This window comes from Xanthomonas axonopodis pv. maculifoliigardeniae (genome assembly GCF_041519315.1).
In the GTDB taxonomy this organism is placed as follows: Bacteria; Pseudomonadota; Gammaproteobacteria; order Xanthomonadales; family Xanthomonadaceae; genus Xanthomonas; species Xanthomonas euvesicatoria.
Genome location: NZ_CP167999.1, coordinates 1 through 46,009, shown reverse-complemented (window position 1 = coordinate 46,009; position 46,009 = coordinate 1). Strand labels below are relative to the sequence as shown.

The window sequence follows — 46,009 nt, the reverse complement described above, 5'->3', positions numbered from 1 at the left end:
TGTTGGTGACACCGCGGCCGCCGGCGCCGGCGAGATCCGTCACCAATGCTTGGCGACAGCCGCGCGACCTGGCCAGCTGGTGTTTGTCACCAACGCCAGCCCATCCCCCGCTTGTCCACGGCCGGCGCGTCAGCGCCGCCCCGGTCCCGGAGACACCCATATCGGAGGGTCCGGGGGAAGCGGTGGGCAAGCGGGGGATGGGCGACCCACGCACGCAAACCCGCAAGACAGAATCAGCGCGATCGACAGCATGCCGCGCCCAGGCGCGCAAGACAGTTTCAGCGTGCCGAGGCACGCCAGCCAGCGCATGCCGCCCTGCCCTGCAGAACGGCAAACACAGCGGCGGCCACGGCCGCAAAACCGCCCTGCGGTGCGCCTGAAGGCGCTGACTGCACCGTCGCTATCGCAACGGTCAAAAGGTTCACGGGACCGCACGCGGCATCACTGGTGGCGCAATGCATCGCTGAGACCTTTCGCCTGCCCTGAACGGTAGACCAAGCCGCTTACCCATCCAGGGCACCGCTGACGCTGACACGCTCACCCGGTCCCTTCGGGCTGCGGCTTCCCGTGTCTCCCTGGACGGGCTGCGCGCCCCGGTCAACCTACGGGCATCACGGCGAAAGGCACTCAGCGAAGCAATGTTCAACACCACCAGCAACCACCAAAGGAGCGTCCCGATGAACCACAAACCGTCCGCGCTGACGCGCGATACAGCAAAGCAAGAGCCGGCTCCAGCATCTAGCAAAGCAATGTGGGTAGACGCGAAGAACCTCATGCCGGGTGACGTGCTGATTGGCATGTTCAACAGCGTGGTGGCGAAGCGCGACAACATTGATGAGGTGCGTTTCGGCTGGTGGCGTCGGGTGTATGTCTTGGCAAACGGTGGCCGTGATGTGCTGACCTACCACGAGGAAACACGGGTACACATCGAGCGCGGCCCCCTTTTCCACATCGAGGCAGTCAGCAAGCAAACGGGCGAGCGCGTGCGCATGACCCGCTACCCAATGACCCGCGAACAGTGCGAGACGGTCGTTTCCAAGATCACCCGTCACCCCTCCCGCCGCATCGAGCTGGTCGAGGTGAAGGCATGAGCACGAAACGCGAGCAGTTGGATAAGGCCGCCCAGCTCGGCGCGGCCGCTTTTGCCGCTGGCAAAATGTGCGTGCCTGCGCATGACCCGGCCGTGCTGCCGATGTTGAAGGGGCGGCGCGTGGGGGAGACGCCCGAAGGCGAAGCCGGCACGGTGGAAATTCTCAAGGCGTGGTCGGCCGCTTGGGTTGCCGCCAACCTGGCCGAGCCGGTGTTTGTCGCTGACGACCTGGTGCACAGCTATTCGCGTGCCCAGGCCATCGCAGATGGCGCGCTGGTCGATGTCACTGCGACTGCACGCGAAGCCGGGTTCCGCGTCCCCGTTGCTCTTACCGCTGCCGTCTGGGCCGATTGCGTGGCGTGGTCGGACGACGACGGCCGCCGCAAGCGTACCCACCAGGACGAATCCGGAAGACTGTGGGACGTCGTGTGGATGGCGTACCTCGCCACCCGTCGTGCCGGCGACGTCAATCGCCGCCCCTACGAAATCCTGCGGGTGCCGCGCGCCGGCCGGGGTGCCCGCCCTCGTCCCGTTCGCCTCGTGATGCGCATCGGCCCGGGCGACACCCTCGCGCCCGTCATCACGATCACCACTGAAAACGAAGATTGACCGGCCATTGCGCCCCTTTGCGGGGGCGCAGGCCTTCACGACAGGAGCCAGACCCATGCAAACCCGACAGATCCCCGAAGGTGCCGAAACCCGCGAGTTCGCCGACGCTGCCGTGGTCGCCTACTGCTTCGTGCAGGGCGACCGGCCGGCGCTGAAGGCTTACAAGGGCCGCCAGACGAAGCCAGCCATTTACTACACCTTCAAAACCGCCGAAGCACGCGACCGCTACCTCACCGAGTTCGTAGCGCGCGAGGCTGAAAAGCAGGCGTTCAAGCGCGAACGTCAGCAAGCACGCCATGGCCTGGTTGCCGGCGACATCCTGAGCGAAGTGTGGGGCTACGAACAGACCAACGTGACTTTTTACGAAGTGGTCCGCGTACCGTCCGAGCGCTCCGCAACGGTGCGTCAGATCCAGGCCCACAAGGTCGAGGGCGAGGGCATGATGTCCGGCTCAACCGCTCCACAGCCTGGCGTCTTCGCGGCCAATGCAGAGCCGGTTACGCGCCGCGCTACCGGCCTGCACATGCTGGGCGGCGGCCGAAACGGGGGCAGCTTGTCCAAGTGGGACGGCAAGCCCATGCGCTTCACGGCTTACCACTGATACCGCCGCCGGTCAGCCCGCGAATTTGCTGCGAAGCTGACCGGCCGCTGAATGCAACACCGTATATCGTCCGTTTCGCGCCGTGTTTCGGCCCATACACTTACCAAGATGGTATAATTTGGCCATCGAAAACACTCACCCAGGCAGGTTGATATGCGCACTTCGCAGTCGGCAAAACCAATGGCGATGGCCGACCTCATCGCACACGTTGGCAAGCTTGAGAAAGCCGCCCGCAACGCCTTGCAGGAGCTGCGGGCCATCCATCGGCTGCATTACCCGGCCTGCGAAAGTGGCTGTCCGACCGCCGAAGCGATCGCACGCCTAGCCGAAGCCCTGCTGCCTTTTTCCACCGACGACCAGGAGCCGTCCGCATGACCAATGATCTTCCCTTGTCTCATGAGCAGGTTGTCGCAACCGTACTTGTCGGGCTTCGACTGCTTCAGCGCCAAGACGTGTTGCCGCCTGAGATCAATGACATCCTGACCGATGGCGGCCGTCTGTTGCCTGTCGGCGAGGGCGACATCGAGACGCTCTGCGAGCGCATCAATTTGTCCGGCGCAGGAGATGCGCCGGAGCTGCCGGGACGCGAAGCGGTCGCGGAGCTGATCGCCGCGAACAGGCTCATTGCAGACCGCGCGCACAAGAAGGCTGGCGGCGGCTGGTGGCTGATTTCAAACGAGGACATGGCGACCATGCGCACCGCCCTTGCCCGTTGCAGCGATGGTGCCGCATGAACAACGCCCGCCGGAAATCCATTGCGCGCATCCAGGCCCGTATCGCCGAAATCAAGGCGCTGGCCGAAAGCGTTCGCGAAAACGTCGAGCAGATCCGCGACGAGGAACAGGAGTATTTCGACAACCTGCCCGAAGGGCTTGCCAACAGCGAACGCGCGGAGCGGTCGGAGACCGCGATCGAGCAGCTGGAACAGGTCATGCAGGATCTTGAATCCTTCCATGACAACGACTTCGACCAGTATCTGACCGAAGCCATGGCCTAAAATTGGAGCCAGACCGCCAGCCCATGCCCCTGCGATGCGGGGGCATGCACGGGCGATCCGACCCGAAACCGACCTGGTGTGCCGTGAATAATTTCGACTGGTCAAAATTCACCATCTTCGACCACTTGTTCGCTTTGCTGTTCCTGGTTGCTCTTGTGGTAGTGCCGGTACTGATATTGCATGCATTGACTTCCACCTTCGCAAGAGCTTTCAGGCTACGGTCTCAGCAGACTGACGAAAGGATCTACGCGGACGAACAAGAGTTGATTTCGCATTTAGACAGTCTGATGGACGACGATGGTCAGGGTTTCGAGAAATGGGCGCCAGCTCAGGCCGCAATACAAGGGATCATTGCCGCAAGCCGACCGGTGGAGCCTGCGTTTTACCTGGATAGAAGCACGTGGGCGCAATTGCGTGTTCCGACGACGAAACATCGCGACGTGCGTGCCCTGCGTCCAGGCTTCGATCACGGAAGCGCGGAGCTGGTGCCGTTCTACAGTGCCCCGCCACATGCCACCCGCGTAGGCGTTGCATCGTGAAAGCTGCATTCCGCGATGCGACGTTCTACGCGTGTCCGGCCGGCTATGGGAAGAATCCTCGCCCACCAAAATATCACGCCATCGTATCCAGGCCCGGCAACAAGTACGGCAACAAATACGGGCCGGCATGCGGCTACCCGTTCCACGAAGAGGGAACAGAAACTGAGGCCGCGAGCATACCGATGCACCAGCGGTGTAAGCGGCCTGGTTGCCGCAAAGCCTTCGCCAGCATTGACCAGAAAGGCAAGCCGTAGACCCTACTGCAACTTGTCAAATCTGCGCCGTAAATCACCCTATTTGCATACCAATATGGTATGCTTTGGTTTCGCCAGTCAGAGATTAATCCAGTGAGTACCCAGACCTATATCGTCCATCCCGATCAAGCCGGGCCAATCGATTGTTTCCTTGCAGCGCTCGACGCTCTCGATAGAGCGCAGCATAAAATCGGCTCGGAAGCAGAGACGGTTGAAGACCATGTGCTGTGCGACGAGGTATTGAGAGCGTGGACCTCTCTCCGCAGTTTTACTGCTAAGCACATCAAAAGCGCCAGCCAGCACGCGGCAATTGCACCCACGGGCTTTGCTCCACATTTCGCGGTTGTCCCCGCCGAGCTTGCGGAGCTGATCGATGCATTGCCTAACCTGGGCGAGGCCGGTCGTTGCTTCCGCATCCAGCAGCGGGATTTAGTGCCGCAAGATGTCACGGAAAGCCGCGACGAAATGCTAGAACGGTTGAACTCGTGGGTGGATGCCACAGGGGCTGAAGTCATCAATATCGAGACGATTTATTCGGCCGATGCAATGGGAAATGGCCCTTATCCGAAAGGATGGCGCGTGTGGTTTAACGCCCCTCGCCTAAGCGCCGAGGGCTGATCGATGACCCTGCATTCTTTTTACGTATTCAGCTATGCGGGTATGATTTTAGGCCTGGTTGCCATTGTGATCGGAGGAATAGCGCTCGGTCGTGGCAAGATTGACCCGAATGTTTACATGAAGAAGGTTGTCATGTTCGCAGTCTTATGTCTGCTTATGGCTGCCTTGATCTGGTCGGCTCGATCCCTTGGGATCGAGTTATGAGCTGGCGCGATGAACCAGGCCTTCCCCGTGACTTCTTCAACGCTTGCGTTGGCGGTGCAGTCATCTTCGGGGCGATAGCCGCGCTGGCAGCGACAGGATGGTTCGCCGTCTGGCTTCTCGGCCCAGGCTATTTCCGGTGGATCGGCATCACCAGTCGTGAACTCGCAGACGCCACAATCGCCGGCCTCGCAGTCGTAGGCCTGCTGTCGGTAGCCGCGCTGGTCGGCGTGTTTGCCGCACTCAGCTTCGCAGGGATGATGTTCCGTGAGTTCTGGACATGGATACGCAAGCCATAATCCGACACGAGATAAAGCCAATGCCTACGCAGCTCTACGCCAAAATTAAGAAAAGCAGCAAATACTACCACCAGAACCAACACGCGAAAGATACCGGGCAATTTCCTTTCCCCGTTGAAGTAAGGCCCGATTATCCGGGTGGAAAAGGCTACGTCATCAAAGGCGGGCCAGGCGGTCAGTACGAAACACGTGACGTGAACCTTTTTGCCGTCGTGAATGGTATGGAGATCAAGTTGTCATGAACAACTATCAACAGCACCACGACCGCGTTAGGCTTGATGCGCAGGACATCGTAGAACGTCGGCAATTGGCAATAAATCAATCCCGATGGCCCGCGCTTACAAAAGTAATTGTGCAATTGGTCGGCTTCTTAAGCGTCATCGCCGCAGCTTGGATCGCCAGTTTTGCAATGGGATACTACCTGTTCATAAAAACCGATTCAGTTACGAAGCTGGCCGTCTTCGTATTCAGTGGCTTTCACACGAAAAATATCGCGCCTGTCGATGTAATGTTCAGCGCAGGGAATATACTAATATGCTTATATTTGGCATTTTATTTCATATGCCTCGCTGACGACGCGTCTCAGTATATTTCTGACCGTTTTATTCTACGTATCAAGAGGCGGAGGTGTGCAGCATGAGTAGCTATCAGCAGATCCAAGGCCTTACCCAGCATGCAGAAACCAGATTGACCGAGTTCATGCAGAAGTTTGGCAATCGCAAAAGACTGAGCCGGAAAACAGCGTATATCGCGTGCCTACATGTGCTTGAGGACAATCTAAATTCCGCTTCCCAGCACTTGTCGTGGGAGCTGCCCGCCGCTGACAGCGCAGACGGCTGCGCCCACACGTTCACAGCCGAGCTGGATGACCTCATCATCGTCAGTACCGATGACGACGTATTTGCTGCACCGCTCATCCCCGACGAATGGTGGCTGATTGCCGATGCGCAAGAAGATTCCGAGGGCGCAGATCCTGCTTGCCCTGCAAGCCATCCTTGCGGAGTGCAGTGATGACGCAATTGACCTTGAACCAGTTCCGCGCGACGCATGCGGCTGGCGGCTTCACTGGCGCTCAGCTGATCGGCGTGGGATGCCGCTTTTACATCTCAGCAACTGCGATCACCGGCGATCCGGTGGTGTTGGCACTCGATGCCAATCGTAAGACCCGATTTTTCAGCACGGTAGAGACTGGCCTGAAGCTTCTTCGCGATGTTGGGTTTGCGTCTGTAACCGTGGAAATGAGCCAATGGGCACCGGAACAAGGTGCACTTAAATTGACCGAAAGCCGCCCAGCGCAAAGGAGGACCACAGCCACTCCGTAACACCTACATCCCACCTACAGAGAACCGATCATGAAGAAGGTACATAAGCAGTTTGCCAGCGCCGCCGGGATTTCCCTCGTGTTGCTCTCCCCGCTCCCGCAGGCCGTCTGTGCCGGCCAGGTCTCCACGGCTGCGATGTATGCAGCCACCATCGCGGTTTCCGCCCTGGTGACTGCTGCCATCCTCGCCAAGGGACACAAGAGCCAGGCCCTCACTCCCGCTGTCGCGTAAGGACGCCCTAGCGCCAAGGATGGCGCACCAACTCAAGCCCGCTACACCTCACCCGTTGTTGAACCAAATTTAAGGCGTCTCAACCCGTGGATAGAAAAACTAGCAACGCGTTTTTAGCTGTATTCGTCATCGGAGCAGTCTGCGGCGCGTCCCTTGTGCTGGCCGCTATTTATCTCATCCTCGGGGGCAAGCAGGCCGAACCGATGGTGCTTGCCCTGGGATTGGCAGCTGGCGCACTGGTACTGGCAGGCTTGGGCCGCGCTGCCTTCCGTGCTGGGTACGGCTTGATGGGCGACCCGACGGACCCGAAGCAAGACAACTCCCAGCAATGACGAGGGGCAACCCTAATGCCCGCTCGGCCAGCTTCACATTGTCACCACAGCCCGACCGATGCGTCGGGCTTTTTATTGGCGCTAATTGCCGGTCTTGTAGCGTGTGACAATTGCATTGGGCTTGCCGCCGCAACTCGTGCAGCGAAGACGCTCAATCAGCTGATGCAGCAGGGTGTCGGGCGATATGCCGCGCACCCGCGCAAACTGGCCCACCTGTTCAAGGTGATGCCGCCCGCACACGCAGTGGATGCGAATGAAGCAATCCTTGCGGTACCAGATCGGGTCTATCGGCTTGGGTCTATTGTAGTTTGCAGCGGCCACGAACCCGTATAGCGCTGCCAGAACAAAAAGGGAACAATTGCCGCGTGAAATCTAATCAAAAAACAGACGAGGCAGGCCGTGCGAAAGGATGAGCTGCAAGACAAAGATCACACGCTCTTGTTCGGTCCGTACACGCCACCTGTCTGCAAGCCGGGCGATGTCCTGGACGATGCACATTACGGTCGCGTCGTGGTTGCCGGCTTCACTGACGCACCTATGAGCTGGCCGAGGCCACGTCGTAAAGGTCCACCAGCGCCAGTCCTGACCGGCCAGCTTCTCGATGCGATCCGGCAGGAGAGCGCTTACGCGGTGGCCTACTGGTGGGGCGTGAGCATCACGCAGGTGCAAAACTGGCGGGGTTGGCTTGAGGTTGATCGCGTCACGCCTGGGACCTCGCGGCTGCTAGCAGCGAACGCGAAAAGCATGCCGGCAGAGGTTCGCGAGGCGGTCGCCTCGCGCCGCCGGGGCCAGCCACAGCCAACGCATGTGCGCGCCATGCTTTTGGACTACGCAAAGCAGCCAAAGTCGCCTGAGTGGATTGCCAGTGCGACGCAGTGGCTCGCCGATGCACGCGAACGCGCAAAGGGTAATTCATAGCTTGATGACAATTCGTCCGCCTGGCCACCGACCAACTGTCGCCAACCGCCCGACTACACGTCGGGCTTTGTGTTGGTGACAGATCCACGCGATCGAGCATGACCAGGTGTCGCCAACGATGGCGGCTCGCGATTAGGTGCGTACTTGTAGAACGTGCTGCGGCTGATTTTGAGCGCCTTGCAGATGTCTTCCGGCGTCCGATCCGTGAGTGCAAGAGTTGCTATGGCGCGGATCGTGTCGGCGCTGGCGCTGGGGCGGCCGCCTGTTCGCCCACGGCTACGGGCCGCATGCAGGCCTGCGCGAGTTCTCTCCACCATGAGCCGACGCTCGAACTGCGCGATCGCACCGAAGATGTGAAAAACCAGCTCGCCTGACGCGCTTGTTGTATCCAGGCGCTCGTTCAGGCTTTCAAAGCCGACGCCCGACGCGCTCAGTCGATCGACCAGGCCGACGAGTTCCTTCAATGAGCGACCCAGCCGGTCCAGCCGCCAAACAACCAGCACGTCCCCGTCCCTCGCGAAATCGAGCGCTTCTGACAGCCCAGGGCGATCCGCTTTCGCACCGCTAGCGGTGTCCACAAATATCCGGCCGCAGCCCGCAGCCGTCAGCGCGTCGCGCTGTAGGTCGAGGTTTTGATCATCCGTAGATACCCGCCCATATCCGATTTTCATATCCACCATCCGTAAACCCGCCAGGGATGAACATAAACGGACGTTGAATAAAAGACGAGAAAAAACACGGGTACCGCTTCGTTTTCGGACGGACCCCTGTGCCGCTTCCCCGAGTCCGCAAAACCTTCGTTTTACGGACTAATCCGCGTATTGTCATTGTATTGCCAATGGCAACACGTTAGAATGAATGCTGAAGAGCGACCTGATTCCCAGGTCGCCAAGTGCAGGGGAGCTGGGCATGTCTAAAGACACATCGATGACGATCCGTCTTGATACAGGTTTGCGCAACCGGTTCAACAAGGCCGCGCAAGTGATTGGCCGTCCTGGTGCGCTGATCCTTCGCGAGTACATGGAATACGTGGCAAATGCCGCCGAGGCAAACAAGCAAAAGCCTGCAATCACTGCTGACGAACTACGTCAGCGCGAAAAAGCAGTGAGCTATGCGACTGCTTCGGTCGGACTGGAAGGTTTCAGCCTGAGCGGTCCTGCGCAGGAACACGCGCAGCGCTTCATGGCAGGCGAAATCACCCGTGAAGAATTTCTAGCACCGTCGTTCGACACGATCCATGGCCGATAAGCTCGATCTTGAAACCAAGCGCGATGAGCTGGAAGGCTTCTACACCTTCCGACGGATTGTCGAGCTGCGCCTGGCCCCTGTGCAGGGCGCTTTCGATGCCGATCACCTAAAGGAGATCAATCGCCGGATCTTCCAAGATCTTCCTGCCATCGGCTTCGACGATGTAACGCCAGGCACCTATAGAGACCCCACGCCAGCCAACGTCGATTGGGTCAAGCATCGACGCTTGGAAACCGCTGATGTCACGTCCCACGTCTGCTACTCAGACATGGACGCTAAGGCCATCCAACGGCTAGACGGCGTTCTGGAGCGTGCAGAGCCTGATCGGCTCAGGAAGCTCAAAACCGGTGCTCTCGTTGACGAGCTGGCATCGATCTATACGGAGCTGGATTACATCCATCCGTTCAAAGACGGCAACAGCCGGACGCTGCGCGAGTTCACTCGCGAGCTTGCCGAGGCGTCCGGCTATCAGCTGGAATGGGAATATTTCGGTCAGAACAAAGGTGGTCGCGACGCGCTTTACGTCGCGCGCGATCGCAGCGTCAACGAACTTGCTCTACCCCACATCAAAGCTGACGTTACACGTCGCGATGTGGTCTTCAGCATGGACCAGTTGGAAGGGAATCGGGATCTTCCCGGCCTGTTTAAAGATGCCGGACCCGCACTTGTGCGGCCGGCAAGGGCTGCGGCCTTTCAACGGCTCCCCGAGGCCGAGGCGCTGTTAGCTTTTCCAGAGCTTAAAGAGGCGTACTCAACCTTACGGCGCGCCGATTTTTACGGCGTAAGCAAACTGCCCGAACACCCGCAGATGCGTGAAGAGTTTCAATCCAGCGTTCGCGCTGCGATCCAAGAAAAATTGAACGCCGGCGAGACCACCGGTCTTGCTCCTGGCAAGCCCACCACCAGGGCGAAAGATATCTCAATCGGAAAGCAACGGTCGCCGCCGACTCCCGAACGCGAGCGATAAAAAAGCCGACAGATCGGGCAATCTGCCGGCTTTGTCACCACCACCACTTTAAGGGACGGGCAATGATGAACAGCCGCAAGACTACCACGCGAGCCGGGGCACCGGCTACGGCAAAAGACCCTCACGCCGCACGACGCAGTGAGTATTTTCAGGAAATGGTGGACGATGGTTTTGACCCTGCTGACGCGCGACTGATTGCCGACAAAACGGTGTTCAAGACTGCGCCGCCGAAGCAGGACGCTAAGCCAATCGGCGATGTACTCAAGCGCGCCAACGTAGCTCCCGCTCGACAAGCCAGAGAACCCAAAGCGATTGCGGACCTCCTGCAGGAGCAGTCGGACAAGCAAGCCGTCGTCGTTCATCCAACGGCCAAACAGAGGCGTGAAACGCCTATAAAAGCGGTCTACGACTACCGCTATGACGAGCTTCCAAATCGCGTGCGCGATTTGATTGAAGCACACCTAGCGATCGACGCCGCCGACGCTAAGGCCGCCGGTTCGATTGGCTTCATGACCCGCGCGCTCGCAATTGCAACGCTTCCACATCGACGCGTTCCTGAAGATCGGTTTGTACGGAAAAACGGTGACTTCACATTGACGATGCTGACTGCGCATCCCGATGGTCTCCCTTACGGCACTCTGCCTCGCCTGCTGCTGACATGGGTATGTTCGGAGGCAGTCAGGACGAAGGAGCCGGTATTGTCACTAGGTACGACGCTGGCATCGTACCTACGCGAGCTGGGATTGAAAAATACCGGCGGCAAGCGCGGCGACATTACGCGCCTAAAGCACGCGATGACGACGATGTTTTCAGCAATCATTTCTTGCCGCTATGAAGGCCGGGAAAATTGGGCGCTGCAAAACGTTCTTCTCGCTGATCGCGTCGAGTGGTGGCAACCTCAAAATCCTGACGAAGCAGGCGAGTGGCAATCACGCCTAACGCTGTCTCGGCCGTTTTTCCAAGAATGCGTAGACCATCCCGTCCCGATCAACATGATTGCTATGAAAGCGCTGCGGCACTCGCCTCTAGCGTTGGATATCTACGTCTGGCTCACGCACCGTATGAGCTACCTGTCAAAGCGAACGACGATCCCGTGGATATCGCTGTCTGCGCAGTTCGGCGCGGACTACGCTCGCAACGACCAAGGCCTGCGCGACTTCCGTCGTGCCTTCCTGCGCGAGCTAAAGCACGTCCTTACCATCTACGACACCGCAAAGGTGTCGAATTCCGATAACGGTCTCGTGCTCTACCCGAGTCCGACCCACGTGCCGCCCAAAGCCACGTTCGATCGATCCCAGCAGGGGCTGTTGCAATTCTGATACCGCGCTGCAACTGTCTTGCAGAATTGAAAACGGCCGCATGTGCGGCCGTTTCTGTTAGTCACCCGCGTCAGCGACCCTGCCAGGTCGCCGCTTATACCCGACTGCCCACATATCCACCGCCCTGCTTCGGGTGCCATAGAAGGCCCCTACGCGAACCGTGGATATGTGGACAGCGCCGAAATGCCGTTGGTGACAGCCTGGCCGATGGCCAGGCCGAGATCCGTCACCAACGCTGAATCTGTCTTGGTGACAAACCAGCTCGCTCGATCGCGGGCTTTTGTCACCAAAACCTAGAGATCAACACCGAATCCAACGCCAGCCGTCGTCTGGTCGCCGCTCAGAGCGCCGCCAAAGCTCAACGACACGCGGCCAAAGCGCTTGGCATAGCCAACCGACAGAGCCTCTTCCCCCCCGGCCCAACCAACACCGCCGGAAAGCCGCCCTCGCGCACTGTCTCCACCCGCACCATTGAGCGCCATGCTCATCATGGCCGAGGTCATGGCGGAATGCCGGTTCATGCGATCGTTTAGAACTGACAGCTGGTAGTCAGTGCGACGGCTGTAGTCCGTGAAGGTGTCTGAAAGCTCCGAAATCCGGGTGTCGGTGTAGGCATTTGCGGCCCGCAGCGTCATCGTGTCGCCAGCTCGCATTTGACCAACGTTGGCTGCATCCATGCCGTCGGTGCCAGCCGCAACGTTACGGATCATGGTGCCGTTTGCCCCCAGCAACGTTGTTGAAGCCTTAGAGGCGTCGTCGTACTGCAATGCTGTCGCGTCTGTGTAGCTTTTCGCGCTTTTTAGCGTGGCAACATCGCCCGCTTCGCGCTCTGCTGCTTCCTTTCGCATCGATCCATCCGTGTACGTGTTGGCGCTAGAGAGCGTCGCAATGTCATCCGCCGCTCGCTTAGCCGACTCTTGCCGCATCGACCCATCGGTGTAGCTATTGGCGCTGTTTAGGGTGTCAGCGTCCCCCGCTGCGCGGTCGGCCGCCTCCTGACGCACCGAAGCATCGGTGTAGCCATTGGCGCTGTAGAGCGTGTCAGCGTCCCCCGCTGCGCGGTCGGCCGCCTCCTGGCGCACCGAGGCATCGGTGTAGCCGTTGGCGCTGTAGAGCGTGTCAGCGTCCCCCGCTGCGCGGTCGGCCGCCTCCTGACGCACCGAGGCATCGGTGTAGCCATTGGCGCTGTAGAGCGTGTCAGCGTCCCCCGCTGCGCGGTCGGCCGCCTCCTGACGCACCGAGGCATCGGTGTAGCCATTGGCGCTGTAGAGCGTGTCAGCGTCCCCCGCTGCGCGGTCGGCCGCCTCCTGCCGCACCGAGGCTGCGGTGAAGTTGTTGGCGCTATCGAGCGTGGCAGCGTCCCCCGCTGCGCGGTCGGCCGCCTCCTGCCGCACCGAGGCTGCGGTGAAGTTGTTGGCGCTATCGAGCGTGGCAGCGTCCCCCGCTGCGCGGTCGGCCGCCTCCTGCCGCACCGAGGCTGCGGTGTAGCTGTTGGCGCTATCGAGCGTGGCAGCGTCCCCCGCTGCGCGGTCGGTCGCCTCCTGCCGCACCGAGGCTGCGGTGTAGCTGTTGGCGCTGTTGAGCGTGGCGGTATCTCCTGCGGCGCGGTCGGCCGCCTCCTGGCGCACCGAGGCTGCGGTGAAGTTGTTGGCGCTGTTGAGAGTGGCGGTATCTCCTGCGGCACGATCGGCCGCCTCCTGGCGCACCGAGGCTGCGGTGAAGTTGTTGGCGCTGTTGAGCGTGGCGGTATCTCCTGCGGCACGATCGGCCGCCTCCTGGCGCACCGAGGCTGCGGTGAAGTTGTTAGCGCTGTTGAGCGTGGCAGCGTCGCCCGCCTCACGATTGGCAGCCTCACTTCTCGCTACCGTGTCGGTATACATCCGAGCACTCGACAACGTATTTGCGTCCCCCGCTGCGCGCTGGACCGATTCTGTGTAAACCGATTGATCCGTATGACTGTTTGCGCTTGCCAAGGTCGCGGCATCGCCAGCATTGACTTGCTGAACGTTCGTTGCATCCATTGCATTGCTGCCGTTCGCTACGTTAGTCAAAGTGCGCTCCGCGCCGGCAGAACCAAACGAGACTTGATTACTCGCGTTTGACACGGAGCCTTGACCAATCGCAATACCGCCGGCATTCGACGTTGCACCAGTACCGATAGCAATGCCGTCGTGGCCGCTGACAGACGATGACGTGCCGATTACCACACTATTCGTAGAGTTCGACGTTGTATTGCTGTTGCCGATCATGATGCCGCCGCTATTCGAGGAGTCACCAGTATTTCTGTTGTTGTTACCGACAGTGACCGTGTAAGGCCCGCTACTGATCACGTTCGAGTTGCCGCCAACAAACGCCTCGTCGCTGCTAGCCTGGTCGCGTCCAGGACTGTTATCAGTTACTGAATTGTTTGAGCCGTGTACGTTCGTACCCGGTGACGCCGTGACCGTGTTGCCCTGGCCCACTACTGTCACGGGTGTTGAAGACTGCGCTGCTGCCGGAAGCACCCAGCCCATTGCCAACGCAATAAGCCCCCCTGCCACGCTTTTCAGCATGTTCATATTGGTTTCCAAGAAAGGTAAGTAAGGTCGTCCAAGAGCGATCTATGGACGGCCCAAAATATACCACATTGGCTACCTTGCTGGATTGCATTGGTCTATTCAGCTTTCGCCCCTAGGGCGTCTCTCTTAACTCGACCGGGGCTGCGAGAAGGTCGGCAACCTGCTGCGTTCGACGGGCTGAATCGAAAGCGGTGAAATCCTGGCGTTGCACAAAAAGCACCTCGCCGCTTCCATCGACCTTACGGCCGCGCATCTTGGCGGTTGGAAATATGGCGAGAATCTGCCGCATGACAGGTGAGCGGGGCACGATCGAATAGTCAGCCGTGCTCAACACGAGTTGGATGCGCTTGCCGATCAGCGCTTCCGCCTTTGCTCGCCTCGCCTCCAGGTCCGCTGCTTCGCAGTCCTCCCGGCCAATGTCCAAGATTGCCCATCCGCCGTCAGGAATGCTGGCCTCACGCAGCGTCGGAAATATTTCGCGCAGCTTTGTCGGATCGCTCCAGATCGCAAGGCGTTCGACGTGTCCAGACGTGATACATCCGTCGGCATACGCGGCATTGGCGCTACCCAGGAGCGTGAGTGTCAGAAACAACCGGAAAGAAAACAAAGTCATGCCTCCAAATAGAAATGCCCCGCAGAGCAGGGCATTTCTATAAGCCGAAATTGTGAAATTCAGAACGGGATCATCACTGTAACATCGTTGTCGTAAAGCACATCGATGGCGGTATAGACCAGCCGTTCAGCGTTGATACTTGAAGTCGCGGTAACGCAACCCTTCACCAGGCCAACCGCGTTGCCGCCAACGAACACCGGACCGCCGCTATCACCTGGCGCGCATCCAAGCGAGGTAGCCGCGCCGATCGGCTTGACTCGGACATAGACAGCAGCACACGTCACGCCGTTGCAGAGGCTTGCCGACTGTGGCGCATAGTTCAAACTTTCGATCTCTCCGCAACTATCGCCAGATGTGTTGCCCCACTTGCAGACCACATCGCCAACCGTTGTTTGATCCTTGAATGTCACCCATTCCTGTGTCCGCTTCGTTGTACCGTCAGAAAAGAACGTGGCTTCCCACGGCGTCTCGTCAGGTGCGGTGTACCACTGAGCATCGCCGGAGGCATTGTATTGCTCCCCGGCGAAGGTGAGCGTCGTTCCTTCACCGTCGAGCGTTGTATAGATCCCTGCTCCATTGCCACAGTGACCCGCGCTCGACATGCCGGGAAAGCGGTTGTTGCCAGAAAAAATGTTGACGACGAAGCCGCCCGTGCATGTCCCACCGCCTGCAATGTCCAACGTCCCACTGCCGCTGATATCGGCGTTCTCAAACTTGCCGCTCAACTGCACGCGCACCGGAACTTTCGCAATCACTGTCGCAAGCGAAGTCGCCTGCTTCAGATTGGAAGCACCGGAAACATCTAGTACGAGTTCGCCCGCTTCTTCATCCACCCACGTGCCCTGCAACTGCGGGAAAGCTGCCCGCAATTCCGCATCATGGTCCTGACGGGCTTGCAACAGCTCATCGATGGTGTGTGATGCGCCCGAAACGAATGTCACCTGGAACTGCGCACCGTCGATCGGAAAGCTTCGAGCGCGCTCCACCCCAGCGCCCTTAAGGCGAACAACATAGCGCGGTGTCGAACCCCATTCGCGATAGATACCTGCGAGTCTGGTTTTGTATGTCTGACGCAGATCCTTCCCCAGCGATGCCGAGGCATTCTGAAGCTTTAGTCGCTTAGCTGCCTCAGTACGGCTTATGTGGCTGGAAGCCGCCACGTTTTTTGCATCGGTAACACGGGCCTGTTCACTCGTGAGAACGGTAATTGCTGTTGCAGCAAATGCCGGCGCGGCATGAAAAACAGATCCGACCAGCACCGTTGCAACAAGAACTTTCGTCAACATGGCTCATCTCCTGAAGTAGACGGACTCCTTTCCGGATGCGCGCCATTCCGTGGCCTGTTTAGGATCTGGTTAGGCAGGTGATGTTCATGTGAAGTGTGTTGGTGACACCGCGGCCGCCGGCGCCGGCGAGATCCGTCACCAATGCTTGGCGACAGCCGCGCGACCTGGCCAGCTGGTGTTTGTCACCAACGCCAGCCCATCCCCCGCTTGTCCACGGCCGGCGCGTCAGCGCCGCCCCGGTCCCGGAGACACCCATATCGGAGGGTCCGGGGGAAGCGGTGGGCAAGCGGGGGATGGGCGACCCACGCACGCAAACCCGCAAGACAGAATCAGCGCGATCGACAGCATGCCGCGCCCAGGCGCGCAAGACAGTTTCAGCGTGCCGAGGCACGCCAGCCAGCGCATGCCGCCCTGCCCTGCAGAACGGCAAACACAGCGGCGGCCACGGCCGCAAAACCGCCCTGCGGTGCGCCTGAAGGCGCTGACTGCACCGTCGCTATCGCAACGGTCAAAAGGTTCACGGGACCGCACGCGGCATCACTGGTGGCGCAATGCATCGCTGAGACCTTTCGCCTGCCCTGAACGGTAGACCAAGCCGCTTACCCATCCAGGGCACCGCTGACGCTGACACGCTCACCCGGTCCCTTCGGGCTGCGGCTTCCCGTGTCTCCCTGGACGGGCTGCGCGCCCCGGTCAACCTACGGGCATCACGGCGAAAGGCACTCAGCGAAGCAATGTTCAACACCACCAGCAACCACCAAAGGAGCGTCCCGATGAACCACAAACCGTCCGCGCTGACGCGCGATACAGCAAAGCAAGAGCCGGCTCCAGCATCTAGCAAAGCAATGGATGACAGCACTCAATCCCCCAACGCAGTCCAGTCCGGAGACACCGTGATGAACAGTTACGAAGCCAAGATTGCAGCCCGCCGTGATCGACTGGAAGCCCGAGCGGAGGCCGTGGGTAAGAGCGCCGAAATGACCTACCAGCGCGCTCGCTCCATGGCTGATGCAATTCCTTTCGGTCAACCGATCCTCGTCGGCCATCACAGCGAGACGAGGGACCGCAACTATCGAAACCGCATCCACAACACTTTTGGCCGTGCTTTCAACGAGATGGACAAGGCGAAGCATTACGCGGACAAGGCGGCCGCCGTGGGTACCGGTGGTATTTCCAGCGATGACCCGGATGCTATCGAAAAGCTGAAAGCGGAGCTGGCAGGCCTGGAAGCGTCACAGGAACGGATGAAGGCTGTCAACAAGGTGATCCGCACCAAGAAGACCAGCGATGCGCAGAAAGCGGCCCTCGCCGCTCAGGGTTTCAGCGCTGAAATAGTGGCGGAAATGCTAAAGCCAGACTTTGCAGGCCGGGTAGGTTTTCCGAGCTACGCGCTCAGCAACAACACAGCGAATATGCGGCGTATCCGACTGCGCATTCAGGATCTTGAGCAACGTAAGGCAAGGGCATGCGTTGAGCGGGAGGGCAATGGCTTCACCTACCGCGAGGACGTGGAAGAAAACCGAGTGATGTTCGTTTTCGAGGGCAAGCCCGACCAAGACACTCGCACGCTTTTGAAGCGTCATGGGTTCCGTTGGAGCCCAACCCGGACGGCGTGGGTCCGTCAGCTGAATAACGCCGGAATCTATGCAGGCCAGTGTGTTGTTCGGGCTCTTAATTCTGCCCAAATTGGCGACAACGAATAACCAATATGGTATATTTTGGACTAGGAGTTGCACCAAGAGGAAGCCCCGCCGGAGGGGCTTCCCTCACCCTCAGAGGGCTACATCATGAAGATTTTTCAGTTGTTGGACGATTTCATTGTTCTGACGGCTAAAGCCGTTATCCGTGTTGTGTTCGCGATCGGTACAAGTTTGGTTTACGTCCAGTTTTTGGGCGGCCTTCTACTCGCGGCGTCCTTCAGTTCGATCGTCGTATTCATGGTTTTCGCTGCCTTGCGTAGCGCCTTCCACGGAGCCTAATGCATGCAGAAGACATCTACCAAACGAGTCACCGCCAACCTGGTGACGCTTGCAAACGAACTGCCGCAACTGATCAAAGGCCTTGACGAGCAGATCCAGTCAATCGCGGAAACGATGGCAAAGCTGAAACGAAATGGACTTGTCTACGCATCGCCTCATTGGAAGCGCGATAAATCCGGCACGCCGAAATATTTCTATCTGCTTCATACCCAGCGGAAAGGCGAGCCGCGAAACCGCGAGTATGTTGGTTGTGACGAAGCTCGGATTGCTGCGGCCCAGGCTGCGATTGAGCGCGCTAAAAAGTACGACGATCTGAGCCAACAGCTCGCAAGGCTTCAGATGCGTGCGGAACAGGGTGCGCAAGTTCTGGCAAATGCCAAAGGCGTCCTGAGTGGTCGCGGCTGGTAATTGGTGTTTCCACACAGGGACGAGGTGACTACGTGAATGACAACGCCCGCTTCACCGTCTGCGCGCTCGATGCGGCATTAGTAGCGCTGGACGATCTTTGCGACGGTCAGCGATATTGTAAAGAAGACCTCATCGCAGCAGCCTACGCCCTCGATTTTTTGGCGCTCCAAGGGCATTCCCTGCGTCGTATCGCTTGCGACTCGACCTTTGCAGGATCTGCGCAAGGCGCACAGATCGCCGCTGAATTGTCGCAGCTGCTACACGAAATTCGTGAGCGTGGCGGCGCGCGGATCGCACATGTGCTGCACTGATGGTCAGCCTGTACGAGTACGCCAACCGCATCGAGAAGGCAGCAGCAAAGCTGGACGCGGCTAAAGATCCAAACGCCGCGTTGGACGCACTAAGTGCGCTACGGGCGTTGACTGATGACACTGAAATGATGCTTCTCCTAGCGGAGAGCTTTCGCCTGCTCGTTGATCTACTGCCGACCAAACCAGTCGGCGAACATGAGCAATGAGAGCTGTGGATAAGCCTGTGTTTTGCCAGCGTTATCCACGCTGAATCTGTCTTGCCGCTAAGTCATTGATATATAACCTTTAAACAGGGTTCTCCACAGAAAGCAGCGCTGAAACTATCTTGCGATGTCACGCTGAAATTGTCTTGAGAATAGCGCGATGAATAGGCTGTAAGTCATTGATGCGAATATCATTATTCCGACCTTTCAGCATGTCCCCCTATAGCTCTTAAATAGATATACCTATAAATCTTCCTGTAGTCGGTGGCGGATCGATGTGGATAACGCGCCACGAACGATGAATCGTCGCAATTGCTGAACCGCCTACAGTCGCGGGGCGTTGCACGCCCCCTGTCCTCCCTCCGCTTCGCTCCGGTCGCGACTTCGACCCCCCAGGGGCGGGGCTATGCCCCTCCCCCACTGGCTGCGCCAGCGGCTCCCCCTCCCCAAAGGGTCAGCGAAGGGAAAGGGTAACGAGGGTGGGCGTTCAACATGCTCAGGAAGGCCTCTAGGAGGCTCATGGAGGCGCGAAAGGCGGGTCAGCTAGGAGCGGGTCAACCTACGGCGTATCTGCTGCGTGGAGAGCTACGTGAGCGGCGCAGCTGCCCGGTTTGTTTTCATTGGTCTTATCAATCGGTTTAACGTACCGACGCGACAGAATTGAAATCACGGTGCGGCAGGCAATTCTACCTATCCTTTTTGTTTTCCATTTGTTGTCTTTCCTGTTCCTATGATGTTATACTAGCCGGGCGGTCACTTCTGGCCGCATTCCGAGGCTGGCTTTATGCAAAACAACCTGTTCGTCGGCAACTTGGCTAAAACCCCCACGCTCTCCGGAAACGGAGACAAGGCGGTCTGCCGTATTGTGCTGATCTCCAACGAGTACGCCGGTAGGGATGGTGACGGCGCTGCGCGCGAACGAACGGTAACACTGTCGATTACCGCATTCCGAAGCATGGCTGAAAGGATCGCCAAGCACTGTATGAAAGGCGATCAGCTCATCGTTGAGCATCGAATTGCAAACAACAACCGCGAGATCAATGGAGAGATGGTCTACGGTTTTGACTTCATTTGTGAGCGCGTGACTTTTGGCGCTCCCGGCAAAGAAAAGCGGGAATATCTTGCGGAAACCGATGAGGGTAATGGCTGACTCATGACCGCACCAAACCCAAGGATTGATGCCGCTCAATTTGAACGCGTCGCTGCGTTATGCAGGTGGCAAACCCATTCCTTGGCGGTCGCGCGGTCGATCTTGGTCGATGGTGTGCCGATTGCCTCAGCGGCGTCGGCATTCGACATAAGTGCCAAACACGCACGCGTTCTAATGAACCGCTTTCTCGCCAAGGCCGAGCAACAACGACTGGCTGCGTTCATGCAGCAGGAGCCACCAAAGCTAATCAGCTCAGCACTTGAGCCGCATGCGAACGAGATAGTGACCCTTCGGGACAAGGGTTATTCGGCAGAACAGATCGCTGATTATCTAACGCAAAACGGCGTCGCCACGACCGCGCTCAAGGTGCGGAAATACATAAGGAGTATTCGGGCATGAAAACTGTAGTTTTCGCCAACCAGAAGGGCGGCGTCGGCAAGTCTGCGATTGCAGATCAACTCGCCTACTACTTCGCAATACAACGGCAATTACGTGTTGTCGTCATCGACCTCGACCACCAGCGCAACACGACCAAGGCTCTTCGTACCGGCGAGCTGTGCACTGTATCGCGTGTGACTTCCAGTCAGGTCCTATCGGCTGGCAGATCGGATATCGAACACGCTGATTTTGTCTTGGTGCCTGGTGACGGTGATCTTTTCAAGATGGAAGAGAAAGCGGCCGAACTCACGGCGTTCGTGAAGTATGCCAAGGATCAGGGCAAGGCAGGTGCGCGTGACGGACGTAGCGCATATGCGACAAATCTCTACACGGTCTTGGCCGAGATCGCGCCGCACTTCGATATCTGCATCATTGATACCAATCCGAACCCGGACATCCGGCAGCTCGCGGCATTGGTTGTCGCCGACTACGTTGTGTCGCCGCTTCAGTTAAACCAAGAAGCCATTGACGGCATTGGCGATCTGCTAAACCACGACAACATCGGTATCCGGAAGATCCAGGCCACTATCAATAAAAAGCTCAAGCTGATTGGAATTCTGCCGAATCTCGTTGAGCCAACGCCGTTTCAGCGGGACAACTTCCGGGCGCTGGCGACTGCATATCCGCAATTGCTTATTTCCATGGCCCCCCTTCCCGGCTTCGCCGCTGTAAAAAAGACGACCGCTATTCCAGAGGCACAGGCCGCAGGGATTCCGGTTTGGAAATTGGGTAAAACGAGCGGCCGCGACGCATGGGTTCAAATCCGACCGGTTTTTGACAAGATCGCTGAAGCGATGGAGGTTCCTAGTAATGATTGACCTGAGCGCGCTTGAGGCAAAGCCTATCAATGAAAGTGAGCCGACCACAGAGACTGACGGTCGCCCGTTCCGTGTAAAAGTCGCTGATATTGAGCGTGACCCTAATCAACCGCGCACTGAATTTTCGGACGCGGAAATTGCCGAACTCGGCGAGAACATCAAGGAGCGCGGCGTAAAGCAGCCGATCTCGGTTAAAACTCATCCGACAACGCCCGGCAAATACCAGATCAACGATGGTGAGTTACGTTGGCTCGCAACCCAGTACGCTAAAATTGATGACATCCCTATTGTCATTGATGAGGACTTTGACGACTTCGATCAAGTCAACGCCAATGAAAAGCGCTTCGCATTAAGGCCGATGGAACTGGCAGTTTTCATCAAGCGCAAGCTGACCGAGGGTGTGAAGAAGGGCGAAATTGCCAAACGCCTTGGAAAGCCGAACAACGCCATCACTGAGTTGTTGTCGCTGGTCGATGCACCGGCGTGCGTCGCTGATGCCTATTCTTCCGGGCGCTGTACGTCGCCTAAGACGCTGTACGAGCTACGGGCGCTCGCAGAGAAGTTTCCCGAGCAAGTACAGGCGTGGTACGACGAAGGCCCAGACATTACGCGCGCGACAGTCGCGACGTTGGGTGATGCGCTGAAAGACAAGAAGAAAGCGCCCGTGACGCAGGTCGCTTCGACGGTCATTGCTGATCCAGCCGCGAACAGCGGCGCAACTGGCAGTGAGGGTTCAGCGGATGGAAAATTTCGTCATGACGAAAAAGGCCACGGGGCTGCATCCGCAGGCGGCGAAGGCGGTGGGAACCAGGGCAATGACCCCGGCGCATCAACTGTGAAGCCGAAGGGTTCCGGGGAGGAAGGTGACACCAATGCAAACTTCGACAACGGCGAGCTGACGAGCTGGCCGCGTGGCAAGGCTGTTTCCGATCCTGACAGCATGAAGCGTCCGCTTCTGATAGTTGAACATGATGGCCGCGCAGCAGCTGTTCTGTTGAACCGACGCCCATCTAGTGCCGGCTTGCTTCGCATCCGGTACGAAGATGGCGGCGGCGATGCCGAAGTTGACGCTGGTGCAGTTCGCATCAACCGTTTGGCCGAGGGGGAGAAGTAGGCTTGAAGGTTCGGTGCATGGGGGTGTAGGGGCGCAGCCCCTACGGCTAACGCCTTACCGCGCAGAGAAACTTTAGTCACCTGGTCAGCGATTCGCTATTAACCGTGATGGCCTCACGACCACCCTGCAAAACCAGCTTTTGAACCGAAGCCCCACGACCCAGCCACCCAAAGGGATGGCATGGCGTGGGGCGATCTGTTTGTGCCCGAAGGGCACCACGTGACATTCACTGGCCGATTACGAATGTCCCGTGACCGACTGGTGCATCAATCCCACCGAAAGCAAGAGCAAAAGAGCAAAAGATAAGGTCAAACGCGGAAGGGACATTGCAGGATAGGCCGTAGGCCGGTAAACTGTGCGCACAGTTTACGCGCAGGGGTTGGCCCTGCTTTTGTTGGATTTCACTTGGAGAAGCCCTTGGAGAAGCCCGGACGAGCTATCAATGTGCATCTAGGCCCGGACCTGAAAGCCCGGTGGATTGCTTACTGCGAAGAGCGAGGCAAGACGCCAGGTGCTGCGATTCGTGAAGCGATTGAGCACACATTGGCGACCGCTCCCAAGGAGCTACCGAAGGCGTACCGTCAAACCAGCCAGTCGCCAGCTGCGGAGCCAAAGGAACGGTTTGAAGTTCTGATGACTGCATCGGAGAAAGCTGCCGTCCGCGAACGAGCCAATATCGAGCGCTGCTCTATGGCTCGATGGGTGATCGATGCGGTGCGCGCTGGACTAACTGGCGAACCACAGTTCGGGACGAAAGAGGTCGATGTCCTCGGAGAATCCAACTATCAGCTGTTGGCCTGGGGACGTAATCTCAACCAGATTGCACGGCGGCTAAACGAAGGCCGAAAAGCAAACCTGACTGTCGAACAAATTAGGATCGTCGCCGAACGGATCGACGCGCACACGAAGAAGGTCAGCGATGCAATCCGCGCTAGCCAAGAGCGTTGGAACATCGAATGACGAGTTTAGGTCTTGAGCTTGATCTGAAGGATTTCGCCGACGACGCGGTGATCACTTTCAAGCCTGGCCGGAAGGCCAAGCGCACTGCGAGGGGCGCAAAGCTATCAGCGCCGGAACGACCTAGCGTCAAGCGCTCTGGCCCAGCCATTCGCGCTACGCTTGATCGCATCGCTAGACGTGTGCCGGAGGTGATGGTGAAGATCACCCAGGGCAAGAAGAATCCGGAAACCGGCAAGCGCGAGATCCTGTGCAAGGACATGCGGGGGGTGCGCGCACACATGCAATATATCTCCCGCAACGGTGCGGTCGAACTCGAAGATGAGAATGGTCAACGCTATCTCGGACAGCAGGACGTGCGCGAGGTGCTGCAAGGCTTCGCCCGTGCTGGTGTCCCAATCCCTGAGACGGATGGGAGGAGGCGCGAGGTATACAGCATTGTTCTGTCGATGCCGCCTGGCACCGACAGAGAGGCCGTCAAGGCAGCGGCACGCGAGTTTGCATCGACCGAATTTGGCGGGCATCAATACGTCTTCGCGGCTCACGACGACGACGATCACCCGCACGTGCATTTGGCCGTTAAAACGGCGAGCTTGCGCGGTGTTCGCCTCAATCCGCGCAAAGCCGATTTGCAGCGCTGGCGCGAGGTGTTCGCAGAGAAGTTGCGCGAGCAGGGCATCGAGGCCAATGCGAGTGATCGCCGGCTTCGCGGCGTCGTTAAAACTGCGGAGCGTCAGGCTGTACGATCGATCCGGGACCGTGGGCACACCTCGCGTGTTGGAGCGGGCCAGCACTACGAAGCGCTCGCAGAAGCCCAAGGGCACTACAAGCACAAGAATCCAGCGCAAGACAGAATCAGCGCAGGGCGTGCGCGGGTTACGAAGGCCTACGGGAAGTTGGCGCGTTCCCTGGCTGCTGGTGACGCTGAAGATCGGGCACTAGCGTTGCAGATCGTCCAAGTGGTTAGGAGCATGCCGCCACAGAAAAGCCGGCATGATGAGTTGGTTGAGCGACTATCGACTGTCACGGCGGTGCCAGATGGGCGCACGGCGCAGGAGAAGTCGTCAACGAGACAGCGGCCAGCAGAGAAGGGCAGGGACCGATAAAAAAAACGCGGCCATGGCCGCGTTTTTTCGGTTGCTACCACTGTTGACCTTACCGCTGCTGCTGGTTCCATCCAGTCGAATCGCTATTCCAGCCGCTGTCGTTGTTCGTGCCGGCGCTGCTGTTGCCGCCACGCTTGTTGTATGCCGCTAGCGCGGCTTCGTACTCGTCCGCATCGACCCAATGCCCGCCCTTGCCAGGCTCACCAACATATCGAGCGATAGTTCCCGTGGTCTGGTCCACGTTTGCATTGCTTCCGTAGGCGGCGCAGTACGACGGGAGTGAATTACGCACATAACTGCTGTTGCCGTGACCAATGAACACGGAATTTGAAGAGTTCAACGTGGCTGCGTCGCAGCGACCGGCTCCATTGGCAATCGTGTCAACAAGTGACTTCATCGTATCGTCGGTGGTCGAGTCAGGGCACAGCTCCAGGAAGCCCTTGCGCTTCTTGATGGTGTCGCTGATCTTGCGAGCGCTGATGCTGAAATACTTCTTGATCGACGGTGTGCATTCATCAGGCCTGTTGCCAGTGGATAGGCACATGATGGCCTCGCATGCGAGTTTGGTATCGCCAGTGAAGTCTTCGGCGATAGCTGGGCTGGCCGCCGCACAGGCGACTACCAGGGCGAAGGATCTAACGGCTCGGTTCATGGATGGATCTCCTTAGTTGCCGCAAGCGTCACTTGCGGATGATTTCGATGTCCACGCGCCTGTTCAGAGCGCGGCCATCCGAAAGCCTGTTGTTCGACCGGTAATCGCCTGCCGATACGAAGTTTACGTCGATCAAGCCGCCAGGTACGCCAGCGCCAATCAACCAGTCGCGTGCTGCTTCTGCACGACCGCGCGCCACTTTCTCATCACCGCTTGCCGGCGATGCATTGTCTGTGCGGCCGCGAACCTGGACGTGTGCCACCCCGCCAGCTATCAAGGCACGCAAGTGGGCTGCCTGTGCAGCAGTCGGTCGAAACTGCGTGCCGTTCCAAGGAAATTGCACGCTGACGATGCGTGCGAGTGGGGGCGGGAGCGTGCGACGCCCTTGAACCCGCTGGGTAGCGTTTCTCGCTGGCTCGGCACGGACAGCTACCGGCGCTGGCGGGAATGCCTGTTCGTGCAGTGCTTGCGCAACTGCGGGACTATTGATGGGCGCTCGATCACGCCCACTGACAGTCGGCGGCTTGGGGTGAGACGAGCAAGAGGAAACCGCCACTGCCAAGCAAACCAAGGCCAATGCGCGCATATATGTGACTCCATTATGGGAAAGTGCGTAAACCAATATTATATATATTGGCTGGTCTGCTGCAATGTCCTTCGCGTGCCGCTAATGGGAGGACAGCAATCGCATAAGCATTGACGACAGATCTCCGATGGCCAGGTCGGAGGACTGTCACCAAAGACTGGTGACAGCCTGGCGCGATCGAGGACGGGTATCTGTCATCAATAATCTCGGCGCTGTTCTCAGCGACCACGGTCCTGCTGATTATCGACAACACGTCCGTGCCCACGTTCATAAGCAACCGACAGTCGGCTTCCGACCGCTGGGACGGCCTCTTTCCCGGCTTGTCGGAATAGGGTGCGATCATGTTTAACGAGCATCGCTTTCCCGCGATCGTCAGCGCCCAGCTGGAACACGTGCGAGGAAGACACATGCAGCACATTGCCGTCATAAGTTTTGCTTGCGACATTGAGCGCCGGCTTTGCCGCGCCGGTTAAATCGTAAACGCCTTTCGGCAGGCCGCCGCGATCGCCAACATGGCGGCTGATCCATTCGCCGTTGGTCTTCGTGTCGATCAGGCGAGACTCGTTGAGGATTACCAAGAGCTGATGCCCTTCAGCCGCGTGCTGACGCAGCGGGGAGAGCGGTACGCCGGTTGTAGCGTGAGTAGGGGAGGGGGATTGCGATGATGTACTCGACATATGCTGTCCTTCATTCGTGAGCTAAATACCACCAGCCTTGCAAGACAGAATCAGCGCGGTATAGCGGTGGCTGGGGGCGGCGACAGCGTACCAGAAGCCATACCAAAACACCCTGTTTTGGTATGGCAAAAAAAACCCCAACTCCTAAGAGCTGGGGCGAAGGCCTACAAGGTGGGTCGATTAACGGCTGCGTTCCGCGTTCCTCTCCACGACGGGTGCAGTGCGCTCCCGATCCGGCACCTTCTGCGGAGCTGCCTTGTCGTACATCATCACTGCTGGCAATTTCCCGCTTGCGGACCGCGATTGAATCTGGCGGTCAACTTCGGCCATGACCCGCTCACGTTGTGCCGGATCTTTAACCTTGCCGCCCATAACCGTTTGCGCGATCGCGGCAATCACGACAGCTCGATCGCTCTTATGAGCTTCCCAGGTGTTGCGGTTGCTCTCGATCGTCTCGCTCCCGATTACTTTCCCTTTGTCGTCGCGCTTCAGCGCTTCGACCGTTACCGGCTGACTGCCCTTAAATTCCAACCGAACCGCGTCACCAGCTGACAGCTTGGAAGCGCCTACCGCACGTTCAAGATCCTTACCCCAAACCGTCTTCTCGCCGGCCTCGCCCCGAAGCTTCACAAAGTAGCTCAGCTTTTCGGCAGGGTCGTTCTGATAGGGGGCCGGGCCATGCGAGAGCATGATGCCCTCATGCACATTCAGCGTGCGTGCTGCGGGTGCGGGTTCCTTTGCAGCGTCTGCACCCTTGGCGGCCTGCTGTGGCTCGCCTGGCGTCTTCTCCGCAGCCAATGGCAGCACCGCCGCCCTATCGGTCCGCTGCGCGTCCTGAGCGCGCTCACGGCCCCGTTCCACCGTGTTACCCATCGCCCGCTCTTGCGCTACCGCAAGCGCCTCCAGATCGCGTTCAGTCGGCTTGTAGCCTGTCACCACGATGCCGCGCTGGCTGGCCTTCAGCCAGATACCCTGACGGAAATCAGGATGACCCGTGGTGTGGATCGTTTTCCACCCCTTAGCTTCAGCCATCGTGACCATTGCTTCCTGCACACGCTGGTCGTTCGAGGCGGATTTCAGCTTGTCGCCCACATCACGAAACGCGATGCGGTCCGGCTGATCCTTGAAGTAGTGACGTGCCCCCGAAACGCGAAACTGAGCGTTCACCTGTTCCATGAGCTGGATGCGCCGGTTCTTCTCGTCTTCGACGCTGACCTGGCGCTCAGGCTGGGCAGTCAGGCCCGCACGCTGGTCCAAATCGTCAGCACGCGCCAGCCGTTGAGCTTCGCTATCCAGGTTCTTGACGTTTTGCCGCTCGCTGTCGGTACGGCGTTGCATGGCCGCAAGATCCCGATCAACGCCGTTAATTCCAGCATTGCGCTCGTATTCCTCGCGATCGCGCTGGCGAAGTTTCGCAGCAGTCTTGAGGGCTTCAGCCATGTCGATCTCGCTGAGCTGACGATCTTTCACCTCTGCGATCGTGTTCGGCTCAGAATCCAGATCCTTCAGCGTGGGATGCCGGGCCGCCATCCCATCCGCATAGGCCTGTCCAAGACCCGCCGGCTTCTCGGCCTGCGGCAAGCCGTTATCATCTTCCAAGTCAGCACGCTTGCGGTCTTCCTTGGCGAGCATTCGTCGCGCGTTCTCTGCCGGCGTCAGACCGTAGTCGAATGTCAACTCCTCGCCGCTCAACGATCCCTTGCCGGTTGCCGCACCCAAGATCCGCGCGGCATTGCGCTCACCAACTGCATCGGTAAGCGTGAGTTCGTCCGCGCCCTTAATCCTCACAACCTGCTTGCCATTCAACCGAAACGACAAGTCGTAGACGGTTTGACCGTCCTTGTCGTTCTTATCGAAGCGTACAGCCGTCGCCGGCTTCTCATCGATCATCACCATGCCATAGGTCGGCATGCCGGCGTTCGGAGTGGACGTGCTGGTGTTATCTGCCATGTCGCTCTCCCCTTACCGTTCCAAGCCGGACGACTGTGCCTGTTCCTGGCCTTTGGCCGGAACGGGCTTGCTGTGCGAGCGCGCAGTCGTTTCCTGTGGTCTCTCCTGCGGCCTGCCAGTGGCGAGCGCCTGGACGTTCTGGACGTGGGCAACGAACGCATCCCGTTGCTTCGCCGTCCTAAATGCCGTCTCAGCGTAGGCCTTAGCAGCTTCCACGGGGTCCACCTTGCGCTCGGCAGGTGCTGCACGTTCGGACCGGTTCTGCGCTTCACGCTCCGGGTTCCACTGGTAAGCCTTAGCCTGGTCGCCACGGTAGTGAACCTGGATGTTCCGGTTCACCAGGTCGTTATTCTGATCGCGGCTCTGGAGGCTTGCACCTTGCAGCTCGATGTCACTGCGCTGATGGACGATTGCAGACTTGTGACCCTTACCGACCGCCTGAACGATGTACTTGTCGTCGGTATGGATGACCGGGCCTTTATAGCCCGACTTGCTGTCGCCACGAGCCGGAAAGACATCCGCCTCTTTCCCCAATTGCCCGGCGACGGTCTCGCGGATTTCCTTCGGTATATCGGTCGGCTTCATCCTGTAATCGGATAGCTGCCGCGCAGTGGTGCTGGTGGTGTCGTTCGACATTTCAGGTACTCCTATGGACTGGGCTTCGCCCGCATGCGTCACGCCCGGAATAGGCGTGCTCGCAAATTACAAGACCTGATCGACCAAAATTGTCATTTCTGGCCGATCGGTCTGTCAAGTATGGAAAGGTCAAGTATGGGCTTTTGGTCGGATGATTGCGCCGCCACAGGCTCATCGTCCTCGACCAGTTCTTCGTCATCGGGGTGATTTACGTCGCCGTCCGGCACGTAGTCGTCATAATCAGGAATGTCGTCGTACATGGTCGCCATGTCGTCGTGGTCGGGAACCTCGATCTCTTCAGGCTCATCCTGAATGGTCGGCTCGTGGATGTCCTGACCCGGCGCTTCCGGTGCTGGAACTTCGGACACGTCCGATCGCTTAACGACGATCGGCGCGATACGGGACGCTGGTATGGCTGTTACTACCGGCGATGGTGCAGCAGGGGCGGGCGGCTCGCTATCATCGACCTCATCGTCGGACGTACTTTCGGCCGCTGCTTCCGCATCCAACCTCGCCAGCTCGTCGTCGCTTACTGCGTCTTCATCACCAGGATCAACGTCAGTCGATGGCGAGTTGACTTCTAGGCTGCTGAAGAAATCGTCAACGATCGCCGTCACTTGCTCTGCCGGCAGTTCTTGCCCCGCTGCCAACTCCCGGATCTTGGAAGTGTCAAGGGCGAGCTTGCGAAGATCGATTCCACTCGCCACGTCGTCAGGTGTTACCTCACGCATCCGCACTTGCACGACTGCATCGTGCAGATCGAAGTCGATCAGTGGCACAGGTGCTGCCAGCCGCCAGGCACCCCACGAGGCTTCCAGCTCGCGTTGTTTCGGCTTCCGGCGTATGCCGAAGACCGTTTTCTTGCGCAGGGTAGGGTCTACCTCCGCGAGGCGGTCCAGGAACACCCAGTCATCGTAATAGCGGATCTTCGTGCACTTGATCGCCTTCGTATTTTCAAGGTTGATGATTTCCTCGCGCTGGCTCATCTCCTTGAGTTCCTGCGGCATCATCAACGGGCGCTTCTGGTCGGACTCGGACTCAGACCCGCCAGCGCGGCCGAGCTGGCGGCTACGGCCGGTGGATTTGAATGTGTAGTACCCCAACGACTCCGAATAGTCGTTTGCGTCCTGCTGTTCTCGTGGAGTGTAGAAAATCTGGCAGGCATGGTTCGTCGCCAAGGTCCGTGCTTTCTCACGGCCGTAGCCAAGCGGAATATCTGCTTGCAGCTGACCGGTGGACTGAATAATTGTCACCAGGCGCAGGCCATAGCCGGCCATATACGCGTTGGACTTGTCGATGACCCCAATCCGACCAGGAGCCGTGAACTCGTCCATCAACATCATGCATTGGTATTTCACGTCCGGCTCAGCGTTCAAAAGCACGTCCAGGTTCAACTTCACAAGCTGCGAGAACAGCAAGTTCATGATGAGCCGGGCGCTATCGAGCTTGCCCGCAGGAATGCCGATATAGACGGACATTTTCTTGCGGCGCACTTGCCGTAAATCGAAATCGTTAGCGGACGTGGCCGCGTCAAATATCGGGCTCGCCCACAATGTCAGCGGCGAATTGAACGTAGACATGATGCTTGAAAGCGTGTTGTCCGATGTCGTCACAAACCGATTAAGCGCGTCAACACACTCCATGGACAGCGGCGGTAGGCCGACGCCATCCCAATTCACGATAGGTTCCAACCGGCGCTCTGTTTCATACTCTGCGCCGCAGTCGTCTAACGCTTGCTCAATTGCCTCGATGTCGGCCGCCGGCACATCTTCTGCGATCGCGAATGGAATATCAGCGCACAAAGCTTCCGCTTCGGCCTTATCCACGCCCTTGAGTTTCATGACTGCCGCGACGGTCTTGGCCTCGTCCTCGCCAACGGCATTCAACATGATGTCGCCAAACTCACGATAATTGCGAGCAGTGATGACACCCTGGATGTGGTCTTTCGAGGACTTGCCTTTACCCGATGCCTGGCGCAGCAATTCGCCGAATGTGCACGGCAATTCGGGCGTTTCACATAGATAGAGCGTCAAGCCGAGGAACAGGTTTCGGGCAGTGTCGTCCCAATGTGCGTCTTTGCCCTCGCCGGACCAAATCGCATAACCAATGTCGAGGATGTCCGTCACCCGCAGGCGCGGGTTGTCGCTGATATAGCCCAGCGGGTTATATCGGTGCGTGCGACCGTCCTCAGCGAATGGATTGAACAGGTAGCAAGCATGCCCATATAGCGCGCGCCATCCTGACGTGACCTGGTAGTTTTCCTGCTTCACGTCGAGTACGACAACGGAATCCTCCCAGCTCAGCAGGTTCGGAATAACGATACCGACGCCTTTGCCTGATCGGGTAGGCGCTGATAGCAGCACGAATTGCATGCCGGGGAAGAGAAGAAACCGGTTCTTCCACTTGCCAACGATGATGCCTTTCGGCGCGAACAAACCGGCAGCAGCGATCTCGCCCTCGTTGGCAAAGCGCGATTCACCGTAGAGCTTGCGCTGATCGCGCATCGCAGCGACCGTTGCAGCGATCACGGCTCCGTAAATTACGACTGCGGGGATCGCGATCGCGATCAACAGCCGCTTAGAAACTGATGGATCGGTCTTGTAGTAGCTCCAATAGAGCCACCAGGTGCCGATGTCGGTCTTGCCGATCGGATTGACCTTCGCGAGGGCGAAGAACAGAAATCCACCCATCCAGATCACTCCGGCGGTCCCGATTGCCAATACGACCAGGACGAATACGAGCTTCGCCCACTTTGCAGCGTTCATAGAAATTCCTCGCAGAAAATTTGACAGCGCTTGGTGACGGATCTCGCCGGCGCCGGCGGCCGCGGTGTCACCAACGGCCGCCAGGGCGGTCCGCCAGACGCTTGATGACAAAAACCCGCGCTCGAGCGCGGGTCTGTGTCACCAATATTCGCGCGCGCATTGGTGACACCTTGCGCGCCTGGCCAGCTGCAAGGTGTCACCAACATCACGCGTCCATCTTGCCAAGCGCCCGCTTGGCGTCGGGGTCGTACCAAAGCTCAGTGATGTGTCGCCCAAAGCCGCCTTCGTCAGTGTCGTTGGTGATGTGCACCACGACATCCACGACCAGGTGCAGCAGTCGCCGGATCACGGAATACGGCAGCTGCCGGCCCTGACGGTTCTGCAGGACCATCAACGCAAGCCGCTCAAAAGCCAAATCACAGGAGCCAGCGTGCACGCTGGTGATGCTTCCGCCATGTCCAGAAGCCGCAACGTTGAGGAAATCGTAGGTCTCGCCCGAGCGTAGCTCTGCGAGTAGGATGCGTGTCGGCTTCATCCGCAGGCAGCTTTTCAACAACGATGCTGATGTGACGATCGCCCCCTCTTCCTCTTTCGCTTCGCTCTTGTAGAACAGGTGGACGTGGTTTGGATGGTCAGGAAGAAACAGTTCAGGCGTGTCCTCAATGGTGATCAGCCGTTGATCTCGGCCAATCTCCTGCATCAAGGCCTTCATGAAGGTGGTTTTGCCTGAACCGGTCTCGCCAGCGACCACAATCACCTTGTCGAGCTGGACGGCTCGCCGGAGGAACCCAAGAGTGTTGCCAGCGTCACGCAGTTCCAGTAGCTCGCGTTCGGCGCTCGTGAGGCCTGTCGAAACAGGTCTAACGTGCTTGAAGAACCCCTGATTGTTGTAATCCTCCAAGCTGCGACGGCTGAACGACGGCTTGCGGATCGTGTACGAATACGTGCCGTGTTCGCATGCGTCTGGACGCACGATCTGAACCCGCTCGCCGGCTGGCAGGATGCCTGAAAGGATCGGTTTTGAATCGTCCAGGCGGTCATTGCCATATCGTGCGATGGCCGTGCCAAGTGACTCTAGATGGGCGTAGTTGAGGTCAGGAGCATCATGCCGCTCCCAACGGCTTTCGCGTTCTACGAACACTTCGCCGGGTCTATTGACGCAGATCTCTGTGATGGTCTTGTCCTTCATCCATTCTGATAGCGGCTCCATGAGATGGATGACGGACGATGCGCGCGAGAAGCTTGCTCCTTCCATGACGTTAGCGGGCCTGGACATCGTAGACGCTCGAAAAGTCGAGATCGCGAGCAATGTAGATCCCCACTTGCTCGCCCTGATTTTTGTACAGCGTAGGCGGAATGTTGATGGTGTTTTTCAACGCTTCCGTTGCCATGTTGGTTGTCGCGTCGCCCGTGGAATTGAAGTTGAACTGATCGCCGTTCCCACCGCTGCTTTGCGTTGCATAGCGGGCCATGTCGTCCACCAGGCTCAACATCAACGCGCCGCCAAAGCGCTTCCAGAAGTGGTTATCGACATAGCCTGGAAGGCCTGCACCGCCGAGCGGATCGGCTCCTGGCGAATCCAGATTGACAACGACGCCATTAGGCGTTTTTACCCGCGTCCAAAGCACATAGATCCGCGACATGCCTTGCCGCATGTTGGACTGATACTCGCCCGTGACCGTAGAGCCGCGCTCGATAAGCAAGACCTTACCGTTGTCACTGAAAATGTTGCGCGTAACGACGCAAGCCGTCATGCCGGGCACGGTCGAATCCAACCGGGTTTGCAACGCGCAGTCGATGAAACTGCCCTTCGCCAAAATGAAGTTCCGGTTGCCAAGCATGGCGGCCTTGCGGGTGTCCGTCTGCGTGCCGCTCAGCATGCCCGCGAGAGGCCCGCCGCCGTCACCCTTCGCGCTCGCTCCCGCAGACCCGAGCGCGGCCGATGTGGAGGCTGACTCAGAACCATTGCCGGCGTCACCGCCGTCCACCATCAACGACGAGGCGGACTTGTCCAGCACGGCGATCGGCCTGACCTCCTCTCCGTCGCGCCCACCTGGCACAGATGGTGGAGTCCCGGCGACGCCGGGGACCGTCGGAATAACTTCCGGGGGAGCCGGCGGCGCGACTGGTGCCGGTGGTGCCGGCGGCGCAGTGAAGGTTCTTGCCGGCAGTGCCGGTGTCTCGACCGAAACTTTCTTCTCTGCCGTTGTCGCTTTAGGCCGCGTGAGCTTCAAAACAGCCAGCGCGACCAGGCCGAGAAAAATCATGATGATGATGATAACGAACACCACCTTCGCGCCGCCCGTACGACGCTTGTCATTGACGCCCGGCATTCCGCGCTCGCCTGGTAGCGGAGCTAGATCGGGTTGAGTATTCGGTTCGTTCATCACTTCACCTCGCCAGACTTGATGACCCGTTGGACGCCTGGAACGGTCGTTCCGGTCGCAGTGGGCACGCCATCCGGATTGTAAGAATCGTTGTAGATACCCACGACCGCTGTACCCAGGCGCAGGACCATTTCACGGGCGACCCTATGCAGCACCAGGATGTCAGGTGCGCTCGGATCGACATGGCTGTTGACGATGCTTTCCGATTTGTCTCCCGCGACAAGGAATGCGGTTGGGAAATCGCGATTGTTCGGGAAGCGCAGATAAGTGAAGCGGCCGTCGTCATAGGCGAGTGCCGGCGCAATCGCTCCCGAGTCATCGCCAACTTGCATCGAGTAGTTCCAGTTGACCGGCGAAGGCTTCGCCGCCAAACGCGCATCAGCGATGCGCTTGCGTGCTTCGTCAGCTTGCTTGGCGCGAGCCTCCGCCGGATACCGAAATTCAACCCGATATGCCACGCGTTGATCGCGTGGAGGCGCGCCCTCGTTGCTGCCTGGCAAAAGCTGTAGGTCGAAGTCATAGAGCCGCTTGTCTGTCGTCACCATGAGGTTCGTGTTCCACTTACCGGCTTCAGGTGCCATCACCTGACTGTCGCTACCGCTCCCGCCAGCTTTGACGGATTTCGGCTTCAGCATGAGGATGTTGCCGCTCCTGCGGAACTCCCAGCCTTGCGAGAAACCAGTGCCTACATCGATGATGTTCTCGCCCGGTGCAAACACGATACGCACGGCCAGGCCCGGAAGCGCTCTTACCAGCACCACGTCGCCGACGTTGTAGTTCACGTACTGGATGCGGTTGTCGAAACGCGAGCTGGAAGGCACATCAACAGCGAAAGCCGGTGCGGTGGCCAGCAAGCATGCCAAAGCCAGAGATAGGCGCTTCATCGTGTCGCCCCCGTCGTCAGTTCCGGATCGGCGCGATAGCTCGTCACTTGGAATGCAAGCGGGTTGGTCAGGCGCGATGACTCACGCAGCACCGACGGGTTGCGGTACTTGTAGCCAATCGTCGCGATATGGCGGGTGACTGTACCTTGACCTGTATCGTCGGCCCGTCGTTCCGTTTTGATGAACCGAACAGTGCCAATTCCGCTGCCATTGGGCACGACGCTGACGATTTCCACCGTCCGCCGCACCTGCGAGCCTAACGTCTTGTCCAGGGCACCGTCGCCGGTAAACAGCTCGCCATACGCCTTCGCAACGTTGGCCGAGGACAGTAAGCCAACCGTGTCGTAGTCCTTCTGAAGCGTGTACCAATCGTATGTCTCGCGCGCCCGCACGTACTGTGCGAGCCAATAGCGGTCCATCGCTTCGTCGTAGCCGATGTCCTTTTCACTCATCGCGGTGACGAGATCCGGAACACCTGTCGCGTTATCCACGCGGATGACGTATGGCACCGTTTCCTTCAGAGGTGCCATGACGACAATCGCCGTCGCCGCGAGAACAAAGCCAAGCCCGAAAGCGCCTGCCACGCGCCATGCACGCCGTTCCGACCTTTCGAGTGCCGCGCCCCGCGATGCTTCCCAATTCATGGACTCGTTGAAGTGCGCCGAACCAGGCTCGGAATCCTTTCCAGGCGGTGTCGCTCCCTGCTGTTGCCGCTTATCGCGTCCAAACATGATTATTCCCCTTCCGAACTGGTGGCGGGCTGCGCCAGAGGTGGCTGTGCCGGAACCTGCTTGTTCACCGGCACGCGTGCCCGACCATCCAGCGCCGGGACTACGGCCGAATGGCTTGCACAACCCGCCAACAGGGCAAGGACGGCAAGAACGGTAATGCGCTGTTTCATAATGATTGATCCTGAAATGCTGGGCGGTACCAGATTATATCATCGAAAAAACCAAGATTAGCCATCTTGGTTTTCATAAGGCAAAAAAATGCCGCCCAAAGCAGTCATGCCGTGGGCGGATAGTGGTTTAGTTGCTAACAGAGCCGCCGCGCGCACGGCCCCAATTCTTGCCGACGTTCTCAAGCACATGCTGACGATACGACGGGTTCCACATCGTATTGCCAGCAGTCATGTGGTTCAGCCGTCCAGCCGACACCATCATTCCAGACTCAAGATCCCGGCGAGTGCTAACCGGATTGACCATGCCGCCGATCGCACGCCCGACAGCACCCGGTGCACCAGCGATGCCAGCAGACCGCGCCGCAATTGCTCCAAGCGTGATTGCGCCGGCCGACATGCCGCCGCCTAGTTGCCCGCCTACTTCGTAGGCGCGATACATCAAATACAGCATCACCAGCGTCAGCACGAAAACAGAAAGGACGGCATAGAGAGTGCTCTGTGTTGCCGAATCCACGTCGATCTTGGACACCAGGAAGGTGAACAGCCTCACCGCGATTGCAAGCACAGCCGACACAAGTGCGACCTGCATAACGCCGGTCAAGACCTGGCCGAACCACCGATCGAAGAAACCCTTCGTCGGCCCCCAGCCTATTGCCAGCACGAACAGCGGCCCAATTCCTAGCAGCAGAGAAATCATCGCATGCGTGCCGATAATCATTGCCCCCGCTGGCACCGCGATCACCATCGTCGCTAATGCGACGATCATTCCCAGCGCGATCTCAGACAGACCCAGGAGCATTTCGCTCCACCCACGATTGTTGCCCCGCTCATACAGGACTGCGGAGATGTCCCATCCATCCTGCACTGCCTTGTCGATCGTCTGATAGATCGTGGCGGAGTTAGCGCCGGCATTGCCCGAAAAGGCATCTGCAAGACCTGTTTCCATGCCGCGCACCGAGTCGATGACGAAGCTCCCATACGTACCGACATTGAGCGCAATCGCACCTACAAGGGCGAACTTGATCAACGACATGATGAGCTGGGAGAACGGCCCATCCACACGGCCGACCGCCATCAACAAGCCCATCACTGCGTAGTACAGCGCTCCGCCAAGAACAGCCGTCGCCGTGATGGTCGATATGACGCTGGATGCCACCGTCGTGGCATAGCCATCCAGCGCATTGTTGATCGACTCGCCAATGAACTGAAACAGCATCATTTCCATTACTTCTTCTCCTTGAGCGTCTTGGCAAACTCACCAGCGTCGAGCTGCAAGTGACCGCGTTTCGCTGTCTCCAATTGTGCGTCGGCCTTCTCCGCATTGATGCAATTGGCCGACGCGCCGACCTGGCCGGCATTCGCACGGCAGTCTGCCAGCACGCCCGCACGCTCGGTTGCGCGCTCCTTGTACCAATCGACCGTCTGAGCCGGCTTGTCCTCATTACAGCCGGTCAGAACGACCAGGACGGCCACCATAGTGATATGTGCAAGACGCTTCATAGATTGTCCTCTCAGGGACCAGCCAAACTGCGTCGGCTGGTCCCTCGTGGTGGTTATTCGAATGTCACAGGCTGAAGATCCAGATGGCCGCGTCGTGCGAGCTGCTGGGCATTGATTTCATGCTGACGCTGCTGCTGAAGCTTTTCGTCAGCCTGCGCCATCATCGAGAACAATTGAAGCTTGGTTTGCTCGTTGGCAATCATCGCTTGCTCAGTTGCGATACGGCCCTGCAACTCCGCAATGGCCTTCGGATCTTGGGTCTTGTTGATCTCGCTCATGAGGGAATCGATCTGACCCAATCGCGACTTAGCGGCGTCATAGGCGTCGCTCGCGAACGCCTTGTCCTGCGCAGGCTTGACCGCTGCTGCTTCGCACGCGCGACGGTGCGCTTCGCCGAGAATATGCTTGCAGGCGTCAAAGACACGGTTATCCGTGTAGACACTGGCGGCCTTACCGCTCAGGCCGTCATAGCCGCCCTTGCGCACAGAGTCGTAGACGTTCTGCCAATCCTTGGGCAGGTAGTCCCGCAAGGCAGGGTCGTTGAAAATCTTGCCCAGCGCCCGCGAGCCGGTCATCGCTTCTTTCTGCTGCTTCATCTGGTCGATCTGGCTGACCATCTGGTCGTACTGTGCCTTCCACTTCGCCATCGTCTCGATCTGGTTGAGGACAGACGGAACGTCGGCAACGACGGAAACGGGCACCCCGGCGAACGCGGAACCCGATAGGGCAAGCGCGGCAACCAGGCTCAATGTCAACTTCTTCATGTTGCTACCTCTCAGTTGGTTTTCTTAGAAGCCGCCACGCGGGCCTTGCGGCGCTCGTGGAACACAGGAAGCCATTGGCTGGGATCATCGCCAATTTCGGCAATGATCTCATCCAGCAGCTCGTTGTTGTCCGAACTACCGGACAAGATTGCCAGCTCGTCGCTCATACCCGCCAGGTCGAGCCGGCAAATCATCGACTGGTGTCCCTGCTTGACAATCATCAAACGGCTTTCCTCGCCCATCGCCCTGATGATGTGGTATTCCTCTTCCGTTACCTTGAAGCCGTCCACGTACTCGTGAAAGTCGGCCTTCGGGTTCGGGAGATAGATTTCAGTCGCGACCTGTTGCACGAGCTGCGAGGCGATCTTGGACTTGAGCAAGCTGCTCGGCATCTGTGTGGCAAACACGCCGAGGCCGTTTTGCTTGCGGATGGTCAGTTGCTTGTTGCCAGCGAAATCGCTGAAGGCCTCGTCGTCCACCCACTTCCAGGCCTCGTCCATCCAGTAGATGAAACGCCGCCCGTCGATGACAGACTCCATGCGATGCAGCAGATACATTGAAATCGGCGTGCGAACGTCCTGGTTGTCCAGGAAATCAGTTCCATCGAACCCGTAGGTCGTGTGAGTGGTGAAATCGACCTGATCGCGATCGCAATCGAGCACCCAAGCCAACGAACCCACCTTGCCGTGCCCGTCGTCTGCGCACCACTTCGCAAGTCGCTTTGCGACACTGTTCTCACGGTCTTCCTTGTCCGCACCTTCAGTGATGTTCTGAAGCACCGTGGACAAGCGACGAAGATGTAGAGGCATGCGCGTGAGCATGACCGTGCGCACGGCATGCTCGATGCGGCGTTCGTCTTCTGTTGTGACGCGATTACCATCGCCGGTCACAAGCGTCCGGACCAGACGCTGAAGAAACAGAACGTTCGCTTCAGTCGGTTCCATCTGGAATGGATTGAACCCGGTCTGCTGACCATTGCGAACTGCCAGGTACTTACCGCCACTTGCAAGGATCGTCGCTTTCGCACCCTGATCCTTATCGAAGAAAACGAAGCAGAGGCCCATCGGCGCGTTGTGCTTATACTTTTGCGCCTGGCACAGGCAGAAATTCAGCAACACCGTCTTGCCTGAGCCGGACTGCCCGATGACACGCGTGTTGCCTAAGAGTTTCTGATCGTAGTTGTCTTCATCACCCTTGGAGAAATGAAAGTTGAGGTAAGCCGGTTGACCTGATGGTGTCTTGAGCAACGTCAGCGCCTGGCCCCACGGATTGCCATCGCGCTTACCAGTGCGGAAATTGTGAAAACCCGACAAGCCCGCGAAATTCTGCGAGGTAAGGCCTGCAATGCGTGGGCGAAAGCGAAAATTGCAGGGCAACTGCGCATAGAACGCCGCGTCCGTCGCGGTATTGACCAGCGCCGCTAAAAACCCCTCATTCTGCAATGTGGTCATTGCCTCAGTGGTGTTGGTGCGCACAGCTTCCATGTCTTCGCCGAACACCATCATCGTGAAATGGTACTCGCCCATGGCGAAATCGCCGTTGATGAGTCCGCCGATGGCTTCTTCCATCTGCTTGAGCTGACCCACGCTACCGTCTTCGGTATTTTGCAGTCGCTTCTGCTGACGGACCAGGAAGTCCTTGCCATCGCGCTTAGGCATAAAACTGAAGGACTGCGTGACCACATACTCGAAGTCCTTATACATGAGCATGTTCAGGATTCCGGGCTGTGTGTGATCCGCGTAGTCCTTGAAGTCGATGCAGCGAGCAAAGCGCGTCGTGGTTGCTGTGCGGATCTCGATGGTCTCCGCACCAGCGAACACCCACGCGGTGCCCAGGTATTCGTTCAACGGTGCCTTTGGCACACGAACCTCTTGCCACTCGCCTGTCAGCAGGAAGTTATAAAACGACAGCTGTTGCGAATGGAGGACGCCGCCCTTTTGGTAGGTGCTAAGCACCTCAAGGCCACGTCGTTCATCGCCGCCATAGCGCCGCATGCTGGCCTCAACCTGCGAGGCCAGCTCATCAAGCCGACGCAGCGCCTTGCGCTGGTCGTCCAGGATGTCGTCATAGCTGCGCCGCGTGGCTTTCGAGAACAGCTTGCCTACACGCGAAGGCGTCGGTCGATAGATCAAGGTGAAGTACAGCTCATTCGCCATCATCCGATAGCCAGCAAATGACGCGTAATACTTCTCATCGAGCTGACGGCAGAAGTCGTTCTCGAAATGCGAGGTCAATTGATCCGTGGTCTTGCGACGCACATTGTGCGTCCACAAGGCCACGTGCTCAGTCGCGATCGACCGAAACAGCGTGTTCAGCTCTTCCTTGCGTTGCAAAAGCTCGCCGGGGTTAGCTGTCTCCCAAGCTAACCCGGCAAGCCGCCAAGTACGAACGTAGTCGCCCTCCAGCGTGATGATCGTGTCAGCCGATACGTGGCTGCTGTAAGGAATGAACGGCGAAATGGAGCGTTCGCCGTTCAACTGTTGCTGATATCTAGCCTGTGCGTTCATCGGGCCTCACTTGCGCTTTTTAAACGCGACCGGACTCCAGGCGGAGGACCGCCAGAAGCCGCCGTTGCGGTTGTAGTTGATCAGGCGAAATTGCATCTTCAGCCCGAGCAGTCGGAATTGCTGGTCATCCGACCGCGTGATGTGCCGCATCACCATGATGGCGATGGGCACGAGTACGACGCAGAGGACCGAGGTCCACACCGACAACAGGATCAAGCCGCCGCCGACAATGACGAAGGGCACAACAGGCACACCCATGACCATTGCCGGTCGCGTGCATCCTTTAAAGAGAGGATCACCCGTGTAAGCGGCTCGACGCGGGTCCGTGGTTTGCGTTTCCATCGTCATCGTCGGCCCCCGTTACTTGATCAAGAACGCGGCGACTTCTGCGGCTGCGCCAACCATCAAGCCACCGCCCAGCACCGGAAGCACATCCATGAAGCGTGCGCTTGCGAATGCCATCTTGTAACCCGACCAGATGATGGCAGCCGTCACGACTGTGATCGATACACCGCGCAACAGGCTCAGCACGTTCTCCATGCCCTCGTTGACCTTATCCAGGCCTTCGGCGGCAGCTGGTCCCGCAACAGCAACGGCCACAACGGCCGCCACCAGCAGCAGGGCGGTACGAGCCGGCAGCTTCGTGCCGACGAAAGAAAGCTTGTTCATTTTCCAGTCCTTATTTAAAAATGTGATGTGTTGCGGTATTCCCGCTGGCATTCCCGCTAGTGCTTGGCACGCGCCCCTTCAGTGCATCGTCTCACCCCCACGGGCACCTTGTCAGGCACCCAAATTATACCCCAACGCATACCAAAATGTAGCGTTTTGGTATGCGAAAAATCACTTGCCAGGCCTAACTTCGCTTGGCCTTGGGCTTCGCCGTCGGCTTGCGCTTGGGTGCAGATGCGCCCTTCGTAGCGCCCTTGGCCGCGCCGGACCCCTTCGGAACGGGCTTTCCCTTGTCGTCGTCCATGATTGTCTTGCAGCCGTCCCGGAAGCCGCTACAGCCCCACCACCAGCCGTAGTCGCCCTTGCGGCGGTACATCGGCTTGCCGCACTTCGGGCACGGCGCAGTCTTGATCGCCAGCGGCTTGCCGTTGTCGTCATCCATGAAGGTCTTGCAGGTCTCGACCGTGCAGAACCACCCATGCCCGCCCTTGGGCTTGCCGGTCTCGCTGTCCCGCTTCTGGTAGCGCCGCAGCGGCGCAGTGCACTTCGGGCAAGTATGGATGCCGATCGGCTTTCCGCCGACATCATCCAGGAAGGTTTCGCAGGTCTCAGACGGACACACCCACACCAACCCGCCACCCGTCTTGCGCTTGAAACGTCGCAGCGTTTGCCCGCACTTCGGGCAAGGGTGCGACGCGCGCTCGACGGGCTTGCCCTTGTCGTCGTCCATGTAATGACCGCACACGGTGCCGTCTTCATCCGCTGTATCCGTGCAGCGCCAGAACGGCGGCCGTCCGGCCTTGGCATAGCGGCGCATGCCAGTGCCACACTTCGGGCACTTGAAGCGCGGGGTGAAATCGCCACTCGTGGCAATCCTCACCAGCTCCTGGTTGAGCTGCGTATAAGCCGGCTCCACCACATCAAAATAGCTCGCCTCGCCATCGGCGATGGTATCCAGCTGAACTTCCAAATCGCGGGTAAAGCCTAGTTCCATGAACGCGAAGTTCGCCCGCAGCAAGTTATCGACCAGCAGCTCGCCAACTCCCGTTGGCACCAGGTGCTTCTTGTCGTAGGCCACATATGCGCGGCTCATGATGTTCTTCATGATCGAGGCGAATGTCGCAGGGCGGCCAATGCCCTCATCTTCCAGCTTTTTAAGCAAGCTGGACTCGGTGTACCGGCGCGGCGGTTCGGTCTTCTTTTTCAGCAACTCGCCGCTGATTGCGCGTGCTTCGCTGCCGACTGCCAACCGTGGCACCTGACCGTCGGCACCTTCGTTGCTGCCGTCCTCATCATCCTCAGCGACTGCATCCGTCCGCAGCAGACCACGCCAGCCGGGCACGGTCATGGTTCTGCCACGTGCCACATATTCAAAGCCATCGCGCTCCGTTGCGCGCAGGCGCACAGTGTTGACGCTGTACTCAGCGTCAGGAAGTTGCGACACCAGCGTGCGCAAGTGGATCAGCCGATAAAGCGCCCGCTGTGCATCGTCCGTGCCGGCATCTTCCAGCTCCATATGCGTCGGCCGAACTGCGTCAGCGTGTCCGCCTTGCGCGCTCTTCTTTTCTCGCCATTTCCGGACACTCGGCGCGATCGCCAGCCCTTGAGCAACAGCATAACTACGCACCTTGTCGGCTGCGTCGTCGCTCAGGTTCACACTGTCCGTCCGGATGTAGGTGATATGGCCTGCTTCAAAGAGCTTTTGCGCCGCCTTCGTCGTCGCGTCAGAATCCATCTTCAAGACCACGCTGGCAGCGCGCAGCATTCCAAGCGTTGAAAGCGGTGACGGTGGCCGCTCGGTCTTCGCTTCCGTCTTCGACTCCAAGACCTCAAAGTGCCGCGACTGCGATGCCTTCGCAGCCAGTGCCTCATCCAGCACGTACGGCTCTTCCTCACTGACGTACGGCTTCGTGTCCCACTGCGCCGTCCACTTGCCGCCGGCACCATTGTCGAAGGACACGGCCGCGCCGAAATGCGCGGTTGAGCGGAACGCCGCAATGCGCCGCTCCAGATCCACGACCAACCGAACTGCAACGCTCTGCACGCGTCCTGCCGACAGGTTCATCCCGAGCATGTCAGACAGCAGCGGCGACACCATGTAGCCCACGAACCGATCGAGGGCGCGCCGGCCTTCCTGTGCACGCACCAAGTTCATGTTGATGCGACGCGCGTCGCGGATTGCAGCCTGGATCGCCTTTGGCGTGATCTCAGTAAACGTCACGCGCTCGTAGTCATCCTCGCCGAGGTTGAGCGCTTCCTTGAGGTGCCAGGCAATCGCCTCCCCTTCACGGTCCGGATCGGTCGCTAAGTACACGCCATCGGCGTTAGCGGCCTCCTTCCTGATCCGGGCCACGCGTTGCTCGCCGCCCGGAAATGTGCGGTCGCCGACCTTAGCCGGCGGAATGTACTCGTATTGCAACGCGAAATCGGGCTTCCTCACCCCGAACTCGCGTTGCGGCAGGTCACGGATGTGACCAACGCTCGCCACCACCTTCCAGTCGTCGCCAAGATAGCCCTGGATACTCGCGATCTTGTTCGGACTCTCCACCACCATGAGTTTCATACTGTGTCTCGTGTCAGGTCAAAGGTCAGAAGACGGACAGATCTTCGGTGTCCGTCTTCGCCGTGGCGGCATCATCCGCCGTCGATTGCGTTCCAAGCTTCACAGGTGAATCCACCAGCGCAGGCGCGGTCGGCGCTGGTGCTGGTGCTGACGCCGCGCGCGCAGGTGGGTCGAGGTTGACCATCACGGACGCATGGTCGGCAGGCTCTTCCGGCACGCGCGGCGCTTGTGCCGTCAGTGGTACGGCCGCCGTCGCGTCGTCTTGCGGTGTGGGTGCGGTCGCCGCCGGCACACGTGCCGTCGGCGAAGTATGACCGCCCACGGCCGGGACAACTGGTATCGCCTTGGGCGATACGCCAGCGCTTGCCAACACCTTCTGCACATAGCTTGGCTGGCCGGCTTTGTCGGCCTTGAAGCCACGCGAGAAGTTGCCGGAGTAGTAACAAGAAAACGCCGCATGGAGCGGGTTTTGAGCAGTGCCAGCAAGCTTGACGGACGCACGCGTATAACACTCTTCCAGGATCTTCGATCCTGCGCGCAAATTCGCGCAGGCATCAAAGGCCTGCGCATACGTCAGCTTGTATTTCGGGAGGTTGTGCCGATTGACCTGGGCGATGCCCAGCGAGAAATTCCAGCCGCCCGCCTCCAACTGCTGCGCAGTTGCGACGGCCTCTTCGAGGTTAGACGGCTGCCGCGCCAGGCGACCGTCAACAACGCCGATCGCGTACGGGTTAAAACCCGATTCCACTTGCACTAACGCAGCCATGGTCTGCGGCGCAACAGTGGGGGCGCATTGCTGCGCGAGTTGCATAAACTCCAGGATCATACGGCCTCCGTTTCAGTGTGTGGAGACCATAATAGCATATATTGGTCAAGACACTTATATAACGGTGGTCTCGATTTTGGCCCGTTTCGCCGCCAATGGCAGTGCTGCGCGACCCACCTTCGTCTTCGGAGTGCCCGGCAAATCCTGATTGCGGATCAGCACGAAGCCATCGCGTGGATCTTTCTCCTGAAGGTACTCGTTCAATCGCTTCAAGTCCTTGAACAACCTTGGACTTTCACGATCGCGACGTGTCGTCAAATACCATTCCTTTCCAGGCTCAGCGAGCAGCTGGGAAAGGATATAGAACCACTCTGGCAAACCCTTGCTTTTATGCTTCTCAAGAAAATTAACTTTATCCTTGAACAGGGCCACGACGTAGAACCCCAAATCAGTCTCCAACACCTTCAGTTCGTCGATGATGTTGTATTGAGCGGCCAGCTCTAGGTCGCCTTCCAGTACAGAGTTAGAAGGACTACAGGGCTGTCGTTTCATGCGTCGTTCGCCGTCTTTGTCTGTCATCGATAGTTGTTCCTATTCTAATACCAAAACGCTACATTTTGGTAATCGTGTTACATCGTCGCGGTTCCGGGCCGAGGCCAGGTTACGAGCGGGTTGGCTCACCACCGGCTGCGCCGGTGGACGGGCTTTCGTGAACCGAACCCGTCTGCGCCGGTTTCGGCCCTTCGGGCTTCAATCCCTTTCGGTAGGTCCAAATCCACTTCCAGCGGCGACCAGCACAGTCAGATGCAGACTGCGAACGAGGCAGAAACAACGAGTCAACTAGCCCAACTGTGCTAGCCGCAGTGTACTAGATTGGTGACATCACGTTAATGGTTTTGGCGCTTTTGTCATCAACCGTACGTGACGGCGTGCAATATTTTCCAAATGGTCAAAATGTTGCAGCGCAACGAGAATTTAACAAGACGCACGCCAGATTGATGACAAACAGGCCGACCAGGCTCGACCCAATGTCGTCACCTTAAGCACGCAGATCAGGCGTCGATGCCGCGTCTGCCGACCGCGACAATCACTTTCGACTGCCCACATACCCACCGTCTCGCTGCGGGTGCCGGATAAGACCCCTTCGCAGACCCTGGATATGTGGACAGCGCACGCATGCCGGGGTGTAGGGGCATAGCCCCTACGGGAGACGCTTCACACGCGGCCTATGAGACAAACGCGCCTTCAGCAATGACGATCCAACGCCGTCGCCGCTATCTCCGATCACCACCCACTGCGAACCCGCTTTTACTGGC

The 46,009-nt window shown here is 58.7% G+C and carries 55 protein-coding genes; 31 read left to right on the top strand and 24 right to left on the bottom strand.

All coding sequences use genetic code 11. The features are described 5' to 3' along the window. Window positions 1-677 precede the first annotated feature (677 nt). The 17 genes from ACDH77_RS20900 (at window position 678) to ACDH77_RS20820 (ending at window position 8,011) form a co-directional block, all read left to right on the top strand. On the top strand, window positions 678-1,091 hold the full coding sequence (locus tag ACDH77_RS20900) for a hypothetical protein (RefSeq protein ID WP_372371938.1): 414 nt from the start codon (window positions 678-680) through the stop codon (window positions 1,089-1,091). A gap of 209 nt (window positions 1,092-1,300) precedes the next feature. Next, window positions 1,301-1,699 carry a DUF6573 family protein gene (locus ACDH77_RS20895; protein ID WP_372371964.1) on the top strand — a complete coding sequence of 133 codons (399 nt, stop codon included), beginning with the start codon at window positions 1,301-1,303 and terminating at the stop codon, window positions 1,697-1,699. Between the two features lie 55 nt (window positions 1,700-1,754). Next, window positions 1,755-2,300, top strand: a complete 546-nt coding sequence (locus ACDH77_RS20890; protein WP_372371936.1) for a hypothetical protein — start codon at window positions 1,755-1,757, stop codon at window positions 2,298-2,300. Window positions 2,301-2,486: 186 nt separating this feature from the next. Next, window positions 2,487-2,675 carry a hypothetical protein gene (locus ACDH77_RS20885; RefSeq protein ID WP_372371935.1) on the top strand — a complete coding sequence of 63 codons (189 nt, stop codon included), beginning with the start codon at window positions 2,487-2,489 and terminating at the stop codon, window positions 2,673-2,675. Continuing rightward, the gene (locus tag ACDH77_RS20880) at window positions 2,672-3,034 is read left to right on the top strand and encodes a hypothetical protein (RefSeq protein ID WP_372371934.1); all 363 of its coding nucleotides are present in this window, start codon (window positions 2,672-2,674) and stop codon (window positions 3,032-3,034) included. The genes ACDH77_RS20885 and ACDH77_RS20880 overlap by 4 nt, the downstream gene beginning before the upstream one ends. Beyond that, on the top strand, window positions 3,031-3,297 hold the full coding sequence (locus ACDH77_RS20875; protein ID WP_372371932.1) for a hypothetical protein: 267 nt from the start codon (window positions 3,031-3,033) through the stop codon (window positions 3,295-3,297). Before ACDH77_RS20880 ends, ACDH77_RS20875 begins: the two co-directional genes overlap by 4 nt. 83 nt (window positions 3,298-3,380) lie before the next feature. Beyond that, a complete protein-coding gene (locus ACDH77_RS20870) occupies window positions 3,381-3,836 on the top strand; it encodes a hypothetical protein (RefSeq protein WP_372371930.1) in 456 nt (151 codons plus the stop codon). Window positions 3,837-4,183: 347 nt separating this feature from the next. After that, window positions 4,184-4,708, top strand: coding sequence for a hypothetical protein (locus ACDH77_RS20865; RefSeq protein ID WP_372371929.1), 525 nt, complete (start codon window positions 4,184-4,186; stop codon window positions 4,706-4,708). Between the two features lie 3 nt (window positions 4,709-4,711). Then, the gene (locus tag ACDH77_RS20860) at window positions 4,712-4,912 is read left to right on the top strand and encodes a hypothetical protein (protein WP_372371927.1); all 201 of its coding nucleotides are present in this window, start codon (window positions 4,712-4,714) and stop codon (window positions 4,910-4,912) included. Then, window positions 4,909-5,208 (top strand): hypothetical protein, encoded by a 300-nt coding sequence (locus ACDH77_RS20855; RefSeq protein ID WP_372371926.1) that lies wholly within the window; start codon window positions 4,909-4,911, stop codon window positions 5,206-5,208. The genes ACDH77_RS20860 and ACDH77_RS20855 overlap by 4 nt, the downstream gene beginning before the upstream one ends. Before the next feature lie 20 nt (window positions 5,209-5,228). Continuing rightward, on the top strand, window positions 5,229-5,450 hold the full coding sequence (locus ACDH77_RS20850; protein WP_372371925.1) for a hypothetical protein: 222 nt from the start codon (window positions 5,229-5,231) through the stop codon (window positions 5,448-5,450). Then, window positions 5,447-5,848, top strand: coding sequence for a hypothetical protein (locus tag ACDH77_RS20845; RefSeq protein ID WP_372371923.1), 402 nt, complete (start codon window positions 5,447-5,449; stop codon window positions 5,846-5,848). Before ACDH77_RS20850 ends, ACDH77_RS20845 begins: the two co-directional genes overlap by 4 nt. Then, the gene (locus ACDH77_RS20840) at window positions 5,845-6,219 is read left to right on the top strand and encodes a hypothetical protein (RefSeq protein ID WP_372371922.1); all 375 of its coding nucleotides are present in this window, start codon (window positions 5,845-5,847) and stop codon (window positions 6,217-6,219) included. The genes ACDH77_RS20845 and ACDH77_RS20840 overlap by 4 nt, the downstream gene beginning before the upstream one ends. Continuing rightward, the gene (locus ACDH77_RS20835) at window positions 6,219-6,530 is read left to right on the top strand and encodes a hypothetical protein (RefSeq protein WP_372371920.1); all 312 of its coding nucleotides are present in this window, start codon (window positions 6,219-6,221) and stop codon (window positions 6,528-6,530) included. Before ACDH77_RS20840 ends, ACDH77_RS20835 begins: the two co-directional genes overlap by 1 nt. A gap of 30 nt (window positions 6,531-6,560) precedes the next feature. Next, entirely contained in the window at window positions 6,561-6,761 is a 201-nt protein-coding gene (locus tag ACDH77_RS20830) for a hypothetical protein (RefSeq protein ID WP_372371919.1), read from the top strand. 86 nt (window positions 6,762-6,847) lie between these two features. Continuing rightward, window positions 6,848-7,093 carry a hypothetical protein gene (locus tag ACDH77_RS20825; RefSeq protein WP_372371918.1) on the top strand — a complete coding sequence of 82 codons (246 nt, stop codon included), beginning with the start codon at window positions 6,848-6,850 and terminating at the stop codon, window positions 7,091-7,093. A gap of 399 nt (window positions 7,094-7,492) precedes the next feature. After that, a complete protein-coding gene (locus ACDH77_RS20820; protein ID WP_372371917.1) occupies window positions 7,493-8,011 on the top strand; it encodes a hypothetical protein in 519 nt (172 codons plus the stop codon). A gap of 53 nt (window positions 8,012-8,064) precedes the next feature. Here ACDH77_RS20820 and ACDH77_RS20815 read toward each other — a convergent pair whose 3' ends face one another. Then, entirely contained in the window at window positions 8,065-8,682 is a 618-nt protein-coding gene (locus ACDH77_RS20815) for a recombinase family protein (protein ID WP_372371916.1), read from the bottom strand. Between the two features lie 238 nt (window positions 8,683-8,920). Between ACDH77_RS20815 and ACDH77_RS20810 the strand changes: the two genes are divergently transcribed. From ACDH77_RS20810 to ACDH77_RS20800, 3 genes are all read left to right on the top strand, one after another. Then, complete coding sequence (locus ACDH77_RS20810) at window positions 8,921-9,259, top strand: antitoxin VbhA family protein (RefSeq protein ID WP_372371915.1); 339 nt, start codon at window positions 8,921-8,923, stop codon at window positions 9,257-9,259. Beyond that, a complete protein-coding gene (locus ACDH77_RS20805) occupies window positions 9,249-10,226 on the top strand; it encodes a Fic family protein (protein WP_372371914.1) in 978 nt (325 codons plus the stop codon). Before ACDH77_RS20810 ends, ACDH77_RS20805 begins: the two co-directional genes overlap by 11 nt. Window positions 10,227-10,291: 65 nt before the next feature. After that, window positions 10,292-11,545, top strand: a complete 1,254-nt coding sequence (locus tag ACDH77_RS20800) for a replication protein RepA (RefSeq protein WP_372371913.1) — start codon at window positions 10,292-10,294, stop codon at window positions 11,543-11,545. A gap of 293 nt (window positions 11,546-11,838) precedes the next feature. On the opposite strand, the gene ACDH77_RS20795 is transcribed toward ACDH77_RS20800, so the two are convergent. The 3 genes from ACDH77_RS20795 to ACDH77_RS20785 all read right to left on the bottom strand — a co-directional run bounded on the left by ACDH77_RS20795 (window position 11,839) and on the right by ACDH77_RS20785 (window position 16,002). Next, the gene (locus ACDH77_RS20795; protein WP_372371912.1) at window positions 11,839-14,103 is read right to left on the bottom strand and encodes a hypothetical protein; all 2,265 of its coding nucleotides are present in this window, start codon (window positions 14,101-14,103) and stop codon (window positions 11,839-11,841) included. Window positions 14,104-14,215: 112 nt separating this feature from the next. Continuing rightward, complete coding sequence (locus tag ACDH77_RS20790) at window positions 14,216-14,716, bottom strand: hypothetical protein (protein ID WP_372371910.1); 501 nt, start codon at window positions 14,714-14,716, stop codon at window positions 14,216-14,218. 59 nt (window positions 14,717-14,775) lie between these two features. Next, the gene (locus ACDH77_RS20785; protein ID WP_372371908.1) at window positions 14,776-16,002 is read right to left on the bottom strand and encodes a hypothetical protein; all 1,227 of its coding nucleotides are present in this window, start codon (window positions 16,000-16,002) and stop codon (window positions 14,776-14,778) included. A gap of 896 nt (window positions 16,003-16,898) precedes the next feature. Here ACDH77_RS20785 and ACDH77_RS20780 point away from each other — a divergent pair. From ACDH77_RS20780 to ACDH77_RS20730, 11 genes are all read left to right on the top strand, one after another. After that, the gene (locus ACDH77_RS20780) at window positions 16,899-17,705 is read left to right on the top strand and encodes a DUF3560 domain-containing protein (RefSeq protein ID WP_372371963.1); all 807 of its coding nucleotides are present in this window, start codon (window positions 16,899-16,901) and stop codon (window positions 17,703-17,705) included. 84 nt (window positions 17,706-17,789) lie between these two features. After that, window positions 17,790-17,981, top strand: a complete 192-nt coding sequence (locus tag ACDH77_RS20775) for a hypothetical protein (protein ID WP_372371907.1) — start codon at window positions 17,790-17,792, stop codon at window positions 17,979-17,981. Window positions 17,982-17,984: 3 nt separating this feature from the next. After that, window positions 17,985-18,389 carry a hypothetical protein gene (locus ACDH77_RS20770; RefSeq protein WP_372371905.1) on the top strand — a complete coding sequence of 135 codons (405 nt, stop codon included), beginning with the start codon at window positions 17,985-17,987 and terminating at the stop codon, window positions 18,387-18,389. Window positions 18,390-18,421: 32 nt separating this feature from the next. Then, complete coding sequence (locus tag ACDH77_RS20765; RefSeq protein WP_372371903.1) at window positions 18,422-18,700, top strand: hypothetical protein; 279 nt, start codon at window positions 18,422-18,424, stop codon at window positions 18,698-18,700. Further along, a complete protein-coding gene (locus ACDH77_RS20760; RefSeq protein WP_372371899.1) occupies window positions 18,700-18,906 on the top strand; it encodes a hypothetical protein in 207 nt (68 codons plus the stop codon). Before ACDH77_RS20765 ends, ACDH77_RS20760 begins: the two co-directional genes overlap by 1 nt. A gap of 781 nt (window positions 18,907-19,687) precedes the next feature. Continuing rightward, entirely contained in the window at window positions 19,688-20,053 is a 366-nt protein-coding gene (locus ACDH77_RS20755) for a single-stranded DNA-binding protein (RefSeq protein ID WP_372371898.1), read from the top strand. A gap of 3 nt (window positions 20,054-20,056) precedes the next feature. Then, the gene (locus ACDH77_RS20750; RefSeq protein WP_372371896.1) at window positions 20,057-20,452 is read left to right on the top strand and encodes a hypothetical protein; all 396 of its coding nucleotides are present in this window, start codon (window positions 20,057-20,059) and stop codon (window positions 20,450-20,452) included. Next, a complete protein-coding gene (locus ACDH77_RS20745) occupies window positions 20,449-21,309 on the top strand; it encodes a ParA family protein (protein WP_372371894.1) in 861 nt (286 codons plus the stop codon). Before ACDH77_RS20750 ends, ACDH77_RS20745 begins: the two co-directional genes overlap by 4 nt. Further along, window positions 21,302-22,423, top strand: a complete 1,122-nt coding sequence (locus ACDH77_RS20740) for a ParB/RepB/Spo0J family partition protein (protein ID WP_372371892.1) — start codon at window positions 21,302-21,304, stop codon at window positions 22,421-22,423. The genes ACDH77_RS20745 and ACDH77_RS20740 overlap by 8 nt, the downstream gene beginning before the upstream one ends. Before the next feature lie 405 nt (window positions 22,424-22,828). Continuing rightward, entirely contained in the window at window positions 22,829-23,383 is a 555-nt protein-coding gene (locus ACDH77_RS20735; RefSeq protein ID WP_372371961.1) for a plasmid mobilization relaxosome protein MobC, read from the top strand. Next, complete coding sequence (locus tag ACDH77_RS20730) at window positions 23,380-24,486, top strand: relaxase/mobilization nuclease domain-containing protein (RefSeq protein ID WP_372371960.1); 1,107 nt, start codon at window positions 23,380-23,382, stop codon at window positions 24,484-24,486. Before ACDH77_RS20735 ends, ACDH77_RS20730 begins: the two co-directional genes overlap by 4 nt. A 49-nt stretch (window positions 24,487-24,535) precedes the next feature. On the opposite strand, the gene ACDH77_RS20725 is transcribed toward ACDH77_RS20730, so the two are convergent. From ACDH77_RS20725 to ACDH77_RS20630, 20 genes are all read right to left on the bottom strand, one after another. Then, the gene (locus tag ACDH77_RS20725; protein ID WP_372371959.1) at window positions 24,536-25,138 is read right to left on the bottom strand and encodes a TrbM/KikA/MpfK family conjugal transfer protein; all 603 of its coding nucleotides are present in this window, start codon (window positions 25,136-25,138) and stop codon (window positions 24,536-24,538) included. Window positions 25,139-25,166: 28 nt separating this feature from the next. Continuing rightward, window positions 25,167-25,481, bottom strand: coding sequence for an OmpA family protein (locus tag ACDH77_RS20720; RefSeq protein WP_372371958.1), 315 nt, complete (start codon window positions 25,479-25,481; stop codon window positions 25,167-25,169). A 461-nt stretch (window positions 25,482-25,942) separates the two neighbouring features. Next, on the bottom strand, window positions 25,943-26,302 hold the full coding sequence (locus tag ACDH77_RS20715; protein WP_372371957.1) for a KfrB domain-containing protein: 360 nt from the start codon (window positions 26,300-26,302) through the stop codon (window positions 25,943-25,945). A gap of 279 nt (window positions 26,303-26,581) precedes the next feature. Continuing rightward, window positions 26,582-28,351 carry an LPD7 domain-containing protein gene (locus ACDH77_RS20710; protein ID WP_372371956.1) on the bottom strand — a complete coding sequence of 590 codons (1,770 nt, stop codon included), beginning with the start codon at window positions 28,349-28,351 and terminating at the stop codon, window positions 26,582-26,584. A 12-nt stretch (window positions 28,352-28,363) separates the two neighbouring features. Further along, the gene (locus ACDH77_RS20705; protein WP_372371955.1) at window positions 28,364-28,987 is read right to left on the bottom strand and encodes a hypothetical protein; all 624 of its coding nucleotides are present in this window, start codon (window positions 28,985-28,987) and stop codon (window positions 28,364-28,366) included. A 92-nt stretch (window positions 28,988-29,079) separates the two neighbouring features. After that, window positions 29,080-31,752, bottom strand: a complete 2,673-nt coding sequence (locus ACDH77_RS20700) for a type IV secretory system conjugative DNA transfer family protein (RefSeq protein ID WP_372371954.1) — start codon at window positions 31,750-31,752, stop codon at window positions 29,080-29,082. 205 nt (window positions 31,753-31,957) lie between these two features. Further along, window positions 31,958-33,028, bottom strand: coding sequence for a P-type DNA transfer ATPase VirB11 (gene virB11, locus ACDH77_RS20695; RefSeq protein ID WP_372371953.1), 1,071 nt, complete (start codon window positions 33,026-33,028; stop codon window positions 31,958-31,960). Beyond that, window positions 33,012-34,139, bottom strand: coding sequence for a type IV secretion system protein VirB10 (virB10, locus tag ACDH77_RS20690; RefSeq protein WP_372371952.1), 1,128 nt, complete (start codon window positions 34,137-34,139; stop codon window positions 33,012-33,014). The genes virB11 and virB10 overlap by 17 nt, the downstream gene beginning before the upstream one ends. Beyond that, window positions 34,139-35,023, bottom strand: a complete 885-nt coding sequence (gene virB9, locus ACDH77_RS20685) for a P-type conjugative transfer protein VirB9 (protein WP_372371951.1) — start codon at window positions 35,021-35,023, stop codon at window positions 34,139-34,141. Before virB9 ends, virB10 begins: the two co-directional genes overlap by 1 nt. Next, the gene (locus ACDH77_RS20680; protein ID WP_372371950.1) at window positions 35,020-35,754 is read right to left on the bottom strand and encodes a virB8 family protein; all 735 of its coding nucleotides are present in this window, start codon (window positions 35,752-35,754) and stop codon (window positions 35,020-35,022) included. The genes virB9 and ACDH77_RS20680 overlap by 4 nt, the downstream gene beginning before the upstream one ends. A gap of 2 nt (window positions 35,755-35,756) precedes the next feature. Further along, window positions 35,757-35,924 carry a conjugal transfer protein TraI gene (locus ACDH77_RS20675; RefSeq protein ID WP_372371949.1) on the bottom strand — a complete coding sequence of 56 codons (168 nt, stop codon included), beginning with the start codon at window positions 35,922-35,924 and terminating at the stop codon, window positions 35,757-35,759. 127 nt (window positions 35,925-36,051) lie between these two features. Continuing rightward, the gene (locus ACDH77_RS20670; RefSeq protein ID WP_372371948.1) at window positions 36,052-37,149 is read right to left on the bottom strand and encodes a type IV secretion system protein; all 1,098 of its coding nucleotides are present in this window, start codon (window positions 37,147-37,149) and stop codon (window positions 36,052-36,054) included. Continuing rightward, window positions 37,149-37,424, bottom strand: coding sequence for an EexN family lipoprotein (locus ACDH77_RS20665; RefSeq protein ID WP_372371947.1), 276 nt, complete (start codon window positions 37,422-37,424; stop codon window positions 37,149-37,151). Before ACDH77_RS20665 ends, ACDH77_RS20670 begins: the two co-directional genes overlap by 1 nt. 53 nt (window positions 37,425-37,477) lie before the next feature. Beyond that, window positions 37,478-38,188, bottom strand: a complete 711-nt coding sequence (gene virB5 / locus ACDH77_RS20660; RefSeq protein ID WP_372371946.1) for a P-type DNA transfer protein VirB5 — start codon at window positions 38,186-38,188, stop codon at window positions 37,478-37,480. A gap of 11 nt (window positions 38,189-38,199) precedes the next feature. Next, window positions 38,200-40,695, bottom strand: a complete 2,496-nt coding sequence (locus tag ACDH77_RS20655; RefSeq protein WP_372371945.1) for a VirB4 family type IV secretion/conjugal transfer ATPase — start codon at window positions 40,693-40,695, stop codon at window positions 38,200-38,202. 6 nt (window positions 40,696-40,701) lie between these two features. After that, window positions 40,702-41,043, bottom strand: a complete 342-nt coding sequence (locus ACDH77_RS20650) for a type IV secretion system protein VirB3 (RefSeq protein WP_372371943.1) — start codon at window positions 41,041-41,043, stop codon at window positions 40,702-40,704. A 12-nt stretch (window positions 41,044-41,055) separates the two neighbouring features. Continuing rightward, window positions 41,056-41,364 (bottom strand): TrbC/VirB2 family protein, encoded by a 309-nt coding sequence (locus tag ACDH77_RS20645; protein ID WP_372371942.1) that lies wholly within the window; start codon window positions 41,362-41,364, stop codon window positions 41,056-41,058. Between the two features lie 184 nt (window positions 41,365-41,548). Beyond that, complete coding sequence (locus ACDH77_RS20640; protein ID WP_372371941.1) at window positions 41,549-43,927, bottom strand: DNA topoisomerase; 2,379 nt, start codon at window positions 43,925-43,927, stop codon at window positions 41,549-41,551. A 25-nt stretch (window positions 43,928-43,952) separates the two neighbouring features. Further along, window positions 43,953-44,750, bottom strand: coding sequence for a lytic transglycosylase domain-containing protein (locus ACDH77_RS20635; protein ID WP_372371962.1), 798 nt, complete (start codon window positions 44,748-44,750; stop codon window positions 43,953-43,955). Window positions 44,751-44,807: 57 nt separating this feature from the next. Then, the gene (locus ACDH77_RS20630; protein WP_372371939.1) at window positions 44,808-45,272 is read right to left on the bottom strand and encodes a hypothetical protein; all 465 of its coding nucleotides are present in this window, start codon (window positions 45,270-45,272) and stop codon (window positions 44,808-44,810) included. Window positions 45,273-46,009 lie beyond the last annotated feature (737 nt).

What these genes read in the sequence shown, in the direction of transcription:
- ACDH77_RS20670 (WP_372371948.1), bottom strand. Translation starts at nt 37,149, where the DNA reads ATGGAAATGATGCTGTTTCAGTTCATTGGCGAGTCGATCAACAATGCG.
- ACDH77_RS20745 (WP_372371894.1), top strand. Translation starts at nt 20,449, where the DNA reads ATGAAAACTGTAGTTTTCGCCAACCAGAAGGGCGGCGTCGGCAAGTCT.
- ACDH77_RS20900 (WP_372371938.1), top strand. Translation starts at nt 678, where the DNA reads ATGAACCACAAACCGTCCGCGCTGACGCGCGATACAGCAAAGCAAGAG.
- ACDH77_RS20760 (WP_372371899.1), top strand. Translation starts at nt 18,700, where the DNA reads ATGGTCAGCCTGTACGAGTACGCCAACCGCATCGAGAAGGCAGCAGCA.
- ACDH77_RS20885 (WP_372371935.1), top strand. Translation starts at nt 2,487, where the DNA reads ATGGCCGACCTCATCGCACACGTTGGCAAGCTTGAGAAAGCCGCCCGC.
- ACDH77_RS20770 (WP_372371905.1), top strand. Translation starts at nt 17,985, where the DNA reads ATGCAGAAGACATCTACCAAACGAGTCACCGCCAACCTGGTGACGCTT.
- ACDH77_RS20775 (WP_372371907.1), top strand. Translation starts at nt 17,790, where the DNA reads ATGAAGATTTTTCAGTTGTTGGACGATTTCATTGTTCTGACGGCTAAA.
- ACDH77_RS20890 (WP_372371936.1), top strand. Translation starts at nt 1,755, where the DNA reads ATGCAAACCCGACAGATCCCCGAAGGTGCCGAAACCCGCGAGTTCGCC.
- ACDH77_RS20680 (WP_372371950.1), bottom strand. Translation starts at nt 35,754, where the DNA reads ATGTTTGGACGCGATAAGCGGCAACAGCAGGGAGCGACACCGCCTGGA.
- ACDH77_RS20675 (WP_372371949.1), bottom strand. Translation starts at nt 35,924, where the DNA reads ATGAAACAGCGCATTACCGTTCTTGCCGTCCTTGCCCTGTTGGCGGGT.
- ACDH77_RS20830 (WP_372371919.1), top strand. Translation starts at nt 6,561, where the DNA reads ATGAAGAAGGTACATAAGCAGTTTGCCAGCGCCGCCGGGATTTCCCTC.
- ACDH77_RS20780 (WP_372371963.1), top strand. Translation starts at nt 16,899, where the DNA reads ATGAACAGTTACGAAGCCAAGATTGCAGCCCGCCGTGATCGACTGGAA.
- ACDH77_RS20835 (WP_372371920.1), top strand. Translation starts at nt 6,219, where the DNA reads ATGACGCAATTGACCTTGAACCAGTTCCGCGCGACGCATGCGGCTGGC.
- ACDH77_RS20785 (WP_372371908.1), bottom strand. Translation starts at nt 16,002, where the DNA reads ATGTTGACGAAAGTTCTTGTTGCAACGGTGCTGGTCGGATCTGTTTTT.
- ACDH77_RS20805 (WP_372371914.1), top strand. Translation starts at nt 9,249, where the DNA reads ATGGCCGATAAGCTCGATCTTGAAACCAAGCGCGATGAGCTGGAAGGC.
- ACDH77_RS20800 (WP_372371913.1), top strand. Translation starts at nt 10,292, where the DNA reads ATGAACAGCCGCAAGACTACCACGCGAGCCGGGGCACCGGCTACGGCA.
- ACDH77_RS20855 (WP_372371926.1), top strand. Translation starts at nt 4,909, where the DNA reads ATGAGCTGGCGCGATGAACCAGGCCTTCCCCGTGACTTCTTCAACGCT.
- ACDH77_RS20795 (WP_372371912.1), bottom strand. Translation starts at nt 14,103, where the DNA reads ATGAACATGCTGAAAAGCGTGGCAGGGGGGCTTATTGCGTTGGCAATG.
- ACDH77_RS20630 (WP_372371939.1), bottom strand. Translation starts at nt 45,272, where the DNA reads ATGACAGACAAAGACGGCGAACGACGCATGAAACGACAGCCCTGTAGT.
- ACDH77_RS20790 (WP_372371910.1), bottom strand. Translation starts at nt 14,716, where the DNA reads ATGACTTTGTTTTCTTTCCGGTTGTTTCTGACACTCACGCTCCTGGGT.
- ACDH77_RS20640 (WP_372371941.1), bottom strand. Translation starts at nt 43,927, where the DNA reads ATGAAACTCATGGTGGTGGAGAGTCCGAACAAGATCGCGAGTATCCAG.
- ACDH77_RS20665 (WP_372371947.1), bottom strand. Translation starts at nt 37,424, where the DNA reads ATGAAGCGTCTTGCACATATCACTATGGTGGCCGTCCTGGTCGTTCTG.
- ACDH77_RS20755 (WP_372371898.1), top strand. Translation starts at nt 19,688, where the DNA reads ATGCAAAACAACCTGTTCGTCGGCAACTTGGCTAAAACCCCCACGCTC.
- ACDH77_RS20750 (WP_372371896.1), top strand. Translation starts at nt 20,057, where the DNA reads ATGACCGCACCAAACCCAAGGATTGATGCCGCTCAATTTGAACGCGTC.
- ACDH77_RS20725 (WP_372371959.1), bottom strand. Translation starts at nt 25,138, where the DNA reads ATGAACCGAGCCGTTAGATCCTTCGCCCTGGTAGTCGCCTGTGCGGCG.
- ACDH77_RS20700 (WP_372371954.1), bottom strand. Translation starts at nt 31,752, where the DNA reads ATGAACGCTGCAAAGTGGGCGAAGCTCGTATTCGTCCTGGTCGTATTG.
- ACDH77_RS20730 (WP_372371960.1), top strand. Translation starts at nt 23,380, where the DNA reads ATGACGAGTTTAGGTCTTGAGCTTGATCTGAAGGATTTCGCCGACGAC.
- ACDH77_RS20860 (WP_372371927.1), top strand. Translation starts at nt 4,712, where the DNA reads ATGACCCTGCATTCTTTTTACGTATTCAGCTATGCGGGTATGATTTTA.
- ACDH77_RS20650 (WP_372371943.1), bottom strand. Translation starts at nt 41,043, where the DNA reads ATGACGATGGAAACGCAAACCACGGACCCGCGTCGAGCCGCTTACACG.
- ACDH77_RS20740 (WP_372371892.1), top strand. Translation starts at nt 21,302, where the DNA reads ATGATTGACCTGAGCGCGCTTGAGGCAAAGCCTATCAATGAAAGTGAG.
- ACDH77_RS20655 (WP_372371945.1), bottom strand. Translation starts at nt 40,695, where the DNA reads ATGAACGCACAGGCTAGATATCAGCAACAGTTGAACGGCGAACGCTCC.
- virB11 (WP_372371953.1), bottom strand. Translation starts at nt 33,028, where the DNA reads ATGTCCAGGCCCGCTAACGTCATGGAAGGAGCAAGCTTCTCGCGCGCA.
- ACDH77_RS20875 (WP_372371932.1), top strand. Translation starts at nt 3,031, where the DNA reads ATGAACAACGCCCGCCGGAAATCCATTGCGCGCATCCAGGCCCGTATC.
- ACDH77_RS20710 (WP_372371956.1), bottom strand. Translation starts at nt 28,351, where the DNA reads ATGGCAGATAACACCAGCACGTCCACTCCGAACGCCGGCATGCCGACC.
- ACDH77_RS20810 (WP_372371915.1), top strand. Translation starts at nt 8,921, where the DNA reads ATGTCTAAAGACACATCGATGACGATCCGTCTTGATACAGGTTTGCGC.
- ACDH77_RS20880 (WP_372371934.1), top strand. Translation starts at nt 2,672, where the DNA reads ATGACCAATGATCTTCCCTTGTCTCATGAGCAGGTTGTCGCAACCGTA.
- ACDH77_RS20845 (WP_372371923.1), top strand. Translation starts at nt 5,447, where the DNA reads ATGAACAACTATCAACAGCACCACGACCGCGTTAGGCTTGATGCGCAG.
- virB10 (WP_372371952.1), bottom strand. Translation starts at nt 34,139, where the DNA reads ATGAACGAACCGAATACTCAACCCGATCTAGCTCCGCTACCAGGCGAG.
- virB5 (WP_372371946.1), bottom strand. Translation starts at nt 38,188, where the DNA reads ATGAAGAAGTTGACATTGAGCCTGGTTGCCGCGCTTGCCCTATCGGGT.
- ACDH77_RS20850 (WP_372371925.1), top strand. Translation starts at nt 5,229, where the DNA reads ATGCCTACGCAGCTCTACGCCAAAATTAAGAAAAGCAGCAAATACTAC.
- ACDH77_RS20705 (WP_372371955.1), bottom strand. Translation starts at nt 28,987, where the DNA reads ATGTCGAACGACACCACCAGCACCACTGCGCGGCAGCTATCCGATTAC.
- ACDH77_RS20815 (WP_372371916.1), bottom strand. Translation starts at nt 8,682, where the DNA reads ATGAAAATCGGATATGGGCGGGTATCTACGGATGATCAAAACCTCGAC.
- ACDH77_RS20645 (WP_372371942.1), bottom strand. Translation starts at nt 41,364, where the DNA reads ATGAACAAGCTTTCTTTCGTCGGCACGAAGCTGCCGGCTCGTACCGCC.
- ACDH77_RS20840 (WP_372371922.1), top strand. Translation starts at nt 5,845, where the DNA reads ATGAGTAGCTATCAGCAGATCCAAGGCCTTACCCAGCATGCAGAAACC.
- virB9 (WP_372371951.1), bottom strand. Translation starts at nt 35,023, where the DNA reads ATGAAGCGCCTATCTCTGGCTTTGGCATGCTTGCTGGCCACCGCACCG.